The organism is Novosphingobium subterraneum, assembly GCF_000807925.1.
In the GTDB taxonomy this organism is placed as follows: domain Bacteria; phylum Pseudomonadota; class Alphaproteobacteria; order Sphingomonadales; family Sphingomonadaceae; genus Novosphingobium; species Novosphingobium subterraneum.
Genome location: NZ_JRVC01000012.1, coordinates 115,343 through 158,710 on the forward strand (window position 1 = coordinate 115,343; position 43,368 = coordinate 158,710).

A 43,368-nucleotide genomic window follows, 5' to 3' on the forward strand; every position below is an offset into this window, starting at 1 on the left:
GGGGCTGATCAAGGGCACCGTCGATCTCGCCATGGTGGTTGCCGCCGTCGTGCCTCACGACAAGTATTTGGCCGACATGGCCCGCCAGCAATGCGGCGAACTTGAAATTCCGGATGGTTTGCCTCGCCTGACGCTCAGCCGCGAACCGATCGGCCTGGCCATTCCGCAAGAGCACCCTCTCGCCCGGTTCGACGTCGTGCCGCAGGCAGCTTTGTCCGGATCGGTCATCGCGATGCTCGCCCCGTTGCACGGCAAGAGCCTGTATCAACCGATATCGACGTGGCTTGCGGCTGCCGGGGCGACGGGCTTCCTCCCGCCCGAAGCACACGCCTTTGCGCTGGAACGATATTGCCGCGAATATCGCATTCCGGCGATCTCCATCGCGCAATTTCGCCCGAAGGATCACGGAAACGTCGTTTATCGACCCGTCGCGGGCCTTTCCATCCTCACCGAGCTGGCGGTGCTGCGAAGCAGCCGTCAAATGCGCGCGGCAAGCGAGATGCAGCTCTGGAAAATTGCAGAATCCCTTGTGCCTCAGGCATTTGCCGACTGACCATCGGGTGCCTTGCGCGGGCGCGTTTGCGCCATAAGGGCTCGCGCGCCGGTGGACATATGTTGACGCAGGAAGCGGCTTGCCGCGCTGGCGTCGGTATAGCCGAGGCGATGCGAAAGTTCGGTCAGGTTGGGTCGTCGCGCGGTGCGAAAGTATTCGTCGGCAGTATGCTTTCGCACCTGTTCGAGAATCACTGCGAAGCTCGTGCCCCTTTCGGCAAGGCGGCGCTGGAGGCTCTGCGGAGAAAGGCCGGCAAGCCCGGCAACATGCGGCAGGTTTGCCCGCCGCTCCGTCAGGTTGGTGGCGATGAAGTAGCGCACCTGCTGCATGAGATCGCCCGGCCATTGGCTATCGGCCTGGGCCAACTGCTTTTCAAGGTAGCGAACCATGTTGGGATTGGCCCGCTGCGAAGGCCGATGCAGATCCGACTTGCGGAAGACCAGCGCACAGCGATCCGACCCGAACTCGATCGGACAACGAAACACCGCCTGATGATACCGCCAACTCTGCGGCGCGGGATGATCCAGCTCCAGCCTGATCGGCGTCCATTCCTCACCAAGGAGCATCCGCGTGATGCGTAACTGGAGTGTCAGCGTGGCCTGCAGGAATTGCGAGCCGCCAAACCGCGCAGGCACCATGAGAACATGGCGCAAGGCCGCCTCATGCCCGGTAATATCCGTGCTCGAACGCATCGCCGCACTTTCGAGGTGCATGTAGCGTCGCGTTATCCGTGTCGCCTCGTCAAGCGTGGTGCAATGATCCCAAAGCAGGCTGATCGGGCCGAAGCCGCGCACATTGCACCACATGGAGAAGGCCACGCCAAGATCATCGCGGCCGGATGCGATCGCGGCAGCCTGCAGAACGTCTACGTGCGCACTTGCCGGCAGCCATTCCGCCTCGTTCGCCTGTTCCACGTGGGCAAAGACGTCGGGAGGGCAAAGGCTCCTCAGATCAAGCCCCGACACTTCCGCGAAGTGGGCGAACTGGCGCATGGCGCTGGCATGAGCGAGACCGCTTTCCGATTCCATCATGATGCAATCTGACAATACTGTGCCGCGATCCGTCAAGATCAATTAAACGATTAAACGCACAATGCCGCTGCAGTCAGCTTCTGTCCAGTCCGGGACAGCGTCTGGAACACCAATTACAGCCGCCACAAGGCGGCGCATGGGAGGCAGCCTTGAAAGCATTGTACTTGCGTAACGCAGCACTTGCCGCAATCGCGGCTTCGGTCACTTTGCCGAACCTGGCGCACGCCCAGCAGGCCGAAGAGCAATCTACCCCCGGCCTTGCCGAGATCATCGTAACGGCACAGCGCAGGACCGAGAATCTTCAGGACGTGCCGATCGCGATAACTGCGGCCAACGCCGAAACACTCGCCCAGGCGCGCGTCGAGAACGTCGCGAACATCCAGGCCATCAGCCCCTCGATCAGCTTCCGCGTCACCAACATCGCAACCTCGAGCGCGAACCTCATCATCCGTGGTCTGGGCACGACCGGAAACAGCCGCTCGTTCGAAGGCTCGGTCGGCGTCTTCATCGATGGGGTCTATCGCACCCGCGCGGCAGCGGCGCTGCAGAACTTCCTCGACATCGACAACCTTCAGGTGCTGCGCGGCCCGCAGGGGACCCTGTTCGGCAAGAACACCACCGCCGGCGCCCTGTTGCTCGCCTCGGCATCACCCTCGCTCAACGACGTCAATGGCGCCGTTGAAGTGACCTACGGAAATTACGACACCTTGATTGCCCGCGGCGCCGTCAATGCTCCACTCTCGGACAAGGTTGCATTCCGCATCGCCGGGCTCGCCTCGTCGGCCGATGGCTTCTTCACCGACAGCACCACCGGCCAGAGCCTCAACGACAACAAGACCCGCGCGGTCAAGGCGCAGCTGCTGTTCGAGCCGAGCGAGAACCTCACCGTCCGCCTGATTGGCGACTACTCGCACAGCCAGGGCAACTGCTGCTACGCCACCTCGGCCTTCATCGACGGTCCCACCCAGCCGATCATCGATCTGCTGACGCTCTACCAGCCAGCCAGCAGCCAGCAGTTCCTTGGCGTGCTTGCCGGCCTGATCCCGGCCTCGTCGATGACGCCGACCGGTCGCAAGCTTCCTGCCCGCGATCCCTCGAAGTTCGAGCAGACCCTGAATGGCAATGGCCAGCAGGAAATCGAGGATTACGGCGGCACCATGCTGATCGACGCACAGGTCGGAGAAGGCACGCTGAAGTCGGTTACGGCAGTGCGCCAGTTCACCGTCGACCAGCGCGATCTCGACCCCGATTTCTCGGGCGCCGACATCTTCCGCTACAATGAAAGCTTCTCCAGCCGCTTCATCTCGCAGGAACTGACCTACAACACGAAGATTCCGGCGCTCAACGCCGAGGCAGTGTTCGGACTGTTCTTCTCGGACGAGAAGCTCAAGATGGGCCGCAGCCTGCCATGGGCGAACCAGGCGCAGTTCTACTGGGATGCGATCTTCGCCAGCCTCGGCGTCGCCCCGGGCACTGCATACGCTGCCCCCGGTACATGGACCACCGAGCGCATGGGCGGCACGGCCAAGTCCTACGCAGGCTTCGCCCACCTCGATTTCGCGGTGAATGACAAGTTCAACGTCATTGCCGGCGTGCGCTACTCGATCGAGAAGAAGCGCGGCTTCTTCAACAACGCCTTCTATCGCCCGATCCCGACGGATGTATTCACCCTGCTCGGCATCGCCCCATCGCCGGCATACGACGCCACGACGACCAACAAGGCGCTCTCGGGCACCCTCGGCGTCCAGTACCGCCCGACTGACGACATCATGCTCTATGCGACGTACAACCGCGGCTTCAAGGCGGGCGGCGTCAACATGGACGTCAATGCGGCAGGCACGCTGATCAACAACGCTGCTGTCTACAATGCCCTGCCTGCCGCAATCCGCATCGGCTTCTTCGGCAATGCGCCAGCACAGGCACCGCTGAACCCGCGCTACAAGCCGGAGAAGGTCAACGCCTTCGAAGTCGGCGGCAAGTTCCAGTACCTCGATGGACGGGCTCGCACCAACATCGCGTTCTTCTACTATGACCTGTCCGACCTCCAGATCGCACAGTTCATCGGGCTGCGCTTCACAGTGCTCAATGCCAAGTCGGCGAAGGACTACGGTCTCGAGATCGAGAACCTGTTCCAGATCACCGACAGCCTGACGCTCGGCCTCGATGGTACGTGGATCCCGCATGCCCAGTACGGGAAGGATAGCAACATCGACCCGGTCCTGTCGGACTCGCGTTTCCGCTTCAGCCCGAAGTTCTCTGGCAACGCCACGCTGAACCTCGATCAGCCGATCAACGACAACCTCAGTGTGCTGGCTCGCGTGCAGGCACAGTATCAGAGCCGCCAGCTGATCAGCACCGCGACTACGGCTGAACAGGGACCGGTCACCCTGGTCAACGCCAACCTCGGGTTCAAGCTGCCGAAGACCGGCCTGCTGATCGAAGGCTGGGTGCAGAACCTGTTCGACAAGACCTGGTTCACCCAGTCATTCCCCACCCCGCTCCAGACCGGCGATCAGAACGCCTATCCCGGAGCGCCTCGCACCTACGGCATCCGCGTCCGCGCCTCGTTCTGACGTTGCAGGAATGGATGCAAAGACCCTCGCTTTCGGAAGACAGCGAGGGTCTTTTGCGTGGCCACCGGACCGTTAAGCTGATTGCACAGAGTCGCATGCAGCGGCCGAAAGGGAGAGCGATGATCGACGATACAGACTTCACCGGCAGGCATGTCCTTGTCGTTGGCGGCTCCAGCGGCATTGGCAACGGCATCGCACAAGCCTTTCGTGCACGCGGCGCCGCAGTCCACGTCTGGGGAACCCGGCCTGGCGCAGAAGACTATGATCCTGCCGATGGGTCTGATCTCTCCGGTCTCGGTTACACCTGCGTCGATGTCGGCAATCCCGATGCCATCGCGGCAGCCCCTTTTCCTTACTCCAGCCTCGACGTGCTCGTCCTCTGCCAGGGCACGGTGGTCTACAAGCGCGGCGAGTTTGCGCGGGAGGGCTGGGACAAGGTCATGGCCGTCAATCTCGACAGCGTAATGCACTGTTCGATGAAGTTCCGCGCGCGGCTTGGCGAAAGCAACGGCTCGATCATCGTCGTCAGCTCGATCTCCGGTCTCAAGGCCAATATCGGCAACCCGGCCTATGCCGCGTCCAAGGCCGGCGCGATCAGCCTGACCAAGACACTGGGGCAGGCGCTCGCTGCCGAGGGCATCCGCGTCAATGGCCTCGCCCCCGGTCTGGTCGATACAAAGCTGACCAAGGTCACCACCGCCCACCCGCAGCGCCTCGAAGGGGCCCTTGCCAGCATTCCGCAGCGCCGGATGGGCACTCCTGCCGACATGGCAGGTGCCGCAATCTTCCTCGCCTCCCCGCTTGCCTCTTACGTCACCGGCCACACCCTCGTGGTCGACGGCGGCCTCTCGCTCTGAAAGATTGCCGGATGCACTTCGAACATACCGACAAGGTCAAGGATCTTCTTGCCCGCCTCGAAGCCTTCATGGACGAACACGTCTATCCGGCCGAGCAGGACTATTACGACTTCGTCCATGACCAGCAGAATCTCTGGGCCGAATGGCCGGGGATGGAACCGCTCAAGGAAAAGGCCCGCGCGGCCGGCCTGTGGAACCTGTTCCTTCCTCACGAATATGGTGCGTGGTCGCCCGGCCTCACCAACCTTGAATATGCGCCTCTGGCCGAAGTCATGGGCCGCGTGCCGTGGTCCAGCCAGGTGTTCAACTGCTCGGCGCCCGATACCGGTAACATGGAAGTCCTCGCCAAGTTCGGCAGTCCCGAACAGCAGGAGCGCTGGCTGCGCCCGCTCCTCGAAGGCACGATCCGTTCCGCCTATGTGATGACCGAACCGCAGGTGGCCTCGTCGGACGCTACCAACCTTGAACTCTCGATCATTCCCGATGGCGATGACTACGTGATCAACGGGCGCAAGTGGTGGATTTCCAATGCCATGCACCCCCGCTGCGAACTCATGATCGTCATGGGCAAGACCTTCTTCGACGGACCGCGCCACAGCCAGCACTCGCAGATCCTCGTTCCGCGCAATACGCCGGGAGTCACCGTGGTCCGCCACCTCAAGGTCTTCGGCTCGCACAATTCACCGGGCGGCGAGGTCGAGCTGCGCTTTGACAATGTCCGCGTGCCCCGCGCAAACATGGTCCTCGGCGAAGGACGCGGCTTCGAGATCGCCCAGGGTCGCCTCGGGCCGGGCCGCATCCATCACTGCATGCGCTCGATCGGCCAGGCTCAGCGCGCGCTCGAATGGATGGCCCGCCGCGCCCACAGCCGTGCCGCCTTCGGCAGGAAGCTGGCCGACCAGTCGAGCGTGCGGCAGGACGTTGCCCGCTCGTTCTGCGAAGTGGAGATGGCGCGGCTGCTCACGCTCAAGGCTGCCGACGCGATGGATCGCAAGGGCAACAAGGAAGCGCGAGACCTGATCGCCGCGATCAAGGTCGTCGCTCCCTCGATGGCGCAGCAGGTCGCTGACCGCGCGATCCAGGTCCACGGCGGCATGGGCGTCAGCGAGGACGGCCCGATGGCCTATTTCTTCACGCTCAATCGCTACGTTCGCCTCACCGACGGGCCGGAGGAAGTCCACATGAGCCAGCTGGGCAAGCTCAAGATCGCCGAATACGTCGCCTCGAACGCCCGCTGAAGGACCCGCTGTCATGAAAGCCCTTCGCTACTACGGTGCCCGCGACATCCGCCATGAAAGCATGGACGATCCGCTGCCGCAGTCTGACCGGGACGCAATCGTCAAGGTCGATGCCTGCTCGATCTGTGGCTCCGACCTCCACATCTACCATGGCTACGGCTTCTCTGAAGACGTCGGCTTCTGTGTCGGCCACGAAGCCGTGGGTGAAGTGGTCGAGGTGGGCCGCGGCGTCCATCGCCTGAAGGTCGGCCAGAAGGTGATGATCCCGGCGGCAGTCGGTTGCGGCGCCTGCCGCTCATGCCTCGCAGGCGTCGTCAACACTTGCGAGAACAACGGATCGGGCTGCTACGGCCTTTCGGCAAAACTCCAGGGCTCCCAGGCCGAAGCGGTGCGCGTGCCTGCCGCCGATGCCAATGCCGTTGCGATCCCGGACGGGATCAGCACCGATCAGGCACTGATGATGACCGATGCCCTCGCCACCGCATGGTTCGGGGCGCGGCAGGCTGACATCCACCCCGGCTCGTCAGTGGGCGTGATCGGCCTCGGCCCGATTGGCCTGATGGTGGTGGAAAGCGCCTTCGTCATGGGTGCGCATGTCGTCTACGCGATCGATCCGGTGCCCGAGCGCCGCGCAATTGCCGAAAGCCTCGGCGCAATTGCCCTGCACCCGGACGAGGCCGCTGCGCGGATAAAGGAGGACACGCACGGCAAGCGGCTGGACTGCGTTGTCGAAGTCGTGGGTGCCGATGCCACGGTGGACATGGCGCTGCGCCTGGTGCGCGTGCGCGGCACTGTCTCGGTGATCGGCGTCCAGCAGTCGCGACGCTTCCCCTTCCCGCTGGAACGCGCTTTTGCTGGCGGTCTTACCTTCCGCGTCGGCACCTGCTCCGTGCCCGAGGAACTGCCGGCGCTGTTCCCGCTGGTCGCCTCGGGCCGCCTCAAGCCAGAACGCTACATCAGCCACCACTTGCCGCTGTCACAGGGCGCCGAAGCCTACCGCCTGTTCGAAGCGCGCGAGGCAGGTGCGCTCAAGATGGTGCTGACCCCGGATTAGCCTTTGCGTCGTGCCGCGAACCAGGGCCCGATCCGGCGCATCGCCTCTTCCACCAGAGGCGTGGAAACCGCGAAGCTGAAGCGGATGAAGCGTTTGCCGTTGACCGGATCGAAGTCGATCCCCGGCGCGGTCGCAACGCCCGTATCGCGCAACAGCTCCTCGCACAGCGCCAGGCTGTTGTCGGTGAACTCGCTGGCATCGGCATAGATGTAGAACGCGCCATCGGGCGGGGCGATGCGCCCCAGCCCCATGGGAGGCAGTGCCTCCAGCAGGATCGCGCGGTTCCGCGCATATGTCGCGACATGCCCGTCAAGCTCGTCGCGACACTCGAAGGCCATGAGACCGGCCTTCTGCGCCAGCACCGGCGGCGTCAGGAACAGGCTGCCCATTCGCGCCCGCGCCGCGTCGATGAGCGAGGCCGGCACGACCAGCCAGCCGAGCCGCCACCCGGCCATGCTGAAGTATTTCGAGAACGAATTGACGATCACTGCGTCGGGCAGATGCTCGAGCATCGACGCCGCCTTCGCGCCGTAGCTCAGCCCGTGGTAGATTTCGTCGGAGATGACCTTGATACCCTTCCGGCGACAGACCTCTGCGATCGCGGCCAGTTCTGCCGGCTCTATGATCGTCCCCGTCGGATTGGCCGGGCTCGCCACGATCAGCCCATCGGGCACCGGATCAAGCGCTTCGACAGCGGCAGCGGTGACCTGAAACCGCTCTGCCGGGCCGCAATCCATCTCGACCGGCTCGAGGTACATGGCTTTCAACGAATTGCGGTAGGCAACATAGCCCGGCCGGGCCAGAGCAATGCGCGCACCCGGCCGGAACAGGCACGACAACGCCATGACGAACGCTGGCGAAGCACCGCACGTCAGGATCACCTGCTCACGCTCCACCGTCACGCCATAGTTCTCGGCATAGCTCAGGGCGATGCGGTCCTTCAGGGCCACGCTTTCCCAATAGCCCATCGCCTCGCTGTCCAGCACCGCGTGCGCCAGCGCAATCGCCTTGGCCGGAGCGCCGGTCGACGGCTGGCCGAACTCCATGTGGATGACACTGGCGCCCGCTGCCTCCATATCGTGCGCGATGCGGGAAACGGCGATGGCGTGAAACGGTTCGACTTCGGCGATCATGGCAGCGTGCTAGTTGCCGCCGAAACAAGTTGCAACCCTGCCGGCCGCGCCGATAACCTGCCGCCGATGAAGCGCCTCAAACTGAAGATCCAGCTCTACTGCGGCAACGAGATCGCGATGGGTCCCGGCAAGGCCGACCTGCTTGATGCGATTGACCGCGAAGGCTCCATTTCCGGCGCCGCGCGCGCCATGGACATGAGCTACCGCCGCGCGTGGCTGCTGGTCGATGCCATGAATCGCTGCTGGCGCGAACCTCTGGTCCAAACCTCTCCCGGCAGCGCAAAAGGCGGCGGAGCCAGGCTGACTGCATTGGGCATTGCCGTTCTGCACCACTACCGGGCGCTGCAAGAACGCCTGCAAGGAAGCTCCGAATGCGCAGCTTATCTGGCCCTCGCAGAGGCGCTCCTGGCGGATCCGAAGGCAAGCCGCAAAGGTGACAGGACTTGAAATCGCACACGAATTGCCGCTGCGCAGAGCTCGGCAACCTGGCAGTCATTGGCATGGGCTCTGAGCCAGACGAGGAAGTGCTAGGTTCGCTTGATCTTGTTAGCGAACACGGAGGCCTGCAATGGTGGCTCTACATGTCCCGGTGCAACCAATGCCAACAGTTCTGGATGATCGCGCAAGAAGAAAGGGTTCATGACAATTTCTGCCTGAAGCGCATTGATGCCGAGGATGCAGCACGGATCGTCACGGATGCTATCTGGCCTGAAGACTTTCTTGAGTTTGGCGCGGTGCTACGACTGGAACGTGAATGCGGACAGGTTGCACACTTCCTGGATCCGAACTGCCACGCATTGGTGGCCACCGCTCACGAGCTGAAACGTGAACGACCGGACATCACATCGGACGAAATTGGCTACTTGCTCGCCATAAGGCCATCACATGCCGCCAGATTGCTGGCCCAGAAGCCTTGATAACTACCTAGCGCCCCACCGGCCCCTTCCACAGCACGCCGTCCTTCATCACCAGCGATACCTTGCGGATCGCGGCAATGTCGGTGAGCGGATTGCCCTCGACCGCCACCAGATCGGCCAGCATTCCCGTCTTCACGCTGCCCAGCCGGTCACCGATGCCAAACATCTTCGCGTTGCCCGATGTCGCTGCGATTGCCACTTCGGCGGGCGTCATGCCCCCCTTCACCATCAGTTCGGCTTCCCGCGCGTTGTCGCCATGGGCGTAAACGCCGACGTCTCCGCCCATGCAGATGGCGACCCCGGCCTTGCGCGCCTTGGCGAGGGCCTCGAACCCCTCCTGCACGCCCTTGGGCACCGGCGCCTCACCATTCCATCCGCGATAGCGTGCAATCGCATCGCCTGCGGCAAGCGTCGGACAGAAGCCCACGCCCTTGGCCTTCATCGCCGCGAACACGTCAGGCGTCCCTTCGTCGCCATGCTCGATCGTGTCGACACCGGCTGCGACGGCACGACGCATCCCCTCTGCCGTGCTGGCGTGGGCGACAACCTGCCGTCCGGCACCGTGCGCAGCCTCCACCACAGCTTTCAGTTCCGCTTCCGTAAAGGTTGGCCTGCTCGGTTCGCCGGGTCCCCAGCGATAATCGGCATAGACCTTCACCAGGTCCGCCCCGGCGCCGATCTGCCGCCGCACGGCATTGATCAGGTCCGGCCCGCCAGCCTCCTCCGCACCAAGCGGCACCGTCACCCCCGGCTCGAACCCTCTGGGACCATAGGCCCCCGGCGCAACGATGGCGCGCGTCGCCACCAGCATGCGTGGCCCGGGCACGATTCCCTGCTCGATCGCCTGCTTCAGTCCCACATCGGCATAGCCAGCGCCTTCGGTGCCGAGATCGCGCACCGTGGTGAAGCCCGCCAGCAAGGTCACCCGCGCGTGAACCGTGGCGCGCGCCGTACGCAGCGCCAGAGACTCATGCAGGACCTGATCGTCCCACGGCGTTTCGTTGTAGGGGTGCAGGAACAGGTGCGAGTGCCCCTCGATCATGCCCGGCATCAAGGTGGTGCCTGGCAGCGCAATGACCGAAGCCTCGACTGGCGCGACAATGTCAGGACCGACCGCTTCTATGCGGTTGCCCCTTACCAGAACCGCCCAGCCCTTGCGCAGCACTGCGGTCTCACCGTCGAATACGGCGTCAGGCCGCAACAGGGTCAGCGCCTCGGAACGCTCGCCGGCAAACGAAGGAGCCGCAACGGTCAGCGTCAGGGCAGCAGCAAGAACCTGTAGGACAATCCGCATTCGCCATCCTTTCGAATGGCGCCATCATACCTGCGCAACAAGGAGCGGCAACAATCTGCGCCGTCCTTTTTCCTCAATCCGGGTTCAGGCCGCTTCCTCGTGCCGCAGTTCTGCAAGCTGCGCGTCGGTCCGAGGCAAAATACCCATGCCATTTATGGTCCGACGATCGAGATGCTGGAGCTGTATGTCAGGACTTTGGCGGGTAAGATCGCGTAAGTGTTGCACACGGATCACGGCCATCACGCAACCCAGCGTCGCGATCGATACGCCAAGACGCCACATGGCGAATTGCCCGCTCTGCACGGTCGACAGGAATTCGGCAAAGCACTGCCATACGGTCGCAGCGCCAAGCAGCTCGGTCGCGCGTTGGCGTGGCGCCGCCAATAGCAGGGAGCACGCGAGGAAGAACGAGCCGACACCGGCCGTCGTCACGCTGAGCTGGTCCGTCACATAACCGAAGCCGAGCGCAACCGCGCTGGCTACTGCGACAACACGGGCGGTGCGGGAAATCTGACCAGGGGTCAGCATGTCGAGTGGGCTACGCATGCGCAGGATCATTGCCCAAGCCTCTCAACAATTCGTTACGGCACGAAAGGTCCGGAAATGATCTGAATAAATCCAAAAATTACAGTCCATAGCAGGACCGACAACGCCAGCGGCAGCCCGAAACGAACCCAGCCCGAGGCACTTTCCGTTGGCGAATCACCCTCCGCCTGCCCGAATCGCCCGGCCATCAGTTCTTCCTGTAACTGATGGACGGGTGAACGAACCGGGGCGTCCTCCTGCCGTGCAGGACGGGGCACCGCGATGTTTGGCGCGACGCTCTCGGCTACACCTGAAGGCAGTTTGGCAGACAGTACCGGCGATCCCGACATGGTGGCTCCTCGGCATCACTCTGCCATGAGGTCACCAACGACAGCTCACCACAAACCTAGGGATTTACGCTTAGCCCCGTTGCGCCATTTCGAGCGGTTCGCCACGGACCGGGTAACCCAACCCGTCCGGGATCATCAGCCAGCGACGCCCCTCCCGCTCTTCCACAAACGGACTGATCGTGCCGATCGGTGTCGTCTCGGCATGATTGCGCGCTTCGTCGAAATTGCCGAACAACGCCAGGCGTTCAAGATTCCGTCGCGTCGGAAAGATGACCTTGATCTTGCCTTCTTCGGCAAGATCGAGCGCTTCGCGCGCACTTGCCCAGAAGAGGTGCCGGTTCTCGGTGGCATCAACCTCGATATCGACCGCCCCGGTGCCCAGATCGGCGAGATAGAAGCGGGTGTCGAAAATTCTTTCAGTCCTGTGTTTCGGCCACCAGCGAGCGAAGGGCACCAGCCGATCAATCTCAAGCTCCCAGCCAAACTCTGCCAGTACCGGCGCAAGATCACCGCCCGAGATCAGCATGCGTCGCGCTTCGGCCGCAAGCCTGCCATCGACCTCGCCCGAAATTCCAACCACCAGGCCGGTCTCTTCCAGGGTTTCGCGGACAGCAGCCACTCGCGCCGCCAGATCGCCTAGATCTCCCCCAGCGCTCTGCCCCAGGCTTTCCGCCAGCGAAAAGTCCGACGGATCGATCTTGCCGCCCGGAAAGACGGTGGCGCCCCCTGCAAACTTCAGGCTGGCATTGCGCTCCACCATGAGAATCTGTGGCGCGCCACCGGCAGGAGCATGCCGAAAGATGATGACGGTTGCCGCCGGAGTGGTCTTGCTCAGCCAGTTTTCGGGCTCGATATCATGCGTTTCCATCCTGGCGATCATGTCCCGCCCAGGCGCGCTTGCCAAGTCTCGAGAAAGTGTCGGATCACTTTACATTCGCCGCTTCAGCCTGATGGTTTCAGGCGCGGAGAATCCCGGAAGACAGGCCTTTTCCGCAAACTGGCACGAAGAATGCTTAAGTCATAATGTCCCGAAGAGTAGCTTCTTCTCGAGGCGGAGCCAGTCCCCCCGGTCTCTATGGCTCCGCCTCTCCCGGGACCTCCCTCAAACAGGCAGACCACAAAAAAAGACGCGACCGGCATTGCCGACCGCGCCTCATGAAATGCTGAACTCTTGGTGGATCAGGCGGCCTTGACGCCCGAATCTTCCATCAGCTGCTGCAATTCGCCAGCCTGGAACATCTCCATCATGATGTCCGATCCGCCCACGAACTCGCCCTTGACGTAGAGCTGCGGGATCGTCGGCCAGTCAGAGTAGGATTTGATGCCGCTGCGGATTTCCATGTCCTGCAGCACGTCAACCGAGGCGTATTCGACGCCCAGATGCTCGAGGATGGCAATGGCCTTGCTGGAAAAACCGCACTGCGGGAACAGCGGCGTTCCCTTCATGAACAGGACGACGTCGTTGCCGTTGACGATTTCGGAGATGCGCTGCTCGGTCGACATGGTGGATGAGTTTCCTTTCCGTCCTCAGTTGGGAACGGCAGTGGTCAGTTGCAAGGCATGGAGCTCGCCGCCCATGCGCCCGCCAAGCGCATCATATACCAGCTTGTGCTGCTTGACACGGCTCAGGCCGGCAAAGGCGGCAGACGTGACACGGGCGGCATAGTGATCGCCGTCGCCCGCAAGGTCCGTGATCTCGACCTCGGCGTCCGGCAAGGCCGCACGGATCATCGCCTCGATCTCGGCCGCAGGCATTGCCATCAGGCTTCGCCCATCAGCTGGCGGCGGGCGTCGACCTGCTTGGCTTCCATCGCCGCGCGGATTTCCGCTTCGTCGGTTTCGATGCCGGCCGAAACCAGATCACCCAGCAGCTTGCGGATTACGTCCTCGTCACCGGCTTCCTCGAAATCGGCCTGCACGACCGACTTGGCATAAGCCTCGGTTTCGGCCGCATCGAGGCCCATGCGCTCGGCCGCCCAGGTGCCCAGCAGACGGTTGCGGCGGGCGTGGACGCGGAACATCATTTCCTCGTCACGGGCGAACTTGGCCTCAAAAGCCTTCTCGCGATCGTCGAACGTGGTCATCGGCCGGATATCCTTCGTAAAAGGGTTTCTCCAGCCGATAATCAGCGAGCGCGTTCCCTGCAAGGCATCACGAAAAGAAACACTGGGGCTCAGGCAGCGCGGAGTCAGATCCGCCCGCGGCGAATGTCGAGGAGCACGCCGCCTTCGCGGCTCACGTCGCAGGAGAAGCTGTCACCATTGCGAAGCGTGCCTGACACCCGATAGCCATCGCCATTGCGCGTGGCGTCGTAGACCTCGTCCACCTCGCCCTTCCGCTCGGCTTCGGTGACGCAGGAGTCGACCGCGTCGTTCAACCCGCGCGAACCCACGCCTGCCCGGCTGTCGTCCCGCCAGTCATCGGGCTGCCCGTCCCGCTGAACGTCTCGCGGGTCGTTGCGCCGATCATCTTCGGGGCGATAACGATAGCCATCATCCTCCCCGGAATTGCGCTTCTTCTCGGCCTTGCTCGCAGCGGTCGCGATTGCCGCAATGCCGCCGATGATCAGCAGCCCGGCCAGCACATCGCCGCCGTCGACGCCGCCGCGATCGCGGTGCCATCCGCGCCCGCCCCAGCCGCCGCGATCCCAGCGTCCATGCGCCTCGGCAGCAACCGGCAGTGCGGTCGTCGCCAGCGCAGCCAGCGCCATCGCAATCCTGGAAAAACGTCCCACCATGATCATCCCTTCACAACCGACCGCCTGCCCCGATCCATGGGCCAGCAGTCGGTGCCCGCCATTCTTGCAAGGCTAGGCGGCCCAGGCTTTCCGATGCCTGAACCGCCTGGCTTTTCATGCTTCAGAGACCGCGAATGCCGCTGTAGTCGAGGTCGACGACCCGGCCCCGTTCAAACTTGCACTTGAACGAACCGCTGTCGTAGCCGCGCAGGGAATTGTTCCAGCCCCGATAGTCGCCACCCCAGCCGTTGCCGTAGTAGCGGTCGCCATCGCGCCAATCGCGACCGCGCGTGTTCACGGCGATGCGGCCGCGAACCTCATAGCCCCACCGCGTGTTCCGCACCTCGCGGACGTCGGTCACGTCGGCCCGGCCATAGCTGTAGCGGGCGGCGTTGCGCTCTGCCGTCCGCACACACTGTTCGATCGCCTGGCGCGGGTTGCCACGGCCGTAGTAGCCATCGCGATAGCGACCGTCGTTCCAGCCATCACGGCCCCGCCAGTCGTCGCCATAACCGTAGCGGTCATAGTCGCGGTTATTGTTGTTGCTTGCTGCAGCGGCGATCGCGGCAATGCCGCCGATCACCAGCGCACCTGCAATGATGTCGCCCCCGTCGATGCCGCCGCGATGGTCTCGGGCAACTGCGGGAGAGGCCGAAGACACCGCGACCGCAGCGGCGGCAGCAGTTCCGACCAGGGCCTTGGGCAAAGTCTTCATGGCTCAGATCCTTCAAAACGGCGGGCCTTTCCCGCCACGCATGAAGGATTGCCTGATTCGCCGTGATGGGACGCTGAACCACGCCGACAGCGATTGTTCATCAAAACAGCCCCTAAGATGAACGGGCCTGCTACCGTACTGCTTCGCTGTCCAGCCCCGTCCAGTAGGCCAGGAACGCCAGCACATCGGCGCCCGCACCAATCACCTTCTCCACCGGCTTGCCCGTCCCGTGCCCCGCGCGCGCCTCCACGCGCAACAGGCGCGGCCGCTCGCCGATCTCCGCGGCCTGCAGCGCAGCCACGTACTTGAAGCTGTGCGCTGGCACCACGCGGTCGTCATTGTCCGCAGTGGTCACGAGGATTGCGGGATAGGCCCTGCCCCCGTCTATATTGTGATAGGGTGAATAGCTGCGCAGCGTGTGCCAATCTTCCTCCCGGTCAGGACGGCCATAATCATCCACCCAGAACCGGCCGGAGGTGAAGCGGTCAAACCGCAGCATGTCCATGACGCCCACGTCGGGATTCGCCGCAGCGAACAGATCGGGCCGCTGGTTCACGACCGCTCCCACCAGCAGCCCGCCATTGGATGCGCCCTGGATCGCAAGACCGCCCTTGGCCGCGATCCCCTCCTTCACGAGGTATTCGCCCGCAGCGATAAAATCATCGAAGCTGTTCTGCTTCTTCTCGCGCCGTCCGGCCTCGTACCAGGAGCGCCCAAGCTCGCCGCCACCCCGGACGCTGGCCAGCGCGAACGCCCCGCCCGCCTCTAGCCAGGCCATGCGCACCGGCGAATAGGCCGGCGTCAGCGCAATATCGAAACCGCCATAGCCATAAAGAAGGGTCGGCAAAGGCTTGCCTGCCGCCGCCAGGGCCTTCTTGCGAACGACATAGAGCGGCACCATCGTCCCGTCCTTCGAAGGGTACTGACGCTGCTCGACCAGATAGTCAGCGGGATCGAACGCCATTCTCGGCACCGCAAACGGCGTTACCGTTCCCCTCTGCAGGTCCATGCGATAGATCGCCGGCGGCAGGTTGAAGCTGGTAAACTGGTAGAATGTCTCCGGGTCGCCGGGTCGTCCGCCAAACCCGCTGGCCGTGCCGATCCCGTTCAGCGTTATCGCCTTGCCCGGCTTGCCCTTGCGATCGGTCATCACCGCCACCGTCTGGCCGTCCTTGAGATACGACAACAGGAAGCGGTCGCCGATCATCCGCGCCCCTTCCAGCGTATTGCCGCGCTCGGGCACGACCACGGTCCAGCCCTTCTTCGGGTGGGCCAGATCGATGCTGACCAGATGGTAATTGGCAGCGCTCCGGTCGGTCAGGAACCACAAGCGATCGCCGATCCCCGCCACCAGCTTCCAGTGATCTGCAATCTCGGGCACCAGCGGCTGCGCTTTCCATTCGCCCGACCTGCGCCCGTCGAGCTGGATCAGATGAACTGCATTGCGCTTGTCGGTGCTGACTTCGCTCACCACCACGGCCCAGCGCCCGTCGCTCGTCACCAGTGCCTTGTGGCTCCATGCGGGGTTCTCTGGCGTTGCGTGGACCAGTTCATCGTGATCCTGCGCGGTGCCGACGCGGTGAAACCATACCGCCTTGTTGAAGCGCGGCGCCCGGGGATCATCGCCCGCCCGGGGTGCCGGAAAGCGCGAATAGAGGAAGCCCTCGTCGCCAACCCAGGCGATCTCCGTATCATTGGCCCACGCGATACGCTCGTCAAAGATGCGGCCGCTCGCGACATCCACCACGCGCAAGGTGCGCCAGTCGCTGCCCGCCTCCTGCTCGGCAAAGGCGACATACTTGCCGGATGGTGATGGCTCCCATTGGGCCAGCGCCAAGGACCCGTCCGCACTCCAGCCATTGGGATCGATCAGCAGGCGCTGCTTGCCCTCGACCCCCTTGCGCACCCACAATGCCGACTGGTTCTGCAAGCCTGCATTGCGCGTGTAGAAATAGCTTCGTCCAGCCTTGCGCGGCAGGCCATAGCGCTCGAAATCGAACAAGGATCGGATACGACCGGCAAAGCGCTCACGGGCGGGTAGCCTCGCCAGATAATCCCCGCTCAAGGCATTCTGCTCTGCCACCCAGGTAGCGACCGCGCCATCCGTTCGCGGATCGGCTTCAAGCCAACGGAAAGGATCGGCAACGCGCTGCCCGAAAACCTGCTCGACCAGCGGATCGGCCCGGGTCGATGGATAAGCCGTCTTCGGAAGGACAAGCCTGGCATTACTACTGCTGGGATTGGAACCTCCAGAGGCCTCCGGAAAGGCCACCTCGGAACTGTCCGCAACTGCAGGGCCTGCAGGCAGCAGCGCCGCCAACAGAAGTGCGCCGCCCAACAGGCCGCGCGCAGACCTTGCCATCTCCCGCATCATCGTTGGCCAAGGCATAGCACAGCGCAACGATATGCGGGAGATGCCCTTCTTCCTCAGTCCGTGGCTTTTAACCCCGTCCAGTGCGCCAGAAACGCGTAAACGTCAGCCGTTTCCTCGATCAACTTCGAGATCGGCTTGCCCGACCCGTGTCCGGCGCGAGTCTCGATGCGGATCAGTTGCGGCTTCGGTCCAAGTCCGGCGGCCTGGAGCGCTGCTGCATACTTGAAGCTGTGCCCCGGCACCACGCGGTCGTCAGTGTCAGCCGTCGTCACCAGCACTGCCGGGTAGGGCGTGCCAGCCTTCACGTTGTGGTAGGGCGAATAGGCCCGCAGCACGCGCCAGTCTGCCTCGACATCAGGTCGGCCGTAATCGTCGGTCCAGTAACGCCCGGCGGTAAAGCGGTCGAAGCGCAACATGTCCATGACGCCCACCGCCGGATGCGCCGCCGCGAACAGGTCGGGCCGCTGGTTCACCACTGCGCCCACCAGCAGCCCGCCGTTTGAGCCGCCTTCCACCGCAAGCCCCGTCTTGGGGGTCACGTTATTGGCAATCAGCCATTCGCCTGCCGAAATGAAATCGTCGAACACATTCTGCTTGCGTGCCCGCCGCCCGGCATCGTGCCAGGCATCGCCATATTCGCCGCCGCCACGCAGGTTCGCCACGGCATAGGCCCCGCCGCTCGCCAGCCACGCCATGCGTGCTGCCGAGTAGGCTGGCGGCAAGGAAATGTTGAAGCCGCCGTAGCCATAGAGGATCGTCGGCACCGGCCCCTTTGCGTCCTTGCGCCGGACCACGAACATCGGGATCCTTGTGCCATCCTTCGATGGATAGAACACTTGCACGACCTTGTAGTCCTCGGGCGCGAAGTTCAGCGGCACCTTCTGCCATGGCGCCACTTTCCCGCTGACCGTATCGAAGCTGTAGACGGTTCCGGGGGTGGTGAAGCTGGTAAAGCCAAAGAATCCGGCCCGGTCCCCCGGCTTGCCGCTGAACCCGGTGATCGATCCGATCCCCGGCAGCGCCATCTCTCCGGCAGGTGTCCCGTCAAGGGCGTAGACCTTGATCAGCGATTTCACGTCCTTCAGGTAATTGAGGTAGAGTTTGCCCCCGACGATCGCGGCCCCGTCGAGGTTCGCATCGCTTTGCTCGACCACCGTGGTCCAGACCGGCTCTGCCCCCGAAAGGTCGACCTTCATTACCTTCTTGAGCGGCGCGTCCTTGCTGGTCACGAACCACAGCGTGTCGCCTGTCGCGTCAAAGCAGTCCCACTGGGCGGTCATGTCGGGAACCAACGGGCGCAACTTCCAGTCAGCCTTGCCGATTGGCGCCACGAACACGGCTGAAAGGGGGTCGGTGCCTTCATGGCTGGTCACCACCAGCCAGCGCCCCTCGCCCTTGACCTGCGCCACATGTCCCCACTTCGGCTTGTCAGGGGTCGCAAAGACGGGCCGGTCCTCAGCCTGCGGCGTACCCAGCTTGTGATACCAAACGGTCTGGTTGTAATTCAGCGCCTGGAACGCCTCGCCCTCTTTGGGTGCCTCAAAGCGTGAATAGAGCACGCCGTCATTGCCGACCCATGCGATATCGCTGAACTTCACCCATTTGATCTCGTCCGCAAGGGCCTTCCCGTCGCCCGCGCCAACGAACTTCATCGTCCGCCAGTCCGATCCACCGTCCTGCACGGTGTAGGCGAGCGTTGCCCCGTCCGGCGAAGGCTCCCAGGCGTCGAGCGCGGTCGCCCCATCCTTCGCCCAGCCATTGGGATCCAGCAGAACGCGCCCCTCAGGCGAGGCGGCATCCCGCACGACCAATTGCGCCTGGTTCATCAGACCCGAATTGTAGGTGTGAAACAGTCGGCCTCCTTCCTCGCGGGGAACGCCCCAGCGCGGATAGTCGAACAGCCCCTTAAGCTTCTTCTCGAACCCGGCCCGCTCCGGCAGGGCCTTGAGATAGCTATCGGTAAACCTGCTCTGGCCGTCGACCCACGCCGCAACCTTGCTGTCAATACGAACGTCCGCTTCCAGCCAGCGATAGGGATCGGCAACCTGTTCGCCGAAAAGGGTCTCGACCACCGACCCCCGGTCAGTCTCAGGGTAGTTCAAGGCTGTATCTCCGGCAAAGGCAGGGGCAGACAGGCTGACAGCCGCCACCGCAGTGGCGAACAGAATTTGGCGCATGGGCATGGGGGAGCTTTCCGGTGAATCATTCGGTTGCAGCCGAAACTAGCCAGCTTCCCGTCACGCACAAGCCCCGTGCACGAAAAACGGGCGGAGCCAGCGGCCCCGCCCGTCAATCTCGTCCGAAACGAAGCGCGAATTATGCGGCTTCGTATTCGTCTTCATCAGCCGTCATCACCGGGCCCGAGTCCTGGCCCTTGGCCGAGGTGTCACGGTCGACCAGTTCGATCACGGCGATCGGCGCGGCGTCCGAAGCGCGGAAACCGGCCTTGATGATGCGGGTGTAGCCACCGTTGCGATCGGCATAACGCTCGGCCAGAACGGTGAACAGCTTCTGCAGCTGGGCATCGTCAAGCAGACGGGCGTGGGCGAGACGGCGGTTCGAAAGGCCACCCTTCTTGCCAAGCGTGATCAGCTTTTCGATGTAGGGGCGCAGTTCGCGCGCCTTCGGCGTCGTCGTGGTGATCTGCTCGTGCTTGATCAGAGCCGCTGCCATGTTGCGCAGCATCGCGATGCGGTGGGCAGAAGTACGACCCAGCTTACGCTGGCCAAGTTTATGACGCATGGTATTTCCCTTCCGTTCGTAGGGGGGCCGTACGAGGTACCCCGATCCAGGCGGCAATTAGGGCTGCCGCCAAGTCACCCTTGAAAACAGGGCGTCCCGAAGGACGCCCCGAATTTCCTTAGCCGAGAAGCTCTTGCTCGAGCTTCTTGGCCATCTCTTCGATGTTCTCAGGCGGCCAGCCCGGGATGTCCATGCCGAGGCGCAGGCCCATCGACGAAAGGACTTCCTTGATCTCGTTGAGCGACTTGCGGCCGAAGTTCGGCGTGCGCAGCATCTCGGCTTCGGTCTTCTGGACCAGGTCGCCAATGTAGATGATGTTGTCGTTCTTGAGGCAGTTGGCCGAACGCACCGACAGCTCGAGCTCGTCGACCTTCTTGAGAAGGTAACGATTGAGCTGGTTGGCATCGCTCTCTTCCGGTGCATGGGCAGCGACGCCACCGGCAACCGAAGGAACGTGGCCGACCGGCACCTGGTCGTCGAAGTGCACGAACAGCGCGAGCTGGTCCTGAAGAATGCGCGCAGCATAGGCCACGGCGTCTTCCGGGGTGATCGTGCCATCGGTTTCGACCGTCAGGTTGAGCTTGTCGTAGTCAAGCTCCTGACCGATACGGGCGTTGTCGACCTTGTACGAAACCTGGCGGACCGGCGAGTACAGCGAGTCGACCGGGATCAGGCCGATCGGCGCGTCAACCGGACGGTTCGACACGGCGGGGACATAGCCCTTGCCGGTATCGACGGTCAGTTCCATGTTGAACGTCGCGCCTTCGTCGAGATTGCAGATCACGAGGTCCTTGTTCATGACCTCGATGTCGCCGGTGACGGCGATGTCGCCTGCCTTCACTTCGCCCGGACCAGTGGCCGAGAGCTGCAGACGCTTGGGGCCTTCGCCCTGCATCTTGAGGGCGATCTGCTTCACGTTGAGCACGATGTCGGTCACGTCTTCGCGGACGCCGGCGAGCGACGAGAATTCGTGAAGAACGTTCTCGATCTTGATCGAGGTGACCGCCGCGCCCTGAAGCGAGGAGAGCAGCACGCGACGCAGCGCGTTGCCGAGGGTGAGACCAAAGCCACGCTCAAGCGGTTCGGCGACGAATGTCGCGCGGCGCTTGGCGTCGTTGCCCGGCTTGATCTCGAGATTGTTGGGCTTCTTCAGTTCCTGCCAGTTCTTGATGTTGACAGTCATGGAATTCCCCTGGGGTTTGTGCGGGCTTTTGCCGGTTGCCGGGATGCTTAATTCCCGGCTCCGGTCGAGATATTGGGTGAAAGGGGCGCCGGTACCTGCGCCCCATCCACCATAGGCAGGATCAGACGCGACGACGCTTCGACGGACGAACGCCGTTGTGCGGGATCGGGGTCACGTCACGGATCGCCGTGATGGTGAAGCCGACCGCCTGAAGGGCGCGAAGGGCGCTCTCGCGGCCCGAACCGGGACCCTTGACTTCGACTTCGAGGGTGCGGACGCCGTGTTCCGCAGCCTTCTTGCCGGCATCGTCAGCAGCGACCTGCGCTGCGTACGGGGTCGACTTGCGGCTACCCTTGAAGCCCATCATGCCGGCCGACGACCACGAAATGGCGTTGCCCTGAGCATCGGTGATGGTGATCATGGTGTTGTTGAAGCTGGCGTTTACGTGCGCAACACCACTGGTGATGTTCTTGCGCTCGCGGCGCTTAATGCGCTGAGGTTCGCGTGCCATGGTAAATATCCTCGAGAAACTTTGGACGGAAGAAGGATCTGTTCAGATCTTACTTCTTCTTGCCGGCGATCGGCTTGGCCTTGCCCTTGCGGGTGCGGGCGTTGGTGTGAGTGCGCTGACCGCGGACCGGCAGGCCCTTGCGGTGACGCAGACCACGATAGCACGCGAGGTCCATGAGGCGCTTGATGTTCATCGCCACTTCGCGGCGAAGATCGCCTTCCACGGTGTGCTCGGCGTCGATCGTTTCGCGGATCTGAAGGATCTCTGCGTCCGAAAGGTCGGCCACGCGGCGGGTGTGTTCAATACCCAGCTTGTCGGCGATCTGCTTGGCCTTGTGTGCGCCAATGCCATGGATGTAGGTCAGCGCGATGATCACGCGCTTGTTGGTGGGGATGTTGACCCCGGCAATACGAGCCACTTGCTTCTCCGTTTGCTCCACAGGCCGCGCGAATCGCTCGCGCCGCCTATCTCATCGCGAAAACTCACTCGGGAAATCCCGGATTTCTGCATGGTTTCAGGATCTTGATCCTGATTGTGCAGACGTTGCCCGGAAATGAGTGAAAGGCGCGATTAGGCGGTTTCGACTGCAACGTCAACCGTTACGCAAGCACAAAAGGCGGACTGCGCGCCGTTCGTGGCACGGTCCTGCTCGAATGTGGAGCAACCTTATCCCAATCGCGCCGCGAGGTCAAAACCCCCGGTGCGCAGCCCTACTGGGTCGGAGCGACGATCCTTGCCGGATGTCCGGAAACACGCGCCCCATCGGGAACGTCGCGCGTCACGACAGCGCCGGCTTCCACCACGCAGCCTTTGCCCACCTTGATGCCCGGCATGACGATGGCCCGCGCGCCAATCGTGGTGCCGCTGCCGATAACGGTGTCGGCGTAGAGACCGCGCGTGAAGTCGTGCGAAAGCAGGATGGCCCATGGCCCGATCACGCACTCATCGCCGATATGGATCCCCGATGGCCAGTTGCGGTCGAGCGACGCTGTCGGGGAGACCCAGGCGCTGGCGGCAATGTTCATCCCCCAGAAGCGGGTCTGGACAAGATGCCGAAGTCTCTGCCTGATGCTCTTTCGGCGTATACCCGCCCCTCTGGTCACGCGTCCGATGCCCCCGCCAGGCCCGCCAGGGGCCAATCGCGCTTTGCATAACGCCCGGGCCGGAGATATCAACTCGCCATGGCCTACCCCCCGATCAGCGGACGCAGTCTCTCGCGCTTCATCCGCGCCCGTGGCCTGGTGATCGGCAGCTACATCGCCTGGCTCCGCCATGTCCGTGGCGTGCGCATGGGCCGGGAGGTCGACCTGTCGCTCAGCACGCGCATGGAAGTGGGCAGGCGTGGCGCCATTTCGATCGGCGATGAAACCGCGATCGCCCTCAACGCCGCAATCTTTACCAGAGGAGAGGACGGCAACGTGCGCCCGGTCTCGATCGGCGCGCGCTGCTTCATCGGCGCAGGGGCTGTCATCCTGCCCGGCGTGACCATCGGGAACGGCGCAATCGTCGCGGTGGGATCGGTCGTCAGGCGCGACGTTCCCGATGACTGCATCGTCTCGGGCAATCCCGCACGCATCGTGCGGCGGGGCATCGACGCCGGATGGCTCGGCCGCCTGCCGGAAGCCCACATCAACCAGCGCCTGATGTATGCGCGCGAGGCCATCAAGCTCGGGCTCGCAACACGCGGCCCGGCCGCCCTCGAAGCAACGCCTGAAGCCAACGACTGAAAGCCCTTCTCAGACGATTGTCACCGCCCTCGATCCATATTAGACCAGAAGTTCTAATAATACATGGGGAGAGAACTCGATGGCCGCACTGCGTCTTCCACCGCTCGTGAGACTGGCCCTGCTCGTGCCGCTGACCCTGCTGCTTTCGGCATTCCACGGCTTCGTCGGCTGGCACAAGGTCTTCTCCTCCCGCGAGGAACTGATGCGCCATACGGCTTGGACCGTGCATCTGCCGGAATGGCTCGGACGCCTTGTCGGGATCACCGAGCTTGCGCTTACGCTCCTGCTGCTGCTGGCACTGTTCCGGCCGGGGTACAGCCGGATCGGCATGATGGCAGCATACGGATTCATCGCGCTCGAACTGGTCTCGACCGTAACCCATCAACTCGCGCAGGACGGCGCGTCGCTTGCCCAGAACCTGCTGTCCATCTTTATGACGGCGGTCGTCGCATGGTTGTTTGCGCAAAGGGCCGAGGCCGCTAGATAGCGACAAGATTCGCCGCCGGCACGGGCGGCCGTCCCTCCAGCGTCGGATATTGCCATCACAACTCGCCTGCGCATTGCCGCATCGCTCGATTATGCCATGTCCGCCGCCGCTCCGGTGCTGATGCAGATCGGCGTTGCGGCAGTGGCGGGACAGCGCCTGCTCGAGACCAGTTGCATCACCACACCCGGCATAGCCCACACCGTCGCCGGGCACGATGGTCTGGGCGAGCGCCAATGGCTCGAACCCCGGACGCGGTTCGAGGTATCTTACAACGTCATCGTCGAGATCGACCGCCAGCCCCTGCCGCTGGCCAATCTTGCCGCCGACAGCCTCACTGCCCTGCCCGGCGAAGTGCTCGAATACCTGTTCCCCTCGCGCTACTGCCCGGTCGACACGATGCACGCCGCCGCGGTCGACATGTTCGGCCACTTGACTGGCGGTGCGGCGGTAGAGGCCGTGCGCGACTGGATCGCCACCCACCTCGCCTATGTCCCCGGTGCCAGCCACGGCGGCACCACCGCGCTTGACACCTTCCACGCCCGCGAAGGCGTCTGCCGCGACTACGCCCACCTCCTGATCGCGCTGGTGCGCAGCCTTGGCATCCCGGCCCGAATGGTCAGCGCCTACAGCCCCGACGTCACCCCCCAGGACTTCCACGCCCTCGCCCAGGTCTGGCTGGCGGGAGACTGGCACCTGGTGGACGCGACCGGCATGGCCGACCCCGCCACAACCGCCATCATCGGCGTAGGACGCGACGCTGCTGACATCGCTTTCCTGACGATCTTCGGCGCCGCGACGCTGAATGCGCAGGTGGTAGAGGTGCGCTTGATGGACTAACGGGCAGTGTCGCAACCAGCGTGAACCCACACGCCACAATCACCCAAAGACCTCGTCTTCCCGTACTCGACAAGGGGCTTGGCTTCTCTTGAGTTTCCGGACTTCGATTTAGGGAATTATGCACGTGTCCCCTTAATTCACGTAATTGATAATTCGTAATTTGCAGTTTTTCGGGGCTATTAAACTTATCTACCTTTTCGAATTTCCACGAATTCGGCAAGTCGAACTCCCTTTCGTAGTTCCGTCCCAAAAGACTTTCCAATTCCGGCGCGTTCTGCAAGATCCTGAAGGTTCACACCATTGAGTCGTTGTGCGTGCTGAATTCCGAAAAGATGAATGGTGACAACTTTGTCACCTTTGGGTGCGGCATCTACCACACGCCGCAATTTTTCAGCAATTTCGCTCATACAAAATACTCCTTCTATGCGCTCTACACTTAATCAGCGGACCAACGATATTCGAAGGCTTCTTGAGGCAAAACGGCTGCGTCGTTCAGTTTCTTTTTGATTTCTGCTCCACCCGGCATGACGTTCAACATGTTGAAGTAGTTTCTCACAGCCATGTTTATGTTCGACAGGCAACCTTTCGTTTTGATCCAATTTTGCGGGCTGAAGACCCGGTTGGGTGGCTGTGTTTCATTCGCAGCCGCTTCAAGCGCCATATTCAACGCCGTTCCGCCAAGCCGCACAATTTCATCTACCATCCCAGCAGCTTCAGCGGCTTGCCAGGCACGCGCCGGATTGGAAACGCGATCCGATTGGTTGCTAGAAATAGCGAAGCACATCGCAACAGCGTAGAGGTGATGATACGGTGCGTATGCCTTCATCGCCAACAAAGTCTCGTTCAAGCTTAGTGGGTTATCCGAAACCCAAGTGCGGCGAACCGCATGCATCCACCTGTTCAACGCCATGATGTTTTCAGGCGGGTAATCCTTGTTTTTGAACAGCGTTTCAAAATATTTATCAAAAATCTTGGTTTCACCGTAGGACAGGTTCGGCCTTAGTGTCTGCCACGCAATCAACGTCTTCGCATATTCGGATAGTTCTACAACTTCTATCTTGTTGCGATCTGCGGGAGCCGCTTCACCCCGCTTGGTGATGAAATAGCCAGTTGGGTATTTCAGTTCGAAAGCCTTTTTCAGCGCTAGAACACGCTTATCATTGCTGCGCAAATCGCGGGCCTTCACCGCGCTTTGCGAATTTGTATTGATGGAAATTTTGTCCGCCCGGTCCCGCTGTGGAATTTCGTAGAACCGAAACAGGATGAAGGCATCATCCACCTTCTTCACCGTTTCGCTGCACGACAATATCGTGTTTAGCGACTGACAGCCGTTCACGACGCTAAGCCCGTGCAGCGAAAGCGACTGGCTGGCTTCGTCATACGTCATCTTGTTGCAGAGTGCAGTCACGCCGTTGTGGAAAAAGAAGAAATCACTGCGCTTGTCGCCAAGGATCGATTGGCGAATGCCCTTATTGACGGCGTTGCTGGTTCCGAGGCTTTGGCGCACGTTCTTTTGAAAAAGCGTGCCATCCTTGATGCCGGGCAGTTTAATGCATTCCTTCAATGGTAGCGCCGCGACGACGACTGGCGTCCCCGCAACTTCGTGATACATGTGCTTCGTGCCGGACAGGTCCAGCTTGTAGTTCAGGCTGGGGTTGTCGGCCTCAATGGCGTATTCATAGCGTCGTTGCAGTTCGTCCGCATCGATGACGTGAATCGTTGCATCGAACGATTCATTCTCGCTCAGTTTCGCCAGTTCCTCTTGGAACGCAGCCAAGTCCGCTTGAGCGGCTGGCGTGAGTAAACCCGTAGTTAACAGTTCGAACGAAACTTCATAATCGTCTTCAAGTGCTGTTGCCAGTTCCGACAGCTTCGCTTTCAGCTTGCTGTTCGCCACGTTTTGTAGCCGTGCCAAATCTTTGATTTGAATCCAAGATGACAGCACTTCACGTAAGGGCTCGCCATCAACGTTGCCATTCCCGATAAACTTGCCTTGGATGATTCGAACAACGGATTTGTCGTCATCGACGATGATAGCATCAATCTGCTTGTCATCCGCGCCATCGGTTATGTCCGCCTTCGTCTCGTTCATATCACGGAACAGGACATTGCGTAGATACCAAGCCACGAAGCGCTGGCCATCGTTTGGGAAGTTCTGTTGAAAATAGTCGCTGGCAACTTGCTGCTTGATTAGATTGAACACGGTATTCCCCCACGGGCCACTGTCGCCAGTGTCACATTGAACGTGCCAGCGCTTAAGTGCAATCCGTAACGCGCGGGCGCTTCGGCTCAATTACAGGTTACGGTGACACTTTACTAAATACACTTATCTATTCCCTCAAATCCGCTCCGCCTGCGCCACCGCCTCACTCGCCCGCAACGCTGAGATAATCCGCGTCAAATGCGCCAGGTCCCGCACCTCCAGATCCACCTCATAGGTGTGAAACGGGTTCTCCCGCTGCGTCATCTCGAGATTGACCACGTTGGCGTGGTTCTTGGCGAAGATGCCGGCCATTTCGGCCAGGGTGCCGGGGCGATTGTAGAGTTCCGCACGCAGCCGCCCGATCGCGCCGTCGGTGCGGGCGTCCCATGACAGGTCGATCCAGTCGGCATCGACGCCGTCTGCCAGCTTCATGCAGTCGATCGCGTGGACTTCCACCCCCTTGCCGGGGCGGCGCAGGCCGACGATGCGGTCGCCTGGCACCGGGTGGCAGCAGTCGGCCAGCTTGAAGGCCATGCCCGGCGTAAGGCCCCGCACCGCAATAGCGCGCTTCTGGCTGGGCCAGTTCTCTTCGGGAATGTTGGCAGCGCTTCCGGGCACCAGCGCTTCCATCACCTGCCGGTCGTCCAGCTTGGCCGAGCCGATGGCGAACATGAAGTCTTCCTCGCCCGCCAGCTTCAACCGCTTGAGCGCATCGTTCAGCGCCTTCTTGCCGATCTTGGTCGGCAGCCGCTCGACGATCTCCTCGTAGAGCTTGCGCCCGATCGCGGCGACTTCGGCGCGCTCCTTCTGGCGGACGAAACGGCGGATCGCGGCCCGCGCCTTGCCGGTGACGACAAAGCCCAGCCACGATAACTGCGGCTCTGACGTCCGGCTCTTGATGATCTCCACCACGTCGCCGTTGCCGAGCGGCGTGCGCAGCGGCACGTGCCGACCGTTGATCTTCGCCCCCACCGCCTGCGCGCCGAGCTTGGTATGGACGGCGAAGGCAAAGTCGATCGGCGTCGCCCCCTTGGGCAACTGGAACAGCGCCCCCTTCGGCGTGAAGGCAAAGATGCGATCCTGGTAGATCGCCATCTTGGTGTTCTCGAGCAGTTCCTCGGCGTCGTGGCTGGATTCGAGGATTTCGATCAGGTCGCGCAGCCAGCCCACCTGCCCATCGGGCGTGCCGCCCTGCTTGTAGGCCCAATGCGCGGCAAGGCCGAACTCGTTGCGCTCGTGCATCTCGTGCGTCTTGATCTGCACTTCCACGCGCATCGCGTTGGAATAGATCAGCGCCGTGTGCAGCGAACGATAGCCGTTCATCTTCGGCGTCGAGATGTAGTCCTTGAACCGCCCCGGGATCATCTGCCATTCGCGGTGCAGGATGCCCAGCGCCTTGTAGCAGTCGTCCTCGTTGTCGGTCAGGACGCGGAAGGCCATGATGTCGGTGATCTGCTCGAACGACACGTGCCGCTCGGCCATCTTGCGCCAGATCGAATAGGGGTGCTTCTCACGCCCCGAAACCTCGACGCGCAGGCCCGCCTCGGCCAGTGCCTGCTTGATCTCCAGCGCGATGGCATCGACCTGGGCGCCTTCCTCGCTGCGGATCGCCGCCAGCCTGCCGGTGATCGTGGCATAGGCTTCGGGCTCAAGCTGCTCGAAAGCCAGCAGCTGCATCTCGCGCATGTATTCGTACATGCCCACCCGCTCGGCCAGCGGGGCATAGATATCCATGGTCTCGCGCGCGATGCGCCGCCGTTTTTCCTCGCTCTTGATGTAGTGGAGCGTGCGCATGTTGTGCATGCGGTCAGCCAGCTTCACCAGCAGGACGCGCAAGTCCTCGCTCATCGCCAGCAGGAACTTGCGCAGGTTCTCTGCAGCGCGCTCGCTCTCGCTCATCGTCTCGATCTTCGAGAGCTTGGTCACGCCATCGACCAGCCGCGCCACGTCCGGCCCGAACAGGCGCTCGATCTCGTCCACGGTGGCAAGCGTATCCTCCACCGTATCGTGGAGCAGCGCAGTGATGATCGTGTCCTGATCGAGCTTGAGCTCGGTCATCAGGCCGGCCACCTCCACGGGATGCGAGAAGTACGGGTCCCCGCTCGCCCGCTTCTGGGTGCCGTGCTTCTGCACGGTATAGACATAGGCACGGTTGAGCATCGCCTCGTCCGCATCGGGATCATAGGCAAGCACACGTTCGACAAGTTCGTACTGGCGGAGCATCTGTGCCCTAAATGGCGGCATCGGAGCGGTTCCCGCAAGGGGGAAAGCCGCATGAATGCAATCGTATTGGTCGATCAGCCGATGATCGGCTCGGTTCCGGCACTTTCCCGCAACAGTCCTGCGACGCGGGGGTCAGGAAAGATTTCGACGTGCCGTGCATAGGGCGCAAAGCCCTGTCCCATGTAGAACCCCAGGGCGCGTGGATCGTCGAGCGTGCAGGTGTGTACCCACACCCGCTCAACGCCGGGCACCCAGGCCATCTGCAGCGCCCGCCGCATCAACCACTTGCCAAGGCCCTTGCCGGTCGCCCCGGGGATCAGTCCGAAGAACGCTATCTCGCACGTCCCGGCCGCACGGAAGTCCAGCTCCAGCATGCCGACCTCGACCCGCGCCCTGTCCACCACGGCATGGACCTGCACCTGCGGATCGTGAATGATCGCCGCCAGTTCCGCGTCCGACATGGCCAGCCGCGACCACCACAGCCAGGGCTCACCCACGCGACGATAGAGCAGCCGGTATTTCTCGGGCGCGCAGTCCTTCCAGCGCACCAGTTGCACCGGAACGTCGCCTTCGGGCACCAGCCGACGCAAGCCCGCCGGCGGCTGGCGCATTTCGAGCGAGGTCACGACGCAAGCCAGATCGCCCGGCGCAACGTTGTGGAACCCACGGGGCAGCGCCGGGCCTTCCGCCTCGATCACGTCAGCTCCAGACGGCTTCCGGTGGCAGGCTCATCAGGATGGCATCGATGTTCCCGCCGGTCTTGAGACCGAACAGCGTACCCCTGTCCCACACCAGATTGAACTCGGCATAGCGACCGCGATATTCGAGCTGGGTCAGCTTCTCTGCCGGCGAGTAGTCCATTCCCATCCGCTTCCTCACCAGACGCGGGAAGACGTTGATGAAAGCCTCGCCCACATCGCGCGTGAAGGCGAAGTTGGCTTCGAATGCGGCATCGTCAGCACATTCGAGGTGGTCGTAGAAAATGCCCCCAACGCCGCGATGGACCTTCCGGTGCGGAATCCAGAAGTAGTCATCCGCCCACCTCTTGAACTTCGGGTAGTATTCCGGATCGTGCTTGTCGCAGGCCGCCTTGTACTCGGCGTGGAACTCGGCCGTGTCTTCCTCATAGGGGATCGGCGGGTTGAGATCGCCGCCACCGCCGAACCACGCCTTGCTGGTCGTCAGGAAGCGCGTGTTCATGTGGACCGCCGGCACGTGCGGATTGCGCATGTGCGCCACCAGGCTGATCCCCGTCGCAGTGAAGCCCGGCGCCTCTGCGCTCGCCCCATTGACCGATCCGGCGAAGTCCTTCGAGAACTCGCCCTGCACAGTCGAGACGTTGACGCCGACCTTCTCGAACACCTTGCCCTTCATCAGGCCCTGCACACCGCCGCCGCCGTTTTCGACAGCTTCGCCGTCATGCTCCCGGTTCCACGGCGTATAGGCAAACGACGCATCCGACCCCGCTTCGCGCTCGATCGCCTCGAACTCCGCGCAGATCCGGTCACGCAAGCTCTCGAACCAGGCGCGAGCGCGGGTAGTGTGGGTCGTCCAGTCGGTCATGCATTCCCCCAAAGGTCTGTCATGGCGACTTGCCAAGGGAATCGCGATCCGGCAAGGGAAAGCCATGGTTCCCTTTTCGTTCGCACCTTTTCAGTTCATGGGGCAGGAATTCCGCCTCGGTGCATCCCGCGCGCTTTATTGGGTGGAAGAAAATGCGCTGCTGGTGGCTGACCTTCACCTCGAAAAGGCCAGCTTCTTCGCGCGCCACGGCCAGATGCTCCCCCCGTATGACAGTCGCGCCACTCTCGAACGGATTGCCGAGGCCCTGCGCGAGACCGGCGCCCGCCGCGTCTTCTGCCTGGGCGACTCGTTCCACGATGCCGCCGCCGTCGCTCGAATGGAGCCTTACGCCGCTGGCATGCTTGATGCCCTCACCCGCGCGAAAGACTGGGTCTGGATCACCGGAAACCACGACGAAGACGCATCTGCCCCCGGCGGCACATTGGTTGACGAGCTGGCCGTTCGCGGTCTCACCCTGCGCCACATCGCCCGCAAAGGCACCGGCGAAGCCGAAGTCTCAGGGCACTTCCACCCCAAGCTGCGCGTCTCGATCCGCGGTCGCACCATTGCCCGCCCCTGTGCCGTCGCGAGCGAGAACCGCCTGATTCTTCCCGCTTTCGGCGCTTTGACCGGAGGCATGGACGCAGGCGACCCGGCAATTCTGGCGGCATTGCAGCCCGCCCGCTCGATCGATGCGATCGTCCCTGCCGGGGCAAAGCTGGCCCGCTTCAATCTCTGGCGCGCTGCAGCCTGAAAGCAACATGCTTTCGCGAAACCCGTCGGCTTTAGAACCAAGGGCAAAACCGCCCTTTATCTGTGCGCGCATTGTGATATGAGCGCGCGGAACCATATTGGGCAAAAACTGCAGGAGAAAGCACTATAGCTCCCCCACCGCGGCGCATGATGGCGCCCCCCGTCAAGAGCGGGCCTCGCTACAACCAAATGATCAACGTGCCCAAGGTGCGCGTGATCGACGAGAACGGCGAGAACCTGGGTGTGATGTACACCCGTGAAGCGATCGAACAGGCCGCCGAAGTCGGCCTCGACCTCGTTGAAGTTTCCCCGAATGCGGATCCGCCGGTCTGCAAGTTCCTCGACGTGGGCAAGTTCCGCTACGAGGCGCAGAAGAAGGCCAACCTCGCGCGCAAGAGCCAGAAGACGCAGGAGATCAAGGAGATCAAGATGCGTCCGAACATCGATGACCACGATTACGACACGAAGATGCGTAACGTCGTGAAGTTCATCGGTGAAGGCGACAAGGTGAAGATCACGCTGCGCTTCCGCGGCCGTGAGCTTTCGCACCAGCAGCTCGGCATGAACCTCCTGCGCAAGGTGCAGGACGATGTGGCTGAAATCGCCAAGATCGAAGCCTTCCCCCGCATGGAAGGCCGCCAGATGCTGATGGTCCTCGCGCCGAAGTAGGCCCGAGACCGCGCTTATGCAAACCGCAAGGGGCGTGCCGCAAGGCGCGCCCTTTTCGTTTCCGAACAGGCGACAGTTATCTACCCTTCCCGCAGCCGGAAGGTGTCGGGGGGTGGGCATTCGCCACCTGCAATCCGCACTCTGCCGGATCGCCTTGCCTGCACACCGGTCATCGACGCCCCGAAACGCCCTGGCGCGCGTTCCGCAACTCGCCCCCACCAACCAACGCTCCACCGATTCAACCATGTCTGTTTGGCGCATCTGCGCGTTGCCGCTGCGGTTCGCCAAAAAACCAACAGGTTTCATCAAGGAGCATTACATGACGCCGTCTCTCAAGATCATCCCCGCCGTTGCGATTCTCGCTGGCTCGCTGGGCCTCGGCGGTTGCGCCACCAAGGGCTACGTCAACGAGCAGATCGCCACGGTCAACCAGCGTATCGATGGCGTGGAAAGCCGCCTCCAGGCAACTGACGGCGTTGCCCAGGCTGCCCGCAGCGAAGCGCAGGCCGCCAACGCGCAGGCCCAGACCAACACCCAGCGTCTCGACCAGCTCACTGGCCGCGTCGACAGCATGGACCAGCGCATGATGCAGGCCCAGCAGAAGCGTCCGCGCAACTAATCGGCCACTGTCGCGTTAAAGTGCCAGACAGGTCTTCTGTGGTCAGACAACCAGGGAAGGCCTGTCCGGTTTTTCGTCTTTGGTGCGAGTGAAGTTCGAAATGATGAAGGCTCTTGCGGCGCTTGCCGGCCTGGCGCTGGCTCTCCCCTCTGTGATGACCGACCCCGCCGAAGCGGCAACGGCGACAGCTTCGAAGGCCAAGGCGCAAAAGCGCAAGAGCACGAAATCCGTCCAGAAGCCCGTCCAACTGCCCGACCTGACGATCCCGACACAACGCGTGACGTCATGGGTGACGGAGACCGCAGACAACAACGGGCTGCCCTTCCTCGTGATCGACAAGCCAAGCGCCACGGTTTTCGCCTTCGATGCGAGCGGCAAGCCGGTGGGCTTCGGTCCGGTGCTGATCGGCCGCGCCTTGGGTGACGACGCCACGCCTGGCGTCGGAAACAAGAGCCTTGCCGAAATCGGCCCCGCCGAGAAGACCACCCCGGCCGGTCGCTTCCTTGCCCGCTTCGGCAAGGCTGCGGGAAACACCCGCGTTCTCTGGGTCGATTACGCCACCTCGGTCGCCATCCACACCATCCCGCCGGGAAATCCCAAGGAGAACCGGGCCAAACGCATGCTTTCGCCCGACGTGGACGACAACCGCATAACCTTCGGCTGCATCAACGTCCCCAAGGCGCTCTACAACGGCAAGATCGCCCCCATGTTCGGCAAGAAAGGCGGCTACGTCTACATCCTGCCCGATAGCAAGCCGCTGGAAGACGCCTTCCCGCCACTTCATGCCAGGCCCTTCACCCCCGCACAGGTCGCAACAGCCGAGAGCACGCCCAGCCGCTGACCTGGCCGCTCGGCGGCAGCCCTGATGCGAAAAAGGGGAGCCGAAGCTCCCCTTCCCCCTTCCGAAGCCCGCGCCTCAGAACCGGTAGCGTGCCGCCACGCCATAAGTGCGCGGCTGGCTGGTATAGCCAGAGATCGATCCGGGCTGGGCCGGGGTATCGAAGATCTGCAGGAGATAGCGGTTGTCCGTCAGGTTGCGTCCCCACAGCGTCAGTTCGAACCCGCTCGGCATGGCCCAGGTGATCGAGGCATTGGCCTCGTTCACTTCACGGCGGAACGGCCGCGCCGCTTCGATCGCCACGCGCGTGCCGCCATCGAGGAAGCCGGGCAGCCCCTCGGCAATCTGCACCGGCGATTCATAATGGAAGTCGCCGCGCAGGATCAGGTGGTGGCCGCTGTCGAACTCATGGTCATAGCTCGCCGCGAAAGTCGAGGAGATGGCCGGTATGCCTGCCGGTCGCGTCTTCGAAAGGTCGCCCACCGCCGAAAGCACGAAGCTGTCGTACTTCGGATCAAGGTAGGTCATCGCCACGTTGAACTGCCAGCCCTTGGCCGGCTTCACCGTGCCTTCGAACTCGATACCGCGAACAGACTGCTTGCCGGCGTTGGCCAGCACGAAGCCCGACCCTGTGAAGGTGTTGGACTGGAAGCCATTGATCCGCTGGTCGAACGCGGCAAGGTTTGCCGTGACCAGCCCCCAGTCAGCCTTCAGCCCGATTTCATAGACGGTGGAGCTTTCAGGGCCGGCAAACCGGCTGCCATAGGTCTGGTTGACGACTGTCAGTCCCCGCGCAATCAGCGCGTCGCGATCGCTCAGCAGCGGGCGGCTGTCGCGCGAGAGGTTGATCGAGCTCGCCTTGAAACCCGTCGCATAGCTTGCATAGACGTTGATGTCGTCGGTCAGGTCATAGGCAACGCGGACGATGTAGGTGAACTTGTCGTCACGGGTCCGGCCCGGCTCCACCGCGTTGGGCACGGCCAGGAAGGGCGGCAGATATTGCAGATCCTGCAGCGCCAGCAGCGGATTGCCGACCGTAAGAGGATTGCTGTCCGCAGCCGCTTGCTGGGTCGAAAGGTTCGCGTTCAGCGCCGCAAAGCCTGAAGCCTGGGCCTGCAGGTTGGCAAACACCGTCGGATTGGCCTGTGCGAAGGCGGCAATGGCCAGCGGGTCCGTCGTGCCCAGCGCGGTCGAGATGAAGCCGCGGCTCAAGGCCGTGCCGCCGATCTGCACCAGATCGAGGTTCGCAAACACGTCAGACGATGTTGCCGAGGCGGCAAAGTCCTTCTTGTCCTTGGTGTAGTTGATGCCACCCGTCACGGTCAGCCGGTCACCGATCTTGAAGTCTGCCTGGCCGAAGACCGAGAAAGCCTCATTCTTGAGGCGATAGCGCTCGTCCAGCTTCTGCCCGGCCACGAAGAACCGGCCCGTGTAGTTGGTGCCGGTCAGCCCGCTGATCGTCGCCTCGATGCTCGACAGCGACTGGGTGTTCTGCGTCAGCCCCCGGATCAGCACGTCGGCATAACCGCGCGCGTCCTCGCCCCAGCCAAGCTGGTTGGACTGACGGATGCTTTCGTTGAAGTAATATCCGCCTACGAGGAAGTTGAGCGGGCCATCCATGTTGGTGGCCGCACGCAGTTCCTGCGTGAAGGTCTTGATGCCCTGATCCTGTGCATTGAACCCGATCAGATCCGCACTGGTGAAGTCGGAATCCTGATTGGTGAAGGCGTCCAACCGCCGGTAGGCAGTGATCGAGGTGAAGGTCAGCGGACCGAAGTCGTAGTCGACCTGACCCGAAGCCCCCCAGTTTTCGATGTCGTTGACCGAATCGATATTCGAATAGACCCGGTTGGCGTAGATCTCGTCAGGTCCGTTGACGCGCCCGCCCAGAGCACGGATCGCCTGCGTCGCAGAGCTGGGCCGGAGGTTGACCACCCCGCAGCAGTTCTCGTCAATCTTCGAATAATCGCCGATCAGGCGCACCCGCGCCTGGGCATTGGGTTCCCACAACGCCTGGCCACGCACGAACCAGCGATTGCGCTCGTTGGTTTCGTTGCCGGTGCCGAGGTCCTTGTTGTACCCGTCGCGCTTGTTGACGCCGCCGGCAAGGCTCACCGCCAGCCCGTCCGTCACCGGCCCGGTGACCACGCCCTTGAGCACGACCGCATCGTAATTGCCGTAGCTCGCCTCGACATTGCCACCGAAGTCGAACTTGGGCGCGGCGGTCACGATCGAGATCACGCCGACGCTGGCATTCTTGCCGAACAAGGTCGATTGCGGCCCGCGCAGCACTTCGATGCGCTGCACGTCGGGGAAGTCGCCGATCTGCGCGGCAGAGCGCGAGCGGTAGACGCCGTCGATGAACACGCCGACCGATGGTTCGATACCGGCGTTGTTGGCGCCGTTGCCGAAGCCGCGGATGATGAAGTTGGTGTTCGCGCTCGATTGCAGCTGCGTCACCCGCAGCGAGGGCACCACGCTCGTCAGGTCCTTCAGATCGCGGATCTGCGCCTGCTCCAGCGTCTTCGCGCTCGTTACAGAGACGGCAATCGGCACGTCCTGCAGGGTCTGTTCGCGCTTCGTGGCGGTGACGATGATCTCGTTGCCCTCTGCCGCCTGATCGGGCGCGGGCGGTGCCGGCTGAGCTTCCTCCTCGGCCGCGACGGCAGCGTCCTGCGCGTGGGCGGTGGCGGAAAACGCAAGAGCAAGTCCGCAAGCTCCAGCAAGAAGCGCGGCCTGGCCGGCACGACCGGCATACAAGGATTTCATCTGCAAAACTGTTCCTCTATTCACCCGCCGGGCCTTCGCCGGACGGTGGCCGTCATCCGGCCGGAAGGTCATCCTGTTTCCCACCCGACCTTCTAGGGCGCGGAAAACATGCGAACAATTCCAGTTCGATGAAATCCTTCGCGGTCCCCATGCATTTTCATGCGCTGTTGCATGATAGTCACACCTGCAACCGCTTGGCTGCTGTTCCACGCCCAGCTTGCCGCAACGCGCCTTCCCGCATTCAGCGTGCTTGTAGCAATGCAGGCCTTTACAGAAGCGTGTTCGCTGCAACGCATGCCTTTATAGAAGCGTGCTTGCCGCAACGCACAATTGCGAGTAAGCGCGCGCCGAAACCGGAGCGAGCCTTGCTTGTGCCGACTCCAGCCGATTCCAACTGAAAGCCCGTTTTCATGTCCGCCCAGCAGCGCAATATCGCGATCATCGCCCACGTTGACCACGGCAAGACCACGCTCGTCGACCAGCTCTTCCGCCAGTCCGGCACTTTCCGCGACAATCAGCGCGTGGAAGAGCGCGCGATGGATTCCAACGATCTCGAAAAGGAACGCGGGATCACCATTCTCGCCAAGCCGACCTCGATCGAATGGAACGGCGTGCGCATCAACATCGTCGACACGCCCGGCCACGCCGACTTCGGTGGCGAGGTGGAGCGTATCCTCTCGATGGTCGACGGCGTGATCCTGCTGGTCGACAGCTCGGAAGGCGCGATGCCGCAGACGAAGTTCGTCACCGGCAAGGCGCTCGCCCTCGGCCTGCGCCCGATCGTCGTGGTAAACAAGGTCGACCGTCCGGACGAGCGCATCCAGGAAGTGCTCGACGAAGTGTTCGACCTCTTCGTCACGCTCGATGCCAACGACGAACAGCTCGAATTCCCCGTGCTCTACGCCTCGGGCCGCAATGGCTATGCCAGCACCGATCCCGATCGCCGCGAAGGCACGCTGGAGCCGATGTTCCAGCTCATCGTCGATCACGTGCCGCCGCCGAACCTCGATGAAGACGCACCGTTCACCTTCCTCGCCACGCTGCTGGATCGTGACAACTTCCTTGGCCGCGTGCTCACCGGCCGCGTCCAGTCGGGCGTGATCCGCGTCAACGATCCGATCCGTGCGCTCGACATGGACGGCAAGGTCATCGAAACCGGCCGCGCTTCCAAGATCATGACCTTCCGTGGCCTCGATCGCGTGCCGGTCGATGAAGCCCGCGCGGGCGACATCATCTCCCTCGCCGGCCTCACCGTCGCCACCGTGTCGAACACCATCGCCGCGCCGGAAGTCACCGTGCCGATCAAGGCCCAGCCGATCGACCCGCCGACCCTGTCTATGCGCTTTGCCGTGAACGACAGCCCGATGGCAGGCCGCGAAGGCAGCAAGGTCACCAGCCGCATGATCCGCGACCGTCTGGAGCGCGAGGCGGAATCCAACGTCGCCATCCGCATCACGGAATCGGCCGACAAGGACAGCTTCGAAGTCGCCGGCCGTGGCGAACTCCAGCTGGGCGTCCTGATCGAGACGATGCGCCGCGAAGGCTTCGAACTCGGCATCAGCCGCCCGCGCGTGTTGTTCCAGAAGGACGAGGACGGCAACCTGCTCGAACCGTACGAAACCGTCATGATCGACGTGGACGACGAGCACTCGGGCACCGTGGTTGACAAGATGGCCATGCGCAAGGCCGAGCTGACCGACATGCGCCCCTCGGGCGGCGGCAAGACCCGCATCACGTTCTCGGCCCCTTCGCGCGGGCTGATCGGCTACCACGGCGAATTCCTCTCGGACACCCGCGGCACCGGCATCATGAACCGCCTGTTCGAGAAGTACGGTCCGCACAAGGGCAAGATCGAGGGCCGCAAGAACGGCGTGCTGATCTCCAACGGCACCGGCGAAGCCGTTGCCTATGCGCTTGGTCCGCTTGAAGAGCGCGGCATCCTCTTCGTCGGCGTCGGCACCCCGCTCTACGAAGGCATGATCATCGGCGAGAACGCCAAGCCGGAAGACCTCGAGGTCAACCCGATGAAGTCCAAGCAGCTGACGAACTTCCGTTCGAGCGGCAAGGACGACGCCATCCGCCTGACCCCGCCCAAGATCATGACGCTGGAGCAGGCCATCGCCTACATCGACGACGATGAAATGGTCGAAGTCACGCCAAAGTCGATCCGCATCCGCAAGGCCATCCTCGACCCGAACGAGCGCAAGAAGGCGTCGCGGAAGAAGGAAGCGGCATAAGGAATAACAAAGGGCGGCTCCCTCGGGCCGCCCTTTTGCTTGTCCGTCAAGCGACGTGCGTAGAGCCGCTCCAACCTTCTCCGCACCGGCAGGCGGAAGGGTTCGGGGTGGGCATTCACCACCACGGGATGCTGACGCCCACGTCAGCATAAATGGCGAACAATCGCCAGCTTTCCTGAACAAAACAGGCACAAAAACCGCTGTCCTACAAGGCATCAGCTGACATAGCATCCCCGCCATGTCGCACCCTGCCCCCATCACGCTGCCCGCCAACACCACCACCGCTCAAACACCGGAAAACCGCCGATTTTCCTCGCTCCTGCAGGCAGGATGGGCCGGGGGTGGCCAGGTTCCGGGAATGCTGATTCGCCTGAACGACGCCCTCTTGGAAGGCGCAGGCCGCGCATTCCCACAGCCAATCGATCTGCCCCGATCGCTTGCCCGCGATTGCGCTCCTGAACTGTGTAAACAGCGTCAACCCTCTGGCGCCCGCCGGGCGGTCGACGAGGTCCGGCGCGATGCCCATGCGGGCCGCGCGGGACACGAAAAAGCTGCGGCGATGCATGTCGCCGCAGCTTCTCCGGGTTCGCTTTCCCGCGCGTTTCTGGCGCGCAGCAGGTATTTCGTCTCGTTCTTAGAAACGCAGGCCAACAGTAGCGCGCAGGGCGTGCGTGTCGAACACCCGGTCGGCAACCCGCAGGTTGGTCCCGCCGCCGTTCAGCAGGAACGGGTTGGTCGCAGGCGCGGTCCCCTGGCCCACTTCGACTTCATACTTGTCGTCCTGATACCGGCTGTAGAGGTACTCCAAACCCAGCGACAGGTTGTTCGACAGCATGATCTCGGTGCCGCCACCAGCCTGCCAGCCCCAGATCATCTTGCCGTCGTCGCGCTCGGTGAACGAATTGGCGGTATTGGTGGTCGAGAAATCATGATTGATCTTGGCGTAGCTGCCGCCACCGGTGACGTAGAACAGAGCGCCGCCGCCCGGGGTATAGCCAAGGCGCGCGCGCGCCGAAATGGCGTAGTCGAGCTGGCGGTCGATACGGTAGGACGCCGGCGTGGTGCTGAAAGCGGTCGAGCGATAGATCGATTCATTGCGCGAACCTTCGATCAGGCCGCCGAACACCATGTTGCCCGACCGCGCATCGAAGCCGACGCGAACGCCGTATTCCGCTCCCTGCTTGTCGGCCACGCATCCAGCCCCACGCTGTGCGCCCTGGGCACCGCAATTGGCGAAGCCAGGCGAGAACGCATTGGCGCCTGTCGTCGTCTGGACGGTATTGCCGTAGTTGCCATCGCGATCGGTATCGAACTCGAACTGGCCACGATTATTGCCGAGCAGACTGATGCCACCAAAGCCCTGGATGTAGACTCCGTCGAAGTGGCTGTCGCGATCAAAGCCATCGGCGGTGGTGGCCGTGGACATCGTGGTGTCGGAATTGTCCATGCTGTCCTGCGCCATGGCCGGAGCGGCGACGAGCGCCAGCGTCGCGGCCAGCGGCCACGTAAAAATGCTCTTCGAAGTCATTGATATTCCCTCTGGATTGCCTGAGACCGGTCGTGCAGCCCCAATCCCTGCGAGCGGGATTGGTTTCCGCAAAACCGCACCGGATCGGACGGGTACGGCACTTGGGGCAGGTTCAGTAGTCCGCCGCGCCCCAATTGCTGGGCGGATTCCGGTTTCCGGTATCCTTCGGAATTTCCGCCGCCATCTGCCGCGGCTGTTCGAAAGCCTGGGCACCCATGTAGCGATCGAATTCCTCAAGGAACCGCCGCGTCAGCCGCTTGTCTTCCTGCGGATCTATGGCGTGGCGCAGCTCCGGAAAGCGGCTGCCCTCTTCCTCGTAGACATGGTGGAGCACAGCACCGCGGATATGGCCAAGCTTGTCGCGCCAGTCCTGGCCCATCGGATCAAGCGTCTCCAATGCGCCCATCTGGATGCGCGTCATCGCGTGCTCCTCGAACGCCAGCCCAGCACTTGCCTTGCTGCTCTCATTGGCCATCGCTGGATAGAGAACTGCCTCTTCGGCATTGGCATGCGCGGTCAGCACCATCGAAAGGTCGCGCAGTGCGGCACGCCGCTCGGCGACGGAATTGGCGCCCAGCGCCAGTTCGAAGCATGCCTCGATGCGGCGATGATGTTCCAGCGCATGCGTCATCCAGTCGCCGGGCCGCGCCAAGGCCTGCGCCTTGTCTCGCGCCTCGCGACGATCTTCATCGCTTTCAGGTGGGGTGATGACGGCTACGATCTTGTCGAGAAAGGACATTTGCTCCACTCCTGCTGAGCCTTGCAGGGTGAGCGGACAGGCTTGGTGTCAGTTCCAAGGCTAGTTGCAGCGCTCGGCCAGTCGTGCAACGCCTGACGCGAACCGCGCAAAAGTCGCGCAAATCGGTCACCGTCACTCGCCATTCGGCTTCGGCCCGGCTATGGCGCAGCCGATGAGCGAGGCAAACTCCCCCTTCCCGACCGATCTTTCAAAGCTGCGCGTCGCGCTGTTCAGCGGCAACTACAATTACGTCCGCGATGGCGCGAACCAGGCGTTGAACCGCCTCGTCGGCTATCTTCTGCGCCAGGGCGCGGATGTCCGCATCTATGCCCCCAAGGTGGATGAACCCGCCTTCGAGGCAACCGGCACGCTGATCGGTGTACCCTCGTTCGCGATCCCGGGCCGTCCCGAGTATCGCTTCCCGCTTGCCCTGTCCCCACGCATCCGCCGCGATCTGGCCACGTTTGCCCCCCACGTCGTGCACGTCTCCTCACCCGACGTCGTCGCGCACCGCGCGGTTTCGTGGGCGCGACACCGCAGGCTTCCCATCCTCGCCTCGGTCCACACCCGGTTCGAGACCTACTTCCGCTACTACAACATGGCCTGGGCCGAACCCGTGGTCGAAGCCCTGATGCGTCGCTTCTACCGCCGCTGCGATGCGCTGGTCGCGCCGTCGGAATCGATGGCGCAGGTGCTGCGCGACCAGCGGATGAATTACGACATCGACATCTGGTCGCGCGGGGTCGATCGCGAGATCTTCCACCCCGGAGCGCGCAGTCTCGAATGGCGCCGCTCGCTCGGCATTGGTGATGACGAAGTGGTGATCGGCTTCCTTGGCCGCCTAGTCATGGAGAAAGGCCTCGATGTCTTTTCCGACTCGGTCGACCAGCTGGTGCGCAAGGGCGTCAAACATCGCGTGCTCGTGGTTGGTGAAGGCCCGGCACACGACTGGTTTGCCGCCCGGTTGCCCGATGCGGTCTTCGCCGGGTTCCAGGGCGGGCACGATCTCGGCCGCGCGGTCGCGAGCATGGACGTGCTTTTCAATCCGTCGGTCACCGAGACCTTCGGCAACGTCACTCTTGAAGCAATGGCTTGCCGCGTACCGGTCGTTGCCGCAGCAGCGACCGGAAGCCAGAGCCTCGTCGACGACAACGTATCGGGCCGCCTGATCACGCCGGGTGCCGTCCGCCAGTTTGCCGAGGCGCTGCGTTGCTATGTGGAAGACGCAGGGCTTCGCGCCCGCCACGGCATGGCGGGCGAGGAACGCAGTCTCGACTTCTCCTGGGACCGGATCAATCAGGCAGTCGCCGATACCTACCTCAGGCTGGTGCGCCAGAAGTCCAAGTCGCGGGCGGGTCAATAGACGCCAGGCTCAGTGCAGCACGCCTGCAGCCTTCATCCGGATCGCATACCACAGGAAGAACACGAGCGAGCCCCAGATCAGGAGGTTCATCGCCATCATTGCGCCCGAGTTCATGGATGTGGGCATCGTGCTGTCGAGAAGATGCGCAAGCTGGCTTGCGGCAAGGCCGCCCAGCGAAACCGCAAATGCCGTAACGGCATGGCGCGAACGCACCAGCAGCAGGAGCGAGCCTGCCAGCGAACCCCAGACACCAAGCGCCCAGAACGCGCTGAGCCAGGCGGGCATGGCGAGCATGTAGGCGATCTCGGCTTCAGTCATGCCGACGGACTTCATGTAACCAAACGGGTCGAGCTTGCTCATCGCGTAGTCGACGCAACCAAAGCTGTTCCATAACAGACTGATCACGCCGACAGCCCAGAGATGGCCCGGTGTCTTCACGGGATTGTCTTGCAGGTTATCCATGGGTCCTCTCCCCCTGTTACCCGGGGAGAGGATATCATGGCCCAATGCATCCTCAAAGCGGCGCGAAAGCGCGGATTCATGGAGCATCAGAGGCGTTCGATCCTGCGTGCGGCCTCGTCGAGGATGTCGGCAATGGCATGGGCAGTCTCGGTATCGAAACCTTCTGCCATGACGCGATTGCGCACGGCTGCGTGAAGGTTGCCCATTGCCCGGCGGACCGGCGGACTGTCCGCACGATCACGCTGTTCGCCCAGCGCCTTGAGCCGGGCGAGGACCGCGTCGATTTCCGCATCCTTGCCAACCAGTTCGGCCCGGCCACTGTCGGTAACAGCGAAAGCCTTGCGCGGGCCTTCACCTGCCTCTTCCGCGATCAGCCCTTCGTCAACCAGCAGGCTGAGCGTAGGGTAGACCACGCCCGGGCTTGGCGCATATTCGCCACTGGCAAGCTCGCCGATCGCGCGGATCAGGTCATAGCCATGGCGCGGCTGTTCTGCCACGAGATGCAGCAGAAGCAGGCGAAGCTCACCGCTACCGAACATGCGCCCGCCCCGACGACCGCCTCAT

General features: G+C 62.7%; 44 protein-coding genes (1 of these 44 running past the window's edge). 16 read left to right on the top strand and 28 right to left on the bottom strand.

Annotation, left to right across the window (positions count from 1 at the left end):
• On the top strand, window positions 1-553 hold the 3' portion of the coding sequence (locus NJ75_RS13050) for a LysR family transcriptional regulator (protein WP_039335180.1). The gene continues 416 nt to the left of window position 1, outside the view; the window shows 553 of its 969 coding nt (coding positions 417-969); its start codon lies beyond the left edge, outside the window; its stop codon occupies window positions 551-553.
• Here the strand turns inward: NJ75_RS13050 and NJ75_RS13055 are convergent.
• Entirely contained in the window at window positions 535-1,584 is a 1,050-nt protein-coding gene (locus NJ75_RS13055; protein WP_052242470.1) for an AraC family transcriptional regulator ligand-binding domain-containing protein, read from the bottom strand. The two genes, NJ75_RS13050 and NJ75_RS13055, sit on opposite strands and share 19 nt — an antisense overlap.
• Before the next feature lie 149 nt (window positions 1,585-1,733).
• On the opposite strand from NJ75_RS13055, the gene NJ75_RS13060 reads away from it, so the two are divergent.
• The 4 genes from NJ75_RS13060 (at window position 1,734) to NJ75_RS13075 (ending at window position 7,306) form a co-directional block, all read left to right on the top strand.
• Entirely contained in the window at window positions 1,734-4,157 is a 2,424-nt protein-coding gene (locus NJ75_RS13060; protein WP_236727143.1) for a TonB-dependent receptor, read from the top strand.
• A gap of 119 nt (window positions 4,158-4,276) precedes the next feature.
• Window positions 4,277-5,014 (top strand): SDR family NAD(P)-dependent oxidoreductase, encoded by a 738-nt coding sequence (locus tag NJ75_RS13065; RefSeq protein ID WP_039335182.1) that lies wholly within the window; start codon window positions 4,277-4,279, stop codon window positions 5,012-5,014.
• A gap of 11 nt (window positions 5,015-5,025) precedes the next feature.
• Window positions 5,026-6,252: an acyl-CoA dehydrogenase family protein gene (locus NJ75_RS13070; RefSeq protein ID WP_039335183.1), complete on the top strand. Its 1,227-nt coding sequence runs from the start codon at window positions 5,026-5,028 to the stop codon at window positions 6,250-6,252.
• 13 nt (window positions 6,253-6,265) lie between these two features.
• Window positions 6,266-7,306 carry an alcohol dehydrogenase family protein gene (locus NJ75_RS13075; protein ID WP_039335185.1) on the top strand — a complete coding sequence of 347 codons (1,041 nt, stop codon included), beginning with the start codon at window positions 6,266-6,268 and terminating at the stop codon, window positions 7,304-7,306.
• On the opposite strand, the gene NJ75_RS13080 is transcribed toward NJ75_RS13075, so the two are convergent.
• A complete protein-coding gene (locus tag NJ75_RS13080) occupies window positions 7,303-8,439 on the bottom strand; it encodes an aminotransferase class I/II-fold pyridoxal phosphate-dependent enzyme (RefSeq protein WP_039335187.1) in 1,137 nt (378 codons plus the stop codon). The two genes, NJ75_RS13075 and NJ75_RS13080, sit on opposite strands and share 4 nt — an antisense overlap.
• Before the next feature lie 66 nt (window positions 8,440-8,505).
• On the opposite strand from NJ75_RS13080, the gene NJ75_RS13085 reads away from it, so the two are divergent.
• A complete protein-coding gene (locus NJ75_RS13085; protein WP_039335275.1) occupies window positions 8,506-8,886 on the top strand; it encodes a winged helix-turn-helix domain-containing protein in 381 nt (126 codons plus the stop codon).
• On the top strand, window positions 8,883-9,356 hold the full coding sequence (locus NJ75_RS13090) for a hypothetical protein (RefSeq protein WP_156135792.1): 474 nt from the start codon (window positions 8,883-8,885) through the stop codon (window positions 9,354-9,356). Before NJ75_RS13085 ends, NJ75_RS13090 begins: the two co-directional genes overlap by 4 nt.
• 7 nt (window positions 9,357-9,363) lie before the next feature.
• On the opposite strand, the gene NJ75_RS13095 is transcribed toward NJ75_RS13090, so the two are convergent.
• The 16 genes from NJ75_RS13095 to NJ75_RS24760 all read right to left on the bottom strand — a co-directional run bounded on the left by NJ75_RS13095 (window position 9,364) and on the right by NJ75_RS24760 (window position 22,812).
• Window positions 9,364-10,650, bottom strand: coding sequence for a metal-dependent hydrolase family protein (locus tag NJ75_RS13095; RefSeq protein WP_052242472.1), 1,287 nt, complete (start codon window positions 10,648-10,650; stop codon window positions 9,364-9,366).
• 84 nt (window positions 10,651-10,734) lie between these two features.
• A complete protein-coding gene (locus tag NJ75_RS13100) occupies window positions 10,735-11,208 on the bottom strand; it encodes a hypothetical protein (protein WP_039335193.1) in 474 nt (157 codons plus the stop codon).
• Between the two features lie 23 nt (window positions 11,209-11,231).
• A complete protein-coding gene (locus tag NJ75_RS24360) occupies window positions 11,232-11,525 on the bottom strand; it encodes a hypothetical protein (RefSeq protein ID WP_156135793.1) in 294 nt (97 codons plus the stop codon).
• Between the two features lie 70 nt (window positions 11,526-11,595).
• Window positions 11,596-12,393 carry an NUDIX hydrolase gene (locus NJ75_RS13105; RefSeq protein WP_052242485.1) on the bottom strand — a complete coding sequence of 266 codons (798 nt, stop codon included), beginning with the start codon at window positions 12,391-12,393 and terminating at the stop codon, window positions 11,596-11,598.
• A gap of 311 nt (window positions 12,394-12,704) precedes the next feature.
• The gene (grxD, locus tag NJ75_RS13110; RefSeq protein ID WP_039335195.1) at window positions 12,705-13,028 is read right to left on the bottom strand and encodes a Grx4 family monothiol glutaredoxin; all 324 of its coding nucleotides are present in this window, start codon (window positions 13,026-13,028) and stop codon (window positions 12,705-12,707) included.
• Window positions 13,029-13,052: 24 nt separating this feature from the next.
• Window positions 13,053-13,286, bottom strand: a complete 234-nt coding sequence (locus NJ75_RS13115; protein ID WP_039335197.1) for a BolA family protein — start codon at window positions 13,284-13,286, stop codon at window positions 13,053-13,055.
• On the bottom strand, window positions 13,286-13,609 hold the full coding sequence (locus NJ75_RS13120) for a DUF1476 domain-containing protein (protein ID WP_039335200.1): 324 nt from the start codon (window positions 13,607-13,609) through the stop codon (window positions 13,286-13,288). Before NJ75_RS13120 ends, NJ75_RS13115 begins: the two co-directional genes overlap by 1 nt.
• A 104-nt stretch (window positions 13,610-13,713) precedes the next feature.
• Entirely contained in the window at window positions 13,714-14,268 is a 555-nt protein-coding gene (locus NJ75_RS13125; RefSeq protein WP_156135794.1) for a hypothetical protein, read from the bottom strand.
• A gap of 115 nt (window positions 14,269-14,383) precedes the next feature.
• Window positions 14,384-14,977, bottom strand: coding sequence for a hypothetical protein (locus NJ75_RS13130; RefSeq protein ID WP_039335203.1), 594 nt, complete (start codon window positions 14,975-14,977; stop codon window positions 14,384-14,386).
• 130 nt (window positions 14,978-15,107) lie between these two features.
• A complete protein-coding gene (locus tag NJ75_RS13135; protein ID WP_082013380.1) occupies window positions 15,108-17,339 on the bottom strand; it encodes a prolyl oligopeptidase family serine peptidase in 2,232 nt (743 codons plus the stop codon).
• A gap of 65 nt (window positions 17,340-17,404) precedes the next feature.
• The gene (locus tag NJ75_RS13140; RefSeq protein ID WP_039335205.1) at window positions 17,405-19,534 is read right to left on the bottom strand and encodes a prolyl oligopeptidase family serine peptidase; all 2,130 of its coding nucleotides are present in this window, start codon (window positions 19,532-19,534) and stop codon (window positions 17,405-17,407) included.
• A 133-nt stretch (window positions 19,535-19,667) separates the two neighbouring features.
• Window positions 19,668-20,093, bottom strand: coding sequence for a 50S ribosomal protein L17 (rplQ, locus tag NJ75_RS13145; RefSeq protein ID WP_039335208.1), 426 nt, complete (start codon window positions 20,091-20,093; stop codon window positions 19,668-19,670).
• Window positions 20,094-20,211: 118 nt separating this feature from the next.
• Window positions 20,212-21,276 carry a DNA-directed RNA polymerase subunit alpha gene (locus NJ75_RS13150; protein WP_039335210.1) on the bottom strand — a complete coding sequence of 355 codons (1,065 nt, stop codon included), beginning with the start codon at window positions 21,274-21,276 and terminating at the stop codon, window positions 20,212-20,214.
• 121 nt (window positions 21,277-21,397) lie between these two features.
• Entirely contained in the window at window positions 21,398-21,787 is a 390-nt protein-coding gene (gene rpsK, locus NJ75_RS13155; protein ID WP_008065643.1) for a 30S ribosomal protein S11, read from the bottom strand.
• A gap of 49 nt (window positions 21,788-21,836) precedes the next feature.
• Window positions 21,837-22,205 (bottom strand): 30S ribosomal protein S13, encoded by a 369-nt coding sequence (gene rpsM, locus NJ75_RS13160; RefSeq protein WP_039335281.1) that lies wholly within the window; start codon window positions 22,203-22,205, stop codon window positions 21,837-21,839.
• Between the two features lie 292 nt (window positions 22,206-22,497).
• The gene (locus NJ75_RS24760; RefSeq protein WP_052242474.1) at window positions 22,498-22,812 is read right to left on the bottom strand and encodes an acyltransferase; all 315 of its coding nucleotides are present in this window, start codon (window positions 22,810-22,812) and stop codon (window positions 22,498-22,500) included.
• 156 nt (window positions 22,813-22,968) lie between these two features.
• Here NJ75_RS24760 and NJ75_RS25365 point away from each other — a divergent pair, with 156 nt between their 5' ends.
• From NJ75_RS25365 to NJ75_RS13180, 3 genes are all read left to right on the top strand, one after another.
• On the top strand, window positions 22,969-23,514 hold the full coding sequence (locus tag NJ75_RS25365) for an acyltransferase (RefSeq protein WP_052242476.1): 546 nt from the start codon (window positions 22,969-22,971) through the stop codon (window positions 23,512-23,514).
• Window positions 23,515-23,593: 79 nt separating this feature from the next.
• On the top strand, window positions 23,594-24,001 hold the full coding sequence (locus NJ75_RS13175; protein ID WP_039335215.1) for a DoxX family protein: 408 nt from the start codon (window positions 23,594-23,596) through the stop codon (window positions 23,999-24,001).
• 96 nt (window positions 24,002-24,097) lie between these two features.
• Window positions 24,098-24,838 carry a transglutaminase-like domain-containing protein gene (locus NJ75_RS13180; protein WP_052242477.1) on the top strand — a complete coding sequence of 247 codons (741 nt, stop codon included), beginning with the start codon at window positions 24,098-24,100 and terminating at the stop codon, window positions 24,836-24,838.
• 185 nt (window positions 24,839-25,023) lie between these two features.
• Here NJ75_RS13180 and NJ75_RS24365 read toward each other — a convergent pair whose 3' ends face one another.
• The 5 genes from NJ75_RS24365 to hemF form a co-directional block, all read right to left on the bottom strand.
• Window positions 25,024-25,245 carry an HTH-like domain-containing protein gene (locus NJ75_RS24365; protein ID WP_156135795.1) on the bottom strand — a complete coding sequence of 74 codons (222 nt, stop codon included), beginning with the start codon at window positions 25,243-25,245 and terminating at the stop codon, window positions 25,024-25,026.
• Between the two features lie 29 nt (window positions 25,246-25,274).
• Window positions 25,275-27,041 carry an AIPR family protein gene (locus NJ75_RS13185; protein WP_039335219.1) on the bottom strand — a complete coding sequence of 589 codons (1,767 nt, stop codon included), beginning with the start codon at window positions 27,039-27,041 and terminating at the stop codon, window positions 25,275-25,277.
• 135 nt (window positions 27,042-27,176) lie between these two features.
• Window positions 27,177-29,264: a RelA/SpoT family protein gene (locus NJ75_RS13190; RefSeq protein WP_039335221.1), complete on the bottom strand. Its 2,088-nt coding sequence runs from the start codon at window positions 29,262-29,264 to the stop codon at window positions 27,177-27,179.
• Between the two features lie 74 nt (window positions 29,265-29,338).
• On the bottom strand, window positions 29,339-29,875 hold the full coding sequence (locus NJ75_RS13195; RefSeq protein ID WP_082013382.1) for a GNAT family N-acetyltransferase: 537 nt from the start codon (window positions 29,873-29,875) through the stop codon (window positions 29,339-29,341).
• An 88-nt stretch (window positions 29,876-29,963) separates the two neighbouring features.
• Window positions 29,964-30,827, bottom strand: a complete 864-nt coding sequence (gene hemF / locus NJ75_RS13200) for an oxygen-dependent coproporphyrinogen oxidase (protein WP_039335223.1) — start codon at window positions 30,825-30,827, stop codon at window positions 29,964-29,966.
• Between the two features lie 64 nt (window positions 30,828-30,891).
• On the opposite strand from hemF, the gene pdeM reads away from it, so the two are divergent.
• The 4 genes from pdeM to NJ75_RS13220 all read left to right on the top strand — a co-directional run bounded on the left by pdeM (window position 30,892) and on the right by NJ75_RS13220 (window position 33,709).
• On the top strand, window positions 30,892-31,581 hold the full coding sequence (gene pdeM / locus NJ75_RS13205; protein WP_052242479.1) for a ligase-associated DNA damage response endonuclease PdeM: 690 nt from the start codon (window positions 30,892-30,894) through the stop codon (window positions 31,579-31,581).
• 146 nt (window positions 31,582-31,727) lie between these two features.
• Window positions 31,728-32,249, top strand: coding sequence for a translation initiation factor IF-3 (gene infC, locus NJ75_RS13210; protein WP_039335224.1), 522 nt, complete (start codon window positions 31,728-31,730; stop codon window positions 32,247-32,249).
• Between the two features lie 319 nt (window positions 32,250-32,568).
• Complete coding sequence (locus NJ75_RS13215) at window positions 32,569-32,868, top strand: hypothetical protein (protein ID WP_039335290.1); 300 nt, start codon at window positions 32,569-32,571, stop codon at window positions 32,866-32,868.
• A gap of 154 nt (window positions 32,869-33,022) precedes the next feature.
• On the top strand, window positions 33,023-33,709 hold the full coding sequence (locus tag NJ75_RS13220; protein ID WP_407668287.1) for a hypothetical protein: 687 nt from the start codon (window positions 33,023-33,025) through the stop codon (window positions 33,707-33,709).
• A gap of 75 nt (window positions 33,710-33,784) precedes the next feature.
• Here the strand turns inward: NJ75_RS13220 and NJ75_RS13225 are convergent, their stop codons facing one another.
• Window positions 33,785-36,475, bottom strand: coding sequence for a TonB-dependent receptor (locus NJ75_RS13225; RefSeq protein ID WP_039335227.1), 2,691 nt, complete (start codon window positions 36,473-36,475; stop codon window positions 33,785-33,787).
• Between the two features lie 410 nt (window positions 36,476-36,885).
• On the opposite strand from NJ75_RS13225, the gene typA reads away from it, so the two are divergent.
• Window positions 36,886-38,712 (top strand): translational GTPase TypA, encoded by a 1,827-nt coding sequence (typA, locus tag NJ75_RS13230; RefSeq protein WP_039335228.1) that lies wholly within the window; start codon window positions 36,886-36,888, stop codon window positions 38,710-38,712.
• A gap of 634 nt (window positions 38,713-39,346) precedes the next feature.
• Here typA and NJ75_RS13240 read toward each other — a convergent pair.
• Together NJ75_RS13240 and NJ75_RS13245 are read right to left on the bottom strand one after the other, a co-directional pair.
• Entirely contained in the window at window positions 39,347-40,240 is an 894-nt protein-coding gene (locus NJ75_RS13240; protein WP_039335230.1) for an outer membrane protein, read from the bottom strand.
• A gap of 112 nt (window positions 40,241-40,352) precedes the next feature.
• The gene (locus tag NJ75_RS13245; protein ID WP_039335232.1) at window positions 40,353-40,979 is read right to left on the bottom strand and encodes a hemerythrin domain-containing protein; all 627 of its coding nucleotides are present in this window, start codon (window positions 40,977-40,979) and stop codon (window positions 40,353-40,355) included.
• A gap of 172 nt (window positions 40,980-41,151) precedes the next feature.
• Between NJ75_RS13245 and NJ75_RS13250 the strand changes: the two genes are divergently transcribed.
• Window positions 41,152-42,342, top strand: coding sequence for a glycosyltransferase family 4 protein (locus NJ75_RS13250; RefSeq protein ID WP_039335294.1), 1,191 nt, complete (start codon window positions 41,152-41,154; stop codon window positions 42,340-42,342).
• Between the two features lie 9 nt (window positions 42,343-42,351).
• Here NJ75_RS13250 and NJ75_RS13255 read toward each other — a convergent pair whose 3' ends face one another.
• Both NJ75_RS13255 and NJ75_RS13260 read right to left on the bottom strand, forming a co-directional pair.
• The gene (locus NJ75_RS13255) at window positions 42,352-42,804 is read right to left on the bottom strand and encodes a hypothetical protein (RefSeq protein WP_039335234.1); all 453 of its coding nucleotides are present in this window, start codon (window positions 42,802-42,804) and stop codon (window positions 42,352-42,354) included.
• Window positions 42,805-42,890: 86 nt separating this feature from the next.
• Window positions 42,891-43,343 carry a PadR family transcriptional regulator gene (locus NJ75_RS13260; protein WP_236727144.1) on the bottom strand — a complete coding sequence of 151 codons (453 nt, stop codon included), beginning with the start codon at window positions 43,341-43,343 and terminating at the stop codon, window positions 42,891-42,893.
• Window positions 43,344-43,368 lie beyond the last annotated feature (25 nt).

Excerpts from the sequence above, each read along its gene's own strand:
- NJ75_RS13070 (WP_039335183.1), top strand. The coding sequence starts at position 5,026 with ATGCACTTCGAACATACCGACAAGGTCAAGGATCTTCTTGCCCGCCTC.
- NJ75_RS24760 (WP_052242474.1), bottom strand. The coding sequence starts at position 22,812 with ATGAACATTGCCGCCAGCGCCTGGGTCTCCCCGACAGCGTCGCTCGAC.
- NJ75_RS13105 (WP_052242485.1), bottom strand. The coding sequence starts at position 12,393 with ATGGAAACGCATGATATCGAGCCCGAAAACTGGCTGAGCAAGACCACT.
- NJ75_RS13085 (WP_039335275.1), top strand. The coding sequence starts at position 8,506 with ATGAAGCGCCTCAAACTGAAGATCCAGCTCTACTGCGGCAACGAGATC.
- NJ75_RS13250 (WP_039335294.1), top strand. The coding sequence starts at position 41,152 with ATGAGCGAGGCAAACTCCCCCTTCCCGACCGATCTTTCAAAGCTGCGC.
- NJ75_RS24360 (WP_156135793.1), bottom strand. The coding sequence starts at position 11,525 with ATGTCGGGATCGCCGGTACTGTCTGCCAAACTGCCTTCAGGTGTAGCC.
- rplQ (WP_039335208.1), bottom strand. The coding sequence starts at position 20,093 with ATGCGTCATAAACTTGGCCAGCGTAAGCTGGGTCGTACTTCTGCCCAC.
- NJ75_RS13055 (WP_052242470.1), bottom strand. The coding sequence starts at position 1,584 with ATGATGGAATCGGAAAGCGGTCTCGCTCATGCCAGCGCCATGCGCCAG.
- NJ75_RS13225 (WP_039335227.1), bottom strand. The coding sequence starts at position 36,475 with ATGAAATCCTTGTATGCCGGTCGTGCCGGCCAGGCCGCGCTTCTTGCT.
- pdeM (WP_052242479.1), top strand. The coding sequence starts at position 30,892 with ATGGTTCCCTTTTCGTTCGCACCTTTTCAGTTCATGGGGCAGGAATTC.
- NJ75_RS13135 (WP_082013380.1), bottom strand. The coding sequence starts at position 17,339 with ATGGCAAGGTCTGCGCGCGGCCTGTTGGGCGGCGCACTTCTGTTGGCG.
- NJ75_RS13080 (WP_039335187.1), bottom strand. The coding sequence starts at position 8,439 with ATGATCGCCGAAGTCGAACCGTTTCACGCCATCGCCGTTTCCCGCATC.
- NJ75_RS13240 (WP_039335230.1), bottom strand. The coding sequence starts at position 40,240 with ATGACTTCGAAGAGCATTTTTACGTGGCCGCTGGCCGCGACGCTGGCG.
- NJ75_RS13125 (WP_156135794.1), bottom strand. The coding sequence starts at position 14,268 with ATGATCATGGTGGGACGTTTTTCCAGGATTGCGATGGCGCTGGCTGCG.
- infC (WP_039335224.1), top strand. The coding sequence starts at position 31,728 with ATGATGGCGCCCCCCGTCAAGAGCGGGCCTCGCTACAACCAAATGATC.
- NJ75_RS13195 (WP_082013382.1), bottom strand. The coding sequence starts at position 29,875 with ATGCGCCAGCCGCCGGCGGGCTTGCGTCGGCTGGTGCCCGAAGGCGAC.
- NJ75_RS13100 (WP_039335193.1), bottom strand. The coding sequence starts at position 11,208 with ATGATCCTGCGCATGCGTAGCCCACTCGACATGCTGACCCCTGGTCAG.
- NJ75_RS13130 (WP_039335203.1), bottom strand. The coding sequence starts at position 14,977 with ATGAAGACTTTGCCCAAGGCCCTGGTCGGAACTGCTGCCGCCGCTGCG.
- NJ75_RS13260 (WP_236727144.1), bottom strand. The coding sequence starts at position 43,343 with ATGTTCGGTAGCGGTGAGCTTCGCCTGCTTCTGCTGCATCTCGTGGCA.
- NJ75_RS25365 (WP_052242476.1), top strand. The coding sequence starts at position 22,969 with ATGGCCTACCCCCCGATCAGCGGACGCAGTCTCTCGCGCTTCATCCGC.
- typA (WP_039335228.1), top strand. The coding sequence starts at position 36,886 with ATGTCCGCCCAGCAGCGCAATATCGCGATCATCGCCCACGTTGACCAC.
- NJ75_RS13180 (WP_052242477.1), top strand. The coding sequence starts at position 24,098 with ATGTCCGCCGCCGCTCCGGTGCTGATGCAGATCGGCGTTGCGGCAGTG.
- grxD (WP_039335195.1), bottom strand. The coding sequence starts at position 13,028 with ATGTCGACCGAGCAGCGCATCTCCGAAATCGTCAACGGCAACGACGTC.
- NJ75_RS13115 (WP_039335197.1), bottom strand. The coding sequence starts at position 13,286 with ATGGCAATGCCTGCGGCCGAGATCGAGGCGATGATCCGTGCGGCCTTG.
- NJ75_RS13065 (WP_039335182.1), top strand. The coding sequence starts at position 4,277 with ATGATCGACGATACAGACTTCACCGGCAGGCATGTCCTTGTCGTTGGC.
- NJ75_RS13095 (WP_052242472.1), bottom strand. The coding sequence starts at position 10,650 with ATGCGGATTGTCCTACAGGTTCTTGCTGCTGCCCTGACGCTGACCGTT.
- NJ75_RS13190 (WP_039335221.1), bottom strand. The coding sequence starts at position 29,264 with ATGCTCCGCCAGTACGAACTTGTCGAACGTGTGCTTGCCTATGATCCC.
- rpsK (WP_008065643.1), bottom strand. The coding sequence starts at position 21,787 with ATGGCACGCGAACCTCAGCGCATTAAGCGCCGCGAGCGCAAGAACATC.
- NJ75_RS13215 (WP_039335290.1), top strand. The coding sequence starts at position 32,569 with ATGACGCCGTCTCTCAAGATCATCCCCGCCGTTGCGATTCTCGCTGGC.
- NJ75_RS13075 (WP_039335185.1), top strand. The coding sequence starts at position 6,266 with ATGAAAGCCCTTCGCTACTACGGTGCCCGCGACATCCGCCATGAAAGC.
- NJ75_RS13140 (WP_039335205.1), bottom strand. The coding sequence starts at position 19,534 with ATGCCCATGCGCCAAATTCTGTTCGCCACTGCGGTGGCGGCTGTCAGC.
- hemF (WP_039335223.1), bottom strand. The coding sequence starts at position 30,827 with ATGACCGACTGGACGACCCACACTACCCGCGCTCGCGCCTGGTTCGAG.
- NJ75_RS13150 (WP_039335210.1), bottom strand. The coding sequence starts at position 21,276 with ATGACTGTCAACATCAAGAACTGGCAGGAACTGAAGAAGCCCAACAAT.
- NJ75_RS13245 (WP_039335232.1), bottom strand. The coding sequence starts at position 40,979 with ATGTCCTTTCTCGACAAGATCGTAGCCGTCATCACCCCACCTGAAAGC.
- NJ75_RS24365 (WP_156135795.1), bottom strand. The coding sequence starts at position 25,245 with ATGAGCGAAATTGCTGAAAAATTGCGGCGTGTGGTAGATGCCGCACCC.
- NJ75_RS13120 (WP_039335200.1), bottom strand. The coding sequence starts at position 13,609 with ATGACCACGTTCGACGATCGCGAGAAGGCTTTTGAGGCCAAGTTCGCC.
- NJ75_RS13255 (WP_039335234.1), bottom strand. The coding sequence starts at position 42,804 with ATGGATAACCTGCAAGACAATCCCGTGAAGACACCGGGCCATCTCTGG.
- NJ75_RS13220 (WP_407668287.1), top strand. The coding sequence starts at position 33,023 with ATGACCGACCCCGCCGAAGCGGCAACGGCGACAGCTTCGAAGGCCAAG.
- NJ75_RS13175 (WP_039335215.1), top strand. The coding sequence starts at position 23,594 with ATGGCCGCACTGCGTCTTCCACCGCTCGTGAGACTGGCCCTGCTCGTG.